Origin of the sequence: Nonomuraea sp. NPDC049646 (genome assembly GCF_044465525.1) — a bacterium.
Taxonomy (GTDB): domain Bacteria; phylum Actinomycetota; class Actinomycetes; order Streptosporangiales; family Streptosporangiaceae; genus Nonomuraea.
In genome coordinates, this window is the sequence record NZ_JBITLU010000027.1 from 31,778 (window position 1) to 89,448 (window position 57,671).

Below are 57,671 nucleotides of genomic sequence, written 5' to 3' on the forward strand. Positions count from 1 at the left end.
CACGGTTCCCAGCGGCAAACTGAGCGATGGATGGAAACTGCGCTGGCGCGCACGCGCCACCGCCGCCGGCGTCAACGGCGCCTGGACAAACTGGAACACGCTCACGGTGGATGTCTCAAAACCGGAGGTGAGCCTGGCCTATGTGAGTCCGACCAGCGACGACGAAGGCCAGGTCACAAGCAAACTGACCCCGGTCTTCTACATCCGGCACACCGACCCCGAAGCCCGACCCGCCACATACACCGTAGAGGTCGAGCACGACCCGACCGCCACCAGCCAAGGCAGCGGCCTGATCTGGTCCGGCACCTCGACCTCAACAGCACAAGGCTCCACCGGCTCCGTCACGGTTCCCAGCGGCAAACTGAGCGATGGATGGAAACTGCGCTGGCGCGCACGCGCCACCGCCGCCGGCGTCAACGGCGCCTGGACAAACTGGAACGCCCTCACTGTCGACACCCAGTCGGGAGCCGCCGTGGCCAGGGCCGCCGCGCCCGATGACGACCCCTACGACAGGATCAAGGACGAGTGGGAGTGCTGGGAGCATCCCGACAGAGCCAATTACCGCTACGAGAACGGGAGGAGAATCAACCCCAGAGGTTACACCAGGAATCGCTTCTCCTGGTGTACCGCCTATGACGGTGTCCTCGTCCGGGAGAGAATCGACGCTAACGGGAAGAGGACGGTCACCGACAAAGCCTCCTTCCCCACCACGATGATCGGACGGACCTTCAACGGGAAACGCTTCATCGAATTCGACGTCCTCGTCCAGACCGTGAACGTAGAGAAGGGAACCCTCTTCGCCGGCCGCCAATTCACCATCGGCATGAAGGGGACCGGATATCCGCAGGCGCATTCCTGCCGGGTCGCCCCTGGAACCCAGAGTTCCTATACGGGTAAGGGCGGCACCGGAGAGTTCTGGTGGGACAAGAAGGTGTCCTTCAAATTCGAGTCCCTGCCGGAGATCAGCCCCGGCGCTGACAACCTGGAAAACGTGGCTGTCTGCAATACACGGCTCACCCTCTCCTCGCCGGGTCTGTACTCCACCGAGGCGCCGCACCCCATCCAGACCATCCGATGCGACTCCGCAAGTTACATCTTCGCAGGTACCACAGGCTGCATCTTTGACCATGTGACGCCGTCGATCGCGCTCAAGGAAAGCCAAAACCCCAATGCCTACAGCCACATCTACAAGGCGTTCGCCAGGCCGAACGACACGGTGCCCAACACCTCTAGCCCGGCAAAGGCGTGGCCCAACTGGCTCAGACGCGACGTCCCGAAAAAGATCAACGGCTTCTACAAGGCCGACCCGCTCCACCGCATCCTCCCGAACAGCGCGCGAAAGGCGAACAACTACTACCGCTCAGCCATGACCTGCGGTTGGCACTACTATCCGTCCACCTTCACCGGGAACCATCCGTACCCGTGGGTGGCAGCTGGTCTGGAGTGCGATGAATACCCCTTCCAGTCCACGTACGAGGGTGCCTGGATCTGGTGGCAGGAGCATCGGCCGAGAGACGTCCGGTCATACCAGGCCGGCGTCAATTTCAGCGTCCTGCCGATCCCCAAGGACGAGAATGGAAGATGGGGTGGAACCGCTCGCGGCGGGCTCGGACACTTCTACGCGAACGACCGGATCATTGCAGATGACGCCTTCTTCATCCGTCTCTACAATAAGAACGGCGAGCGCATGAACCCTGACTTTACGCCCGAGTGACCATCTGACTGGCTCGCAGGTGCCCGGTTCCAACGCCCGCGACGGGGTGCTGGGCCGGGCACCTGCCCTCTTGCAGGAGCACGACGATGCTGCAACCCCTCGACGTCGTTCGCGACACCGTCGACGTCGACCACTCCCAGTTCCTGCTCGCCTCGTGGATGGGCGGCTACGCCACCCCGCCGGGATGGCCGTCGTGGGACGACACGGCCCAGCAGGCCGACATGGACAACTGGTTCGCCGCGACGGCGAACCGGGCAATCGTCATCAGCGGCGCTGGCTTCCACAAGGCGCAGGCTTCGATGGAACTGTGGGATTGTGAGCCTCCTGGCGGCGAGGAGCGGTGGGCTCGCAGCCGCACAGCCCGGTTCTTCTCCAGCTCCGGCTTCGCCTGCCTCGACGAGGTGTGCGGTCGCGTGTGGTGCCCCTTCCTCGATCTACGCCTGGAGAACTGGGAGTGGTGGGTTCGGGCACAGGTGCGCCCTGGTGAGAACCCGAGCTCTCCCGTCGACATGCTGCCGGAAGGTGTGGAGGAGTGGCGGTTCCAGTTCTGGCCCGTGAACACTCCTGAGCCTCCTCTGGATCAGCTTGCCAAGAGGCCGTTGCCCTAAGCACCTCGGGCGAAGCACTCAGCTCGGCGGCGATCATTTGCTCCATGTTGTCCGCAGCAGTTCGGGTGGGAATAGGTTCCGGCAGGAACGACCCCGGTGCCGAGATCCCGCCAGGCACCTCCGAGCCGTTCAGCGCCGCGGGTGTCGCAGGCGTCTTGTTGTCCTCGAACGCCTCCGCCAGGACAGGCAGAACCTGTACCACGTCATAGCTCGTCACATGGGGGTCTGTCTAGCTAACGGCTCTGTCGCACATTCGGTGGTGACCAAAGGTGCCGCAACGTCACGCTAAGTTGTACTCGGTGTGGACGATCTTGTGTGTACGGTGTTTTCGGGATTATCGCCGCTGGTCGTAGAAGACGTGGCGGACGAGGGCGAGCAGATTCGGGTACGTGCCCGAACCCCGGACGGCTCGGTCGCCTGTCCAGGCTGCGGGGCCGAGACGGCGCGGGTTCACGGCCATCACCAGCGCTGTGTGGCCGATGTCCCGATCGACGCCCGCCGGGTGATGGTGGTGGTGCGGATCCGCCGCCTGGTCTGTCCGACCCGCGGTTGCTGCCAGACCTTCCGGGAGCAGGTGCCTAAGGTGCTGGAGCGCTACCAACGCCGCACCCATCGCCTGACCTCCCAAATCGGCGCAGTGGTTCGTGAGCTGGCCGGACGTGCCGGCAAGAGAGCGTTATCCGCGCTGGCCGTGCGCATATCGCGGCATACCGCCCTGCGCCTGCTGTTGCGTCTGCCCCTGCCTCCACCGCGGATCCCCCGCGTGCTGGGCGTGGACGACTTCGCGCTGCGTCGACGTCACCGCTACGCCACCGTGCTGATCGACGCCGAGACCCGCGAGCGCATCGACGTCCTGCCCGGCCGCACCGCCGACGTCCTGGAAGCCTGGCTGCGCGCCCATCCCGGGGTGCAGATCGTGTGCCGGGACGGCTCCGGCGCCTACGCCGAAGCGATCCGCCGCGCACTTCCGGACGCCATCCAGGTCGCCGACCGGTGGCACCTGTGGCACAACTTCGGCGAGGCCGTCACGAAGGAAGTCGCTGGGCACAGCGCCTGCTGGGCCAAGGCCGGACCCCCGATCAAGGACGGCAAACGCGCGCAGACCACCCGCGAGCGCTGGCAGCAGATCCACGACCTGCTCAGCAAAGGCGTCGGCCTGCTGGAATGCGCCCGCCGGCTAAACCTGGGCCTCAACACCGTCAAACGCTACGCCCGCGTGCCCGAACCCGAACGCCTGCAACGCGCTCCGCAGTACCGGCCCACCCTCGTCGATCCCTACCGCGACCACCTGCGGCGCCGCCGCACCGAAAACCCTGCCGTCCCCGTCTTGCACCTGTTCAACGAGATCAAAGCCCTCGGCTACCCGGGCAGCTTCAACATGCTCTACCGCTACATCACCCAAGGCCGCGTCGAAGCCGACCGCCTGCCCATCGCACCCCGCCGCCTCGCCCGCCTCCTGCTCACCCAGCCCGACAACCTCAAAGACGAGCACAGGCGCCTGCTCGACGACCTCACCACCACCTGCCCCGAGATGATCGACCTGGCCGAACTCGTCCGCAGCTTCGCCGACCTGCTCCGGCCACGCGAAGACAACGCCGACCAGCTGCATGCGTGGATCACCACCGCCCGCGCCGCCAACCTCCCTCACCTGCACGCCTTCATCCGCGGCCTCGACCAGGACCGCGACGCCGTCCGCGCGGCCATCACCCTGCCCTTCCACAACGGCGGCGCCGAAGGCGTGAACACCAAGACCAAACGCATCATGCGCCAGATGCACGGCCGAGCCGGCTTCACGCTGCTCCGCCACCGCATTCTCTTGGCCTAGCTCTCCGTCACCACCGAATCTGAGACAGAGCCCAGGAAAACGGTGTGCACCGCCGACGCCTCGGCCCCCGCCCTGGGCTCCGTCACCGTCAAGGGCACTGAAGCAGCGACCACCGCCACGCCGTCGAGTACACCCACCCCGACCCCCACTCCTACGGTCACGGTGACCGCAGAACCCACGGACACCGATCAGGGCGGCGCCGTCGTCACCCCCGTGGGTGGCGCGCCGACCGGAGGTGGCGGCCTGGCCGCGCCGGATCCTCTCCCGTACGTGGCGGGCGGCGGCGTCGTGCTGCTGCTGGCGATCGGCATCGGCTGGGAGTTGAGGCGCAGGCGCGTGCATGGACTCTGACCGGCACTCGGAGTACTCGTGGCTGGTCTTCCTCGCTGCCGCGAAGGCAAGCCGACCGGCGGCCTGTCCTCCGTCGCCCGCCTCGGGGACGCCGGGCAGGAAGCCGAACGCCTTCTCCTGGTGATGATCATTGCCGGAGTGATCGTCCTGGTCGGCACCCCGCTGGCGATGACCTACCGGGTCCTGGCCGACGCCGCATCCGCGTCCGCGTCCCCGCCCCCGCAGTACGTCGTCATACCCGCGCCTCCTCCGCCCGCGGCGCAACCGTCCCCGCCCTCGGCCGCCGAGGCCATGGCCCCGCCCACCCGGCTGGACATCGAGGCGATCGACGTGTCAGCGCCGATCGTCCAGGTCGGCCTGGACGCCGGCGGGGTGATCGAGCCGCCCCCTCTGGACGAGGAGAACCTGGTGGGCTGGTACGGCCTCGGCCCGTCACCGGGCGAGGTGGGCCCAGCCGTCCTGCTCGGCCATGTGGACACCCGAACCGCTCCGGCGGTCTTCGCGCGCCTGAAGGAATTGCGGCCACAGGATCGGATCACAGTGGCCCATACGGACGGCAGGCGTCAGGGCCGAAGCGTTCTCATGTTGTGAAACCAAGTAGTTGAAGGCCGTCGGCGGGGTGGCTGCGGTAGTGGTCGGTGGCGGCGGGATGTTGGTCCAGCCGATCAGGCGGGTCAGGCCGATGGCCAGGTTGCGGAGGCCGGCCATGATTCGGGGTGCGGTGCAGGGCCTCGATGCTCCAGTGGCCGCGGATCAGCGTGGCGAGCTGGGCGTGTGTGATCCGACCGGGTGGGAGGCTGGTGACAGCGTAGATGGTGACGATGGTGGTCTTGCCGGTTCTGCGGTCGGTGCGGCGGCGCTTGACCTGGATCGCCTGAGCGGCGTGCGGGAAGGGTAGTCCCGGGCGGGCGGTGCAGATCTTCATGCGGCGGATCTCGCGGCGGCCGTGCCCGGTCTCGTCGGTGCGGTCGTTGAGGATCGCCTCGCGCCAGGGCAGGGCCTTGAGCCGGCTCAGCAGCGTGGGCTGGTTGCCCTTGACGATGAACAGGTAGTGGCCGCCGGCGGTGACGATCTGCTGGGCGTGGGAGTGCTGAGTGTGCAGGGCATCGGCGGTGATCACCACGCTGGACAGATCCAGCCCGGACAGCAGGGGCGTGAACGCGGGGATCTCGTTGCTCTTGGCCTCGATCTGCCGCTGGGCCACGACGATCTGGGTGTCATGACGAGTGGCGGCCAGCAGATGAGTCACGCCTTCGCTGGTGCGGCTGCCGCGCGGGGTCTTGCCGTCCACGGCCAGGCCGGCGAGCTCGGTTCGGCCTGAGGGCCGGCCGTTCGTGGCGGCGGGCGGGGCACAGTCAGCGAGCGAGGCCAGATAGGTGCAGGTGGCGGCATCGAAGGCGTCGCCGTCCAGGCGGGCGAGGAGCCGTCCCAGGGTGCTGGCGGCCAGCCGTACCGTGCCGGGTAAGCCGGCTCGGGCGCGCAGGTCTGGGTCGTATCCGGCGATGAACCGGGTGATCTTCACCAGGGAGGTCGCTCCGCCGAGTACGGCGAGCAGGGATAACGCCAGGAGCGGGCCGAGCCGGTAGCGGCGTCCCCGGCGGCTGCGCGGGTCGGGGACGACGTCCAGGATCTCGGCCAGGGTGGGCAGATCGAGCAGGTCGGTCGGCGGGTCGGCGACGGTGACGTGCTCCCGGTCGCGGGCGAGCACGTCGATCGGGGATGATGGCACGCGAACGCGGCCCCTGTTCTTGATCGACTGGCTTAGACAACCGACGATCATCGGGGGTCGCGTTTGCCATTTGTGCCCGGGGGGTGCCCCTCAGCCACCCAGCCGCGTCCTGCGTCCACCAGCCGAGAACGCTTTAGCCCTGCGGCAGGCGTGACGTGTTCGTCGTCGACCGAGTCGAAAGGGTCGCCAAAACGGCGTTTCCGAGCGCCCAGGTTTACGGCTCGACGTCGAATCCGGCCCTGCGCATCATCACTTGCGGCGGCGCCTTCGATACCACGTCGCGCAGCTACGCGGACAACGTGATCGTGTTCGCCAGCTTCCTGCAGGCCAGCCCCCAACTGTGACATATCTGTGACAATCACGATCAAGAGCATGCCGACCCACCGAAACGATCGGCGAGACAGGACTTCCCGCCTGTTTCTTGATCGATAACCGCGACGTTTCCCGGCACGAGGACAGCCCTCTGAGCTGCTAATTTTATCGCCGCTTTACGTCCTCTTTGCTCTTGTTTGGAAATTAAGTGATCAATACGCGCGGTGTATCCGCTGCGCTGACGGGGGCGCTGACGCTCGCCCTCCTTCAGCTGCCTCTGGCGGCAGTCGCCCCCTCCGCGGCCTATGCGGAGACCGACCCGACGCAGACCATGGTGGCCACCGAAGCCGCAGCGCTGAAGCTGGCCCAAAAGACCGGTAAGCCCGTCGAGATCGGCGCCTTCCGTGGCGAGTCCCGCGAGGTGTTCGCCAACAGCGACGGCACCTACACCGCCGTGGAACACCTGCGTCCGGTCCGTACGCGCCAGGCCGGCCGCTGGGTCAGGACCGACGCCCGCCTGGAGAAGAAGGCCGACGGCTCCATCGGCCCGGTGGCCTCCACCGTCGAACTGCGCTTCTCCACCGGCGGCGACGCGCCGCTGGCGACGATGGGCCTGGCCGGCCGGGAACTGGCGCTCGGCTGGAACAACACGCTGCCGGCGCCGACCCTGGACGGCGACACCGCCGTCTACGCCGACGTACTGCCCGGCGTGGACCTGCGAGCACGCGCCGACGTGGACGGCTTCTCCCACGTCCTGGTCGTCAAGACCCGCGAGGCAGCCGCGAACCCCGCGCTGTCCCAGCTCAGCTACAGCCTGTCCGGTAAAGGGCTGACCACCAGGAAGGACGACACCGGCGCGGTGTCGGCGGTCGACACGGCCTCGGGAGCCGGCGTGTTCCGGGCGCCCACCCCGCTGATGTGGGACTCGGCGCCCGCCCAGGCCGCGACGGCCCGTACGCTCAAGGCCGCTCCGGCGGCACCCGGCCAGGTCAGCTCCGCCGAGGGCCCGGGCGAGGGCGCCAAGGTGGCCGAGCTCGGCGTCCAGGTCACCCAGGACAACCTGTCACTGGTGCCCGACCAGAGCCTGCTGACCGGCGCGAACACCACCTTCCCCGTCTACATCGACCCGGTGTTCAAGACCGAGCAGGCCAACGAGTGGGCGATGACCACCAGCGCCTTCCCGTCCACGTCCTACTACAAGTTCAAGGGCAAGAACGACGAGGGCATGGGCTACTGCAGCACCAGCCTCGACTCGCGCTGCGGCAGCAACCACGTCAAGCGCCTGCACTACGAGATGCCGATCGGCGCGTACGCCGGCAAGACCGTCATCTCGGCCGAGTTCCAGGCCAAGGAGGTCTGGTCGGCCTCGTGCGAGGGCCGGTCCGTCCAGCTGTGGTGGACCGACAACTTCGCCGACGCCCTGGACTGGGACAAGCAGAAGACGTCCGGCTGGTGGCGACAGCAGCTCGACTCGCGTGACGTGGCCTACGGTCACGACGCCACCTGCCCGGCCAAGAACGTCGAGTTCGACGCCAAGGCGGGTCTGACCAAGGCGCTGGCGGCCGGGCAGTCGCGGATGGCCTTCGGCCTGCGCGCCGCCAACGAGAGCGACATGATCGGCTGGAAGCGGTTCGGCGACGACGCGTACCTGCGGGTCAACTACAACACCCCGCCGCAGCAGCCCAAGCCCGCCGACCTGAGCATGAACCCCGGCGGCGCCTGCGTGTCGCCGAACGGCCCCAAGCTGCAGAAGCTACCGGTCCTGTACGCGACCCTGCGCGACGCCGACACCGAGGACGCCGCCAAGGTCCGCGGCCAGTTCCGGTTGTTCTGGGACGGCGCGCTGAAGTGGACCTCGCCGCTGACCGACGCCAAGGCGTCCGGCTCCCAGTTCCAGATGACGATCCCGGCCACGCTCAACCCGCCGCAGGGCAAGACGCTCTCCTGGGACGCCCGCTCCTACGACGGCACCACCTACAGCGCCTACAGCAGTGAGGGCACCGGCGCCGTCTTCTGCACCTTCCTGTACGACACCGCCGCCACCGCCGCCCCGACCATCACCTCGACGGCCTATCCGGAATCCGACCCGGACAACCCGGACGACCCCTGGCTCGACGGCGTCGGCAGGTACGGCGACTTCACCATCGACACCGACGCCACCGACGTGGTGAAGTACCAGATCGGGCTCAACACCGACCCGTCGTCGGCCTTCGAGCGCACCACCACCGGCGGCGGCCCGGTCACGGTCAGCGTCATGCCGTCCACGGCGGGCGTGAACTTCCTGCGGGTCAAGGCATTGGACGCGGCCGGCAACGCCAGCGCCGTGGCCCAGTACCTGTTCCGCGTCAAGGCCGGCACCCCGGCCAAGGCCGAGTGGAACATGGACGACCCGGGCGGCTCCACCACCCTGTCCGGTCAGATCCCGGCCACGCTCACGGGCAACGCCACCCTCGGCATCCCCGGCGCCGACGGCACCGCCCTCGACCTGGACGGCACCAGCGTCTACGCCAAGACCGCAGGCCCGGCCCTCGACACCGGCAAGAGCTTCTCGATCGCCGCCTGGGTGCGTCTGGCCACGTCCAAGCCCGGCAAGCAGATGAACGTGATGGCCCAGGCCGGCGCGGTCAAGTCCGGCTTCGACCTGTTCTACTCGCCCGGTTATGACCGGTGGAGCTTCATGCGCACCACCACCGACACCAGCACCGCCACCGGCGTCCGCGTCAACAGCACCGCCGCCCCGCAGGGCGGCGAATGGCAGCACCTGGTCGGCGTCTACGACGCCACCGCCGGTCAGCTCCGCCTGTACGTCAACGGCACACTCACCGAGAGCACCGCCTTCACCTCCGGCTGGAACGCCACCGGCCCGGTGTTCATCGGCTCGGGCGCCTACAGCGGCGCCCCCGGCACCCTGTTCGGCGGCTCCATCGACGACGTGCGCCTGTACGACCGCGTGGTCACCGGCACCGAAGCGCGTGACCTGTTCACCACGCACCCCACCGTGGCCGCCCGCTGGAAGCTGAACTCCGCCTCCGGCACCCCCGCCGTCTCCGGCGACGACAGCGGCAAGGCCCGCAACCTCGCCCTGGGCGGCGGCGCCTCGATCAGCACGGCGAACGTCGCCGTCGGCACCGGCGCCCTGACGCTGAACGGGACCAGCGGCTACGCCGCCACCGCCGCCCCGGTCGTCAACACCGGCGAGAGCTTCACCGTCGCCACCTGGGCGAGCACGGCGGGACGACCGCAGAAGCCGGTCGCCGTGCTGAGCGAGGAAGGCAACGTCAACAGCGCCTTCACCCTGCGTTACGTGCCCGACCCGGCCGATCCGGCCAACCAGGGCGCCTGGCAGATCGACGTGCCGGACAAGGACGCCACCGGCGCGGTGTCCCAGACCGCGAGCCACCCCCGCTTCCAGACCAACTCCTCCTGGGACCACCTCGCCGTGGTGTACGACGCGTTCGCCGACCAGCTGCGGCTGTACGTGAACGGCCAGCTCGAGGAGTCGGTGTCGGTCCGCGACAACACGGTGGCCTTCAGCGCCGCCAAGGGCCTGCAGCTCGGCCGGACGAAGACCGGCGGCGCGTACGGCGAGTACTGGCCCGGCCAGCTCGACGACACCTGGGCCTTCACCGGCATCGCGAGCGAGAGCCAGATCCAGACCCTCGCCAACAGCACCGAGATCACCACATACCCGCCCACCGCGCCCGAACTGCTCCTCACCTTCGACGAGTGCGACGGCACCACCGTCTACGACTACTCCGGCAAGGGTCACGACGCCACGCTCAACGGCACCGCGAGCTGGGTGGAGGACGTACGCGGAAGCTGCGCCGCCCAGCTGACCGGCGGCGCCTACGCCAGCTCGACCTCACCGGTGCGGACCGACCGGGCCTTCTCGGTGACGGCCTGGGTCAAGCCGGACAGCGCCACCGCCAACCACGCCGCCGTCTCCCAGGACAGCGCCGGAGGCAGCGCGTTCTACCTGGGCTACGAGCAGGCCACCCAGCGCTGGATCATGCGGATCAGGGCGAACGACACCTCGACCGCCGCCGCCCGCACCGCCGTCTCCACAGCCGCGCCGGCCATCGGCACGTGGACCCATCTGGCCGGCGTCTACGACCCGACCAGCAAGAAGGTCAGCCTGTACGTCAACGGCTCGTTGCAGGGCTCGGCCACCCACGACACCCCGTGGAACGGCAGCGGCGCGCTGCAGATCGGCCGCACCAAGTTCGTCAGCGGCAGCTACGGCAACGCCTTCCCCGGCGCCCTCGACGAGGTCCACGCCTACCAGGGCGCCCTCACCGCCGAGGAAATCACACTCCTCGCCAACTCCTGACGCCGCTGGGCCCTCAGGGGCCCAGCCCGCGTCCCCCCTTTCCCCGCCTGACACAGGCTTTCTGGAGGTAACCCGTGGGCAGCACGCTGCCACGCAGGCGAGACCGCTGGATCCGGGCACTGGCCGTGCTCGCGCTCAGCGGTGTCGGATTGACCACCCTGCACGCCCAACCGGTCAGCGCCGAACCGCAGAAGAACGGCCGGCCGGACGTCACCAGTCATGACCGCGTCGCCAAGGGCGGCCCGGTGGCCGTACGCGACCGCAAGCCGGATCCGGCTACCAAGCACACCCCGATCCCAGCGACCGTCGACTGGCCGCGCGCCGTCACGGTGGAAGCGGACCTGGGCGCTCCTCTCAGCGACTCACCTCTCCAGCTCAGCGTCCCCGCCACGCCGAAGAGCAAGAGCACCGCGCCCGCCGCGGGCGGCAAGGTGAAGCTCCAGGTGCACGACCGGGCCGCCGCACAGCGGGTCGGCCTGGACGGCCCGCTCTTCAGCCTGCCCCAGAGCGAGGGACAGCCCGGCCGAGCCGAGATCAAGCTGGACTACTCGTCGTTCAAGCACGCATACGGCGGCTCGTACGGCAGTCGGCTCCGCCTGGTGAGCCTGCCTTCCTGCGCTCTGACCAGCCCGGACAAGCCGGAATGCCGTCAGGCCACGCCGATCGCGTCCGCCAACGACCCTGCGGCGAGCACGCTCACCGGCGAGATCACGCTCGCCGCGGACGCGCGTGCGCTGACCGCGAGCGGTCCGATGGTGCTGGCCGCCACCACCGGGCCGTCGGGCAGCCAGGGCGACTACCGGGCGACCTCGCTGTCGTCCTCGGCGACCTGGTCCGCAGGCGCCAATACGGGCGACTTCACCTGGTCCTACCCGATGCGCGTGCCGCCCGTGCCCGGCGACCTCACCCCGGACCTGGCCGTCTCCTACTCCTCGGCCAGCGTCGACGGCAAGACCGCCAACACCAACAGCCAGACCTCCTGGGTGGGTGAGGGCTTCCAGCTCTCCCCCGGCTTCATCGAGCGCAGCTACAAGGCCTGCCAGGACGACGGCGAGGGCACGGACCTGGAGAAGCCCGGCGACCTGTGCTGGGCCTACCCCAACGCCACCCTCACCTGGAACGGCAAGGGCGGCGACCTCGTCCAGACCGCCCCCGGCTCGGACGTCTGGAAGCTCAAGGACGACGACGGCACCCGCGTCGAACATCTGACGGGCACCACCAACGGCGACGACAACGGCGAGCACTGGCGGATCACCACCACCGACGGCACCCAGTACTTCTTTGGCCTGAACCGCCTGCCCGGCTGGAACGGCAGCGGCGCCACCAAGTCGGCCCTGACCGTCCCGGTGTTCGGCAACAACTCCGGCGAGCCCTGCAACGGCGGCGGCTTCGCCGACTCCTGGTGCCAGCAGGCCTACCGCTGGAACCTCGACTACGTCGTGGACCCGTCCGGCAACGCCATGGCGTACTACTACGAGGCCGAGGGCAACCACTACGGCCGCAACCTGAAGAAGGCGGACGACACCCCCTACGACCGCGGCTCCTGGCTCGACCACATCGACTATGGCCTGCGCTCCGACGCCGTCTACACCGGCAAGCCTCTGGGCCGGGTCGACTTTGAGGTCGCCGAACGCTGCATCCCCGAGTCCGGGTTCGACTGCGCCCCCGACAAGATCGACAACCAGCCGCAGCAGTGGCCGGACGTGCCTTGGGACCAGCAGTGCAAGAACGCCGACGGCGAGTGCGAGAAGGTCTTCGCGCCCGCCTTCTTCACCCGTAAGCGCCTGACCAAGGTCACCACCAGCGTTCTCAAGGCCGACGGCTCCTACCGTCCGGTCGACTCCTGGGCGCTGGACCACAGCTGGGGTGAGGCGGACGCCGACAAGGCGCTGTTGCTGAAGTCCATCCAGCACACCGGTCTGGCCACCGGCACCCCGGTTAGCCTGCCTCCGGTCACGTTCAACCACGTCCAGCTCATGAACCGGCTGGACAAGCAGGGCGACGACATCCCGCCGTTCGTCAAGTACCGGCTCGGGACGATCTACGACGAGTCCGGCGGCCAGCTGGACGTCAACTACAGCGAGCCCGAGTGCACCCTGGACAGCCTCCCCGCGCCCTCGGACAACGGCAAGCGCTGCTTCCCGGTGTTCTGGGAGCCGGGCGGCACCGCGACCCCCGTCCGGGACTGGTTCCACAAGTACGTGGTCACCAAGGTGATCGCCTCCGACCGGACCGGGCTCGCGCCCGACATGGTCACCAGCTACGCCTATGAGGGCGGCGCGGCCTGGCACTTCGACGACGACGACGGCCTGGTCAAGGAGAAGTACAAGACCTGGGGCCAGTGGCGCGGCTACGGCAAGGTCACCACGCGCACCGGCGGCGGCCCCGAGGTCGGCATGAAGACCGAGCAGACCTCGCTTTACCTGCGCGGCATGAACGGCGACCGGGCCACCAAGGACGGCTCGGACACCAAGACCGTGACCGTCTCCGACGGCGAGGGCGGCACGCACACCGACCATGAGAGCCTGGACGGCTTCCTGCTCAAGACCACCACGTACGACAAGCCCGGCGGCGCGGTGGTGTCCAAGACGGTCAACACGCCGTGGCGGCACCAGTCCGCCAGCCGCACCCGGCCCTGGGGCACCGTCACCGCGGCCCTGACGGGCATCGGCAACACCCGCACGTGGACCGCGCTGCAGGCGGGCGGCTGGCGCGAGACCCGCGTCGACCACGCGTACGACACCATCTATGGCCTGCGCACCCAGTCCGACGACAAGGGCGATGTCGCCACCGCGGCCGACGACCAGTGCGTCCGCATCACCTACGCGACGCCCAACACCCGAGACTGGCTGATCAACTACGTCTCCCGCGAGGAGACCGTTTCTGTGGGCTGTGCCACGGCCCCGGACCGCTCGAAGCAGGTCATCGCCGACGTCCGCACCTACTTCGACAACGGCACCCTCGGCGCGGCGCCGTCGAAGGGGCAGTCCACCAAGGTCGAGAAGCTGGCCACGCACAACGGCACCACGGCCACGTACGCGACGGTCGGCACCACCACGTACGACGCCTACGGCCGCGAGCTGACCTCGACGGACGCGGCGGGACGCACCTCGACCACCGCCTACACGCCCGCGAAGGGCCTGGCCACGTCGATCGCCAGCACCACCCCTCCCGCCAAGGCCGGGAACACGGCGACCGCGCTGACCACCACGACCGAACTCGACGCGGCATGGAGCCTGCCCACCGCCAACATCGACGGGGCCGGGTCGCGCACCGACCTGACCTACGACGGGCTCGGCCGCCTCATCGGCGTCTGGCTGCCGAACAATCCCAAGTCGGCCGGGCTGAACGCCAACACCGAGTACAGCTACACGATCAAGAGCGGCGCCATCGTCGCGGTCGGCACCCGCTCGCTGAACAACTCCGGCGGCTACCGCCCGTGGAGCTACACGCTCATGGACGGCCTGCTGCGCCCGCGCCAGACCCAGTCACCCGGCCCGAACGGCGGCCGCCTGCTGACCGACACCCTCTACAACGAGCGGGGCCTGGTCGACCGCAGCTACGCCGCCTACTACGCCACCGGCGCACCAGAGCCGTCGCTGTTCAAGGTGACCGACGGTGTGGAGTCGCAGGCGGCCTACGAGTACGACGGCCTGGGCCGCGTCACGGTCGAGAAGCTGCTGGCCGGCAACGGCGTCGGCCAGGAGAAGTGGCGCACCACCACCAGCTACGGCGGTGACCGGGTGCACGTGGATCCGCCGACCGGCGGCACTCCCATCACGACGATCACCGACGCGCGTGGCCAGGTGATCGAGAAGCGCCAGTACAAGGGCGACAGCCCCACCGGCGCCTACGACGCGACCACCTACGGCTACGCCCCGGCGGGGCGGGTCGGCAAGGTCACCGACGGATCCGGCAACGTCTGGACGTACACCTACGACCAGCGCGGCCGCCTGATCGAGAGCTCCGACCCGGACAAGGGCGTCACCAAGACCAGCTACGACGACCTCGACCGCGTCACCTCCAGCACGGACGCCCGCGGCAAGACCGTCTGGACCGGCTACGACGACCTCGACCGCGTCACCCAGACGCGCGACGGCTCGGCCACCGGCACCCTGCTGACCGAGTTCGTCTACGACACTCTGCGCAAGGGCGCGATCACCTCCACCAGCCGCTGGTCGGCCGGGCAGGCGTACACCAGCGCGGTAACCGCCTACGACACGATGGGCCGGGCCACACAGACCACGGTCACCGTCCCGTCGGCCGAGGGTACGCTCGCCGGCAGCTACCAATTCGGCACCAGCTACAACCTGGACGGCACCGTCCAGTCCATCGGCTATCCGCAGGCCGGCGGCATGAACGCCGAGAACGCCGTCTACGGCTACGACGAACTGGCCCGGCCCACCACCCTCACCTCCAACCTCAACACCTACGTGACGGCCACCACCTACGGCCTGACCGGCAAGGTGGGCCAGTACGAGGTCGGCACCACGGCGGGCAAGCGCTCCTGGTTCACCTACTCCTACGAGTTCGGCACCCAGCGCCTGGCCAACTCCCGGGTGGAACGCGAGAACCAGACCGGCGTGGACCGCTCGGCCACCTACCGCTACGACCCCGCCGGCAACATCACCTCCATCGCGGACGTGTCCAAGTCGGGCACCGACACGCAGTGTTTCGGCTACGACTACCTGCGCCGCCTGACCGAGGCATGGACCGAGGGCGACACCGACTGCGCAACCGCCCCCACCTCCAGCGTGATCGGCGGCATCCAGCCGTACTGGCAGTCCTACGCCTACGACGCCACTGGCAACCGTACGAAGGAGACCCAGCACGGCGTGGGCGGCGCGGCCGACACCGTCCGCACCTACACCTACCCCGCTGGCGGCCAGGGCCAGCACCGGCTCTCCTCGGTCACCCAGACCGGCGCGGCAGGCGCGCGTACCGACAGCTTCGGCTACGACCAGGTCGGCAACACCACCACCCGCAAGATCGGCGCGACCAACCAGACACTCACCTGGGACACCGAGGGCCGTCTGGAGAAGGTCACCGACGGCACCAAGACCAGCACCTACCTCTACGACGCCGACGGCAACAGGCTGATCCGCCGCGACGGCACCACCGTCACCCTGTACCTGCCCTTCGGCATGGAACTGAAGAAGACGACCGTCGTCTCCGGCACCCGCTACTACAACCTGGACGGCCAGACCGTCGCCGTCCGCGTCGGCGCCAGCGCGGTCAGCTTCCTCGCCCCCGACCACCAGGGCACCGGGCAGGTGGCCGTCCAGGGCGCCACCCAGATCGTGTCGCTGCGCCGTACCCTGCCCTTCGGCGCGCTGCGCGGCTCGACCGGCGTCTGGCCCGGCGACCACGGCTTCCTCGGCACCGGCATCAACGACAGCACCGGCCTCACCCATCTCGGCGCCCGCGAGTACGACCCGCTCCTCGGACGGTTCGCCAGCGTGGACCCGGTCATGGACCTGACCGACCCCCAGCAGATCCACGGCTACGCCTACGCCGGCAACAACCCGCTCACCTGGAGCGACCCCACCGGCCTGCTGACGGCCTGCGCCTCCTCCTGCGAGGCGGGCGACACCACCTACACACCGAAACCCAAGCCCAAGCCCGCGACCAAGCCGTCCACCTCCACGCCCACGTCCACCTCCAGCGGTAGCCGTGCCGCCGGCACCGCGGCCGCCCAGCAGGCGGTGGCCACCGCCCAGACCAAGGTCGAGGCGGAGAAGCAGAAAATCATCCAGACCGTGGTGGCGCTGGCGAAGATCGCTGCCGACGAGGTCGGACTCACTGCCGGCATCGACTGCTTCACCACCGGCGACCTGGCAGCCTGCGGTGAGACCGCGGTCAACGTCCTCACCTCGGTGGCTGGCGGCGTCCTCGGCAGGGCCGCGGTCAAGTACGGTCTGCCCTGGAAGTGGGGCAAGGCCATCGAACTCGGCAAGAAGGTCGGCGGCCTGCTGGTCAAGGCCAAGGACTCCTTCGTCGGCTGGCTGAAGGCCAAGGACGAACTCGCCGTCGCCGAACGAACCTTGGCCAACTGCCTGACCAACAGCTTCGTCCCCGGCACGGCCGTCCTGATGGCCGACGGCAGCACCAAACCCATCGAGAAGGTCGAACTCGGCGACAAGGTCAAGGCGACCGATCCGAAGACGGGCAAGACAACCTCACGGCCCGTCGTGAACGTCATCACCGGCGAAGGCAAGAAGAACCTCGTCCAGATCACCGTCGACACCGATGGCAACAAGGGCCAGGCCACCGGCATGGTGATCGCCACCGACGGCCACCTGTTCTGGGATGAATCCCGCAAGAACTGGATCGAAGCGGATGAACTGACGCCAGGCGCGTGGCTCCGTACCTCTGGAGGTGCGTGGGCCCAGGTCATAGAGATCCAAAATTGGACGACGCAGCTACGCGTCCACAATCTGACTGTCGCCGGTGTACACACGTACTATGTCGGTGCCGGCAATCAAAAGGTGCTGGTTCACAATTGTGGTGCCGGCACTGGAATCGATCTTAACCTGAAGTACAAGCCGGGATGGGATGCGTCGCAGAGGGCAGCGGCTGACACGAAGGTTGCGGCGTTGAATGCCGATGGTAACCTGACAGTCACCACAGTTCAGCGGGCTGGCACGTCGGCCGCTTCCCGGTACAAGAAAGCTGGGAATTCCGTTTCGTCGGGCGACGATGTCGATCACACAAAGGACCTGCAGCTCGGTGGTGCGGACAACGTGAGCAACATGAATCCACTCAACTTCTCTGTCAACAGAAGCCTGGGTGCCCAGATCGGGAATCAGCTACGCGGCGTTCCAGTAGGCACACATGTGTGTAGAGTAACCATCTGTTAGGGGTAACAATGCTTGATCGGTTCCTGCAGGCCTATGAGCTGACGGCAAATGCGGGGACCGACGGTGGCGTCCCTCGGGATGAGGGACGCCACGCAGCAGCCGACCGCCTGTTGTCGGGGTACGGCGGGTCTACTTTCAATGACGGCCTGTACAGGATTCACACATGGAAATCCCATGCAGAGGCTGATGCCTTCGCCGCTCACGCCTTTCCAGAGTTCGGCAATCTGTCCTGCTTCGGGTTCGACTGGTTGGGGCGGCAGTTCTCCCTGGACCTCCGCGTAGAGACGGAAGACCCTCCGATCCTCATGCTTGAGCCCGGGACCGGCCAAGCCTTGGAAATCCCGGTGCCCTTCTCTGATTTTCACAATGGCGAGTTGGTCGACTACGCCGACGAAGCCTTGGCCAAGAGCTTCTATCAGGAGTGGCGGACTGCCGACGCGACGCCCCTGGGCTTCGGAGAGTGCGTGGGTTACAACGTTCCACTTTTCCTGGGCGGCGAGGATCACTTGGTCAATCTGAGTCGATTCGACATCGCGATCTACTGGCACATTATTGGTGAGCTCCGGCAAGGAACATCGAACTTGGCTCCGGGAACAAGGATCGGCGATATTATAATCACGGACGAAGTTCGCCGCAGTTGATGGGCACCTGTATCGCTTCAAAAGTCGTCGCGGGGTGCTTCACCTGCAGGTCGGGCCGATGCAGCGGTGTGGGCAAGATTGGCTCTTATGTCTGTCCGTCTCCTGTATCTGATCATGATCCGGGTGTTCGGCCGGCTGGCACTGCGGGGCCGGAGCGAGGCGGCCAAGGACGTCGAGATCATGGTGCTGCGGCATGAGGTGGCGATACTGCGAAGGCAAGTCACCCGGCCGACGCCGGACTGGGCCGATCGAGCGCTCCTGTCCGCGCTGACACGACTCCTGCCGTCCGGGCTGCGGGCTCATCGGCTGGTGACGCCGGGCATGCTGCTGGCCTGGCATCGGCGTCGGATCCGCCGCCGGTGGACGTATCCGAGCCGCTCCGGCCGCCCAAGGACGAGCAAGGAGATCCGAGAGTTGGTGGTGCGCCTGACGCGGGAGAATCCGGCCTGGGGGTATCGCCGGGTGCATGGTGAACTCACCACGCTCTGCATCAAAGTCGCGCCGTCCACGGTGTGGGAGATCCTCAAGCAGGAAGGTCTCGATCCGGCGCCCGAGCGGGCGGCCACCACGTGGGCCGACTTCCTGCGCTCGCAAGCCGACGCCCTGCTGGCCTGCGATTTCATCGAGACCATCACCCTCAACGGGCAACGCCAGTACATTCTGGCGGTGATCGAGCACGCCACCAGGCGTGTCCGGGTGCTCGGCACCACCGCACACCCGAGCGCCAGCTGGGTCATCGAGACGATCAGGAATCTGGTGATGGATCTGCACGATGCGGGCTGCCGGGCGCGCTTTCTGCTCCGCGATCGGGATGGGAAGTTCCCTGCCCTCATGAACGAGGTCCTCGCCGAGGCCGGCATCACGACGGTGCTCACCGGCATCCGGATGCCGCGGATGAACTCCATCATGGAGCGGTGGGTGCAGTCGTGCCGTCACGAGCTTCTCGACCGCTGCCTGATCTGGAACGAACACCACCTACGGCACGCCCTGCGCGAGTACGAACACTTCTACAACCAGCACCGAGCACATCAGGTCCTGAACCAAGCAGCCCCGCTGCGCACCATCCCCGATCCGATCACGGCCCCAGAGCGAATCCTCGACCTGAAGGTCCGCCGACGAGACCGGCTCGGCGGCGTCCTCCATGAGTACTCACAAGCGGCTTGACCTGCATGGATGGAGTTGTCGGCAGGCACAGCTCAGCCCGATCGACTACGAGAAGACGCCAGATAGCCTGAAGTCTGCCGCCTGAAATCGGTGTCCACGTTCATGGGGGAAGTCCCCCCTCACGTCCACGGACGTGGTGCATGGATCGATCTTCTGTCCACAAGAGCCGGATGATGCCCAGCTCGTGTATCCGGAGCCGGGTGTATGGGCGTCCCCCACTCGTCAGTGACATCGCGCATGCCGATCAAGCTCACTCTGGCAGAAGCATGAGGTATTGATCGACCTCGACACCGGCCCGCGCCTCCGCCAGCCAGCAGATGAAGTCCGCGCCCATCGAGATGCCCTTCTCCCGGGGCTCCTCGGCGTCGCGGAACTCCTGCACCACGATCAACGTCGTCTCCCAGCCCCGGTCACCGGCGAGATCACGCAGCGTGTGAGCGCCCCGGTCGCCCCACGCCGTCAGTCTAGTGAACACCTCCTCCAACTGGTCCGACCCCACCTGCCGGCCGAGTGCGAGGGTCCATGAACTGAACCCGTACGGCCTGCCCGTCTTGGGGGACGGGCGGCCGTGCCGGGTGGACTCGTCGGGTGCGATACCGAGCGCCTGGGTCACCGATTCGGGGTCACCGTCATCGGCGACCAGGCGCAGGTACACGTTGAACATGGGCTACTTCCACTTGTACGCCGATTTGATCTTTGCCTTGCCGTCCTTGCTGATGAGCCAGTAGTAGCCGTCCGACCCCTTGTAGACGTCGAAACTTGAGACCTTGGCGCCACGTCCGAGCTCTTCACGCTTGAACTCGTGCGGATCGAGATCGTACCGCTCTCGCAACTCCTGCTCGAGACGCCGCTCCTTCACCTTGTTGAAGTCGACGCTCTCCTCGGCCGCCTCCTCAGCGGCCCTCTCGGTGGCCGCGCAGTCCTCACCGGGCCGCTCATCCTCGTTGTGGACGAGCACGTCCACACCGCCCACGACGACGTGGTAGCTGTTCAGACCGGCGACCGTGAGGTTGTGCACACGCTGCTCGCCCGCCGTACGCTTGGCGACGCCAGCGACCCTGACGCGGGTCTGGCCGCTGGTGAGCAGCCACATTCCCCGTTCGAGACCGCCTGCTTTCACCCAGGCGCGGCGGTCCTGCGCCCAGAATGGGTGTTCGGCCGTGGCCTCGACGGTGCCCTCGACCGTGCTCAGGTCACCGTCGGTGTCGACCGAGACCTTGACCAGGTTCTTGGCGCCGTCACCCACGATGACTGCCTGGACTCGTCTGGCGCCGCGCTCGCCGGTCCCGGGATCGGCCGCCATCACCTCATCGCCCACCCGGACCTTTTCGATCGGCTTGGCGCTTCCGTCAGCCATGACCACAAAGGTGCCGGGCACGAAGCTATTCGCCCGTTTAGGCCGTGCACACGCGCGGCCGAGTGCGGCGGTGGCCTCCTGCACTTTCTTGGAGGCGAACTTCAGCCGATCCTTGGCATTCAGCCAGTTCTTGAACGCGGCGATGGCGTCACCCGCGTGCTTCCAGACCTTCTTGCCAAGTTCATACGCCTTTTTCCATTTCCACGGCAGGCCGTATTTGGCCGCGAGCTTGCCCGCCAAGCCGCCGGCCAGCGAGCCGAGGACGTTCAGCGCGGTCTCGCCGCAGGCGCCCAGGTCGCCGGTGCTGAAGCACTTGATGCCGGCGGTAATGCCCAGCTCATCGGCAGCGATCTTGGCGATCGCCATGATGGCAGACAGCAGCAGGTTCAGCTGGCGGTCCACGTCGGCCTGCACTGCCCGCAGCTGCGCCTCGGCCTCCTGCTTACGCTTTACCTTGCAGGCTGTGCTCTTCGGTTTGGCGCACGGGTCAGCCGGGCGGGCGTCGTCGATCACCTTGAGTCCGGTCGGGTCGGACAACCCGACGGGATTGTTGCCCGCGTAGGAGTAGGGATTGAGCCATTGAGGTTTCGAGAAGTCGAGCAGGGGGTCGGTGGAGACGAACCGGCCGATCGCGGGGTCGTAGTAGCGGGCCGACAGGTAGTCCAGCTGGGTGGAGGTGTCCTCGGTCTTGCCGAGGAAACCGCGGTCGGTGAAGGGCAGGTCATCCTCACCCCTACGCTGCCCGAAGGGCAGGTAGCGTTCGCGAGACACCTGGCCGGAGGCGTCGTCGACAGCGAGCTGCGTCGAGCCGTGCAGGCCGGACGCCATCCACTTCAGACTGGTTCCGGTACGAGTGGCGACGACCGCCCCGTCGGGACCAGCGTAATAGCGGGTGGCCTTGGCGCCCGCAGCCGTCGCGCGGATCTCCATGGAGCCCAGATAGAGCGTCGCGGTCCCGTCGGGGTCGCGACGGATGAGCCGCTCGCCGTCGGCGTCGTAGACCATCGACGTCTCGTGGCCCTCGACGACTGCCTTGTCCAGCTGGCCCAGAGCGTCCCAGGTGAAGGTGGCCTGCTGATTCCCGACGGTGCGGGCGACGAGTCGACCGGCGTTGTCGTAGCCGTAGGTGTCGGTGCGGCCGGGCCTGGCGATCGAGCTGACGGCGTTGGGACGCACGGCGGAGGCGCCAGGGGCCGGGTAGGTGTAGGTCGCGGTGGCGCCGTTGTCGGTGACGCTGGTCAGATTGCCGGTGGCGTCGTAGGCGAAGGACTGGCTGTAGGGTTCGATGCCCTGCCCGTCGGCGCCGGCCGTGCAGTCGGCTGCCGTCGTGGTGTAGGCGGCGGTGAGTCTGGACAGGCCATCGTAGCTGAAGCATTCGGCCTGGCCGGGCGTGGTGGGGGTGGCCGAGGCGGCGTCGAGAACGCGAGTGATCTCGCCCGTGACGTTGTAGGTGAAGCGGTCGTCCTGGGCGATCTGGCTTCCAGCCGTGGTGGTGAGGCGGTTGAGCCAGCCAGTGCCCTCATCCCAGGAGAAGGTGCGCTTGACCTGAGCGTTGGCGCCGTAGGAGCGCTCGTTGAGCCGGGAGGTGGGCGAGTAGGCCATGTCCTTGACGTACGTGGTCCCGCCGCCATAGTCCGACGTGAGACTCTTGGCGAGGCCCAGGTCAGTGTAGGTCAGCGTAAGAGTTTCGGCGGACAGGTCGCCCTTGCCGGGCATGCCCTGCTCGATGAGGTTGCCGGCGTAGTCGTACTTGGTGGTGAAGGTGTACTCACCCGCAAGGTCGCCCTCGGCGGCAGGGATGATCACCTTGGTGGCAGTAGGCCGGTAGGCGCTGTCGTAGCTGACCACCGCGTCGCTGTACGTCCTGCCTCCGACATAGCGGACCGCCGTGGCAGGGCTGCCCTTAACGACGCTGTCGTAGGTCCATTCGGCCAGCTTGGTGCCGGTCTGCGGGTCGCCGGCCCACTGGCTGCTCCGGCGTCCCAAGTCGTCGTAGGCCAAGGAGATCTTGGTTCCGTTGCCGTCGACGCTCCACACCTGCCTGCCGGCGGCATCGTAGCCGTAGGTCGCCGAGCCGGCGTCCGGATCGGTGGCGGCGGTGCGGCGGCCGAGCCAGTCGTAGGTGAAGGTCCGGACGTTGCCCGCGGCGTCGGTGAGCTTGGTGAGGCCCCCAGTCGCGTTATAGGTGTAAGTGGTGTCGTGGTGGGTGGAGCCGTCCTTCCACTCCTCGGTCCTGACCGTACGGTCGTAGACGTCGGAGACGGTGACGGTCTTGCCGCCGCCGGGCGGAGTGACCTCGATCCGGTCCAGTCCCGGGTAGGCGGTGGTGGTACGACGATATTCCGTAGCCTGCTGGTAGTCGATGACCGCGGCCGGGCGCTCCATGCTGTCGTAGACGCTCTTGGTCCACGACGGCAGGGTGGTCAGGGCCGGGTTGAGCAGGCCGCTGCCGGGGGCGGCGCCATTGTGCACGGGCTGGGAGGTCGCAGCGGTCAGGCCGCGCGCGTCGTAGGCGGTGACGGTGACGATCCGGCCGCCGACCGGAGAGGCGGTCTGCTCTTCCCGGGTGCGGCCGAGCCCGTCGTCGTAGCTGTACGAGGTGAGGTAGGTGGTACCGCGCAGGAGACGGCGCAGGGTGGTCTTGGCCGGGGCGGTGGGCTGGCCGAGGTTGCCGTCGAAGGGGATGTCGTAGGCAACGGTCGCGGTCGGCGTGCCGCTGGCCTTCGGCTGGTCAGGCTCCCACAGGGCGGCGGCGCGACCGAAGGCGTCGTAGTCGATCTCAGTGGTCTTGTTGTTGGCGTCAACGACCTTCGTGGGCAGGCCGTTGCGGTGCGAGGAGTACGTGGTGACCGCGTGCGCCAGTGGGTTGGTGACCTTGGCGCCCTGGTGGGGCCAGCCAACCGCAGGGGTGTAGGTCGTGGTGGTGACCTTGCCCATCGGGTCGGTGGCGGTCAACGGTCGGCCGTAGTCGTCGAAGGTGTTCTTGGTGACCGAGATCGACGTGGCGCCGGCGTAAGAGCGGGTCTCGGTGATGTTGCCGTCGGACGGAGTGTTGGTGGCCGGGTCGGTGCCTCCGTCGTACAACGTGATCGTCTTGCCTAGCACGGTGCCGCTGGTGCAGCTGTCGCCGGAGCGCTTCTCCACCACTGAGGGCAGGCTGGTGATGCCGTTGGCCGGGTTGCGGGCGTAGGTGGTGCTCGTGCAGGTGTTGTCGGTGGTGACGGCGGTGTCGCCGTAGTCGTTGACCGTGGCCGGCTGGCCGTCGCCGTTGTAGGCGGTGCGTTGGTCGCTCCACCGCCAGGTGCCGCCGGTGACCTGCTCGCGGGCGCGTTCGCGGGTGCGGTGGACGAAGGCAGGGTCGAGGATGCCGGGGCCGGTGCCGGTGGTGGCGACCTGGTACTCGTAGCGGGTGGATTCGGCCTCGGTGTAGGCGCGCGGGTCGGTGGCCGTCAGCTTCCAGGTCTGCTCCTGCAGGAGCTGGCCTTGCAGGGCGCGGGAATCGGTGACGGTGTTGCCCTCGAATGTGGTGATGGTGGCGCCGTCGATGCCGCGGTAGAAGGTGTCGGAGGTGACGGTGTAGCCGTTGGGGTCGCTGCCGGAACCGCGGGTGGTGCGGACGGTGCCGTAGCCGCGCCAGTCGCTGCCGGACGGGACCAGGTTGGGCTGGGCGTACTCGACGCGGTTGGTCCAGCGGGGCCCGCCGAGGTAGTCGTAGCTGGTGACCATGTCAGGTGAGCCGCCGACCAGGTCTCGCTCGACCACCTTCATGGCCAGCTGCTTGTAGAAGCGGCCCCAGCTTTCGTAGCCCGTCTCCGGGTTCTCGTCGTACAGGACCTTGTAGCAGTCGCCAGTCGCGTCGGAGAGATAGTCGGTGCCGTCGCGGCCCTTGCCGCCGCCGCACGGGTCGGCCTGGCCGTAGGTGACCTCGATCCGGCCGCCCATCCCGTTGCCGATTCCCGCGACCCTGGGCACCATCCGCCAGGACAGGAAGTCGGTCCAGTCCGACCAGTTGTCGTAGTCCATTCGCCCGGCCACCATGGCGGCGTCGAAGTCCACCGGCGGCAGCTTGGTCGGTGTGCCGTTGAGTCCGGTCTGCTGGACGCTGTCCAGCCACAGCACCGGGTCGTAGGCGGGGCCGAAGTCCGTGCGGGTGTAGATCCACTGGTAGCGGAGGTCGAGTCGGGTGTTCGGCTCCCACACCCCGGAGGTGGGGTTGCGTGACTCGGTGAGCACCGAGTCGAGCTTGCGGGTGGAGTAGAACGCGATCGCGTCGTTGGTGGCGCAGGTGGGGCCGCAGTTCAGGTCGGTCGGCACGTCCAGGCCGCCGCGGTCGGAGGTGGTGAACGTCATCCGCGAGGTCGGTGTGGTGCCGGCGACCTGGGTGTTGTGGCCGTAGGTGATCTGCTTGAGGAAGCCGCCGCGGTCGTACGGCAGGACCTTGTAGGTCTCGTACTGGCAACCCGGCATGCAGAAGTAGTTGGTCTCGCGCTCGTAGGTGTAGTCGATGACGTTCTCGTTGGCGTCGATCGACTGGTCCAGGTTCCACCTCCAGACCCCGGCGCAGGTGGGCGGGATCACGTCGTTGAAGTACCGGTCCGAGCACGGTTCGCCCTGCTGGTTACCGATGTACTGCAGCTGCCACTGGGCGTCCTTGGTGTAGCCGAAGCGGTGCACCTGCCCGTCAGAGGAGGTGACCTTCCAGTACTCCAGGCCGTCTGCGCCGCCGGTCAGCTTTTCGATCTTCCATCCGAAGTCCGGCACCGTCTTCCACAACCCGGACGTGCGGTCCTTGACGATTGAGGCTGAGCGGCCGGCCAGGTTCAGCACCAGCTCGGACTGGGTGTAGTCCTTGGTGACGTCGGTGGCCAGCTCGTCGGGCGACTCCCAGCAGACCGCCGAACCGTAGGGGCCGCTCTCGTCGGCGTGCCAGATCAGGTCGGCGGTGTCGGGGTCGTACTCGTTCCAGGCCGTGCAGCGGCGGTACTTGCGCTCGATGAATCCGGCCGACAGGTTCCAGCCGATGCCGGTCACGCCGGACTGGTTGTTGGTCCAGTGGCCCTCGCCATCCACGGAGGAGGCGTCGTACTGCAACGACAGGTTCGGGCCTGTGCCCACCGGTGACGGCGCCTCCGGCAACGGGTAGTCGTAGGAGAAGCCGCCACCCGAGGTGCCGGCCTGCCAGGTGCCCGACGGCTTGAGGTCGGTGGCGCCGAAGTTCCCGTCCGGGCCGGTCATCCCGGTCGCCAGCACGTACACCGAACCGGAGGTGAACGCCTGCGCCGCCCGTGCGTCCGACTTGCCGCCCTTGCCGTCGGCACTCTTGGGCAGCGGGACAGCGGCTGCCTTGCCATCGGCCGGGTCGGTGTCGACGTCGGCCGTCAGCGTGCCGGTCTTGACGTCGTTGTGCGCCGCCACCCGCTGCGGGCGCACCACACAGTCCCGCGGTCGCGGCGACGTCAACGCGCAGGCCGGCACCCGCAGCACCTGAAGGCGAGTGGCGAAGTTGCCGCCGTAGGCGTCACGGAAGTTCGCGTACGAGAACTCCGCCCTAACCTTGCCGGGAGTGTCGCCGGTGAGCCGGGCCGCGATGCCCACCCCGCCCAGCTTCTGTACGGTCGCGGCCGGCAGCGTCTCCACCTTCACCTTGCCGACGTCCGCGGCGCCCTTGACCGTTGCGACCCGGACAGGCAACTCACCCGCCGCGACCGCCTTCTCGCCAGGATCCACCTGCGCGATTCCTGGCTTCGGCCAGACCGGCTTCTGCCGCTCCCCCTTCGGCTGGGACGCCTCCGCCCCCTTGGCCACATTGGCCTTCGGGACCGGACGGCCATCCACGGACGTCTCGGGGTCCGGCCCGGACACCTCTGCCGCCGCCAGGCTGACGAGATTGTCCGGCACCCCCAATCCAGAGATGACCACCGCCATCACCACTGCGATGACCAGCAGCGTCGTTCGTAACCGCCATCGGAGCCGCATGTCGCCACCTTTTCCGGGCACGCTGACGCAGCCCCTGAAGAAAGGCCGCGTTGCGCCATAAGGAGTCAATAAAGACGATCGCCTGGATCGTGATCGACGCTCCTCCCGCGGTCAATACCTACACACCGCCGACGAGAACTACGGAATGTCGCTTTCACCTTTCACAATGAAGTGCACTCCATGTCAACCCAGTCGCGGAATCCGTATTCATGCACACAGCGACGCGAGTGTGATTTAGGTCACATCAGACGATTTTCGCTGAATGTAGAAAATATGTAGAGGAGCCAGCTATTGGCTGCATCACGGACCACGCCAGAGGAACCTCGCTCTCACCGAGCGCACATACACGCTCACCTCGCCACCCCCCCCGCCACGCCACGCACCAACACGTAGACAAGAAGCCGTCGAAGCTCCCACCACCAGATCTAGGCACCCGCACCAGCACAAACACCCGTCCAGCGATGGACAGTGGAAGGTCCTTACTGAGGAGCCAATACAGGCCGAGCAACCATCACATATAGCCCATTAACAGAGAAGCCGGACGCCATTCGACTCGAGCTCTCCTAAGTGGGTGCCGCAGGTTCGAATCCTGCCGGGGGCACTCCCCTAGTCGACACCATCGGCCCCTGACCCGCGGTTTTTCAGCCACAGGTCTTTGCATTGCGGACCTTGATAGGCAACCGATGGTGCCCACATGCAGCCGTAAGATCATGATCAGGGGATATACGCGGGATGATCTCGATCATGCATCCCAGCTCACAGCCCAATTCCCCGTCTCCGCTACCCACTACACCCGCCCAGACACTTGAACGAACGCCATGGGCAATCGTGCCAAATAGGTGCGTGCCCCCTGGAGGTGTACGGTCGCCCGCCGAATACGCGCCCCGCGCCCGGGGCCACACTGTCGCCACAGAGCCCAGCGGACTGCGACCAGCACATTTAGGAGCCACGGCGTCCTCCCTTCGGGACGCCAACAAGCGCCCCTTCCTCAGGAGAAACTCCGCCGCGACCCCGACGCTGCCCTGTCAGGCCTGGATCTCGGCACGCCAACGAGATCAGCAACATCAAGACCTACCGGACGGAGCACAGCGTCCCCACTGGGAGGAGAACGAGCATCTCGAATGGGTGCGGCTCTAGCCGAGTGAGGGGTTGAGCTGGGCGTTCGCATCCCCATACGCCTGCGGCAACACAGCCACCCGTGCGCCCGGTCGCCATCGGGGCACTGTCACCACCCCGACCACCCCCGACTCGGCCGGACCGATGTCAGTCCAATCGGCCGAGAACTCGGGCTCTTCCACCAGCCAGGTCGCCTCGCCCAGGATCTCCTCCACGGTCTCCCTGGCGATCACCAACCGCGACAACCGGCTCTCCTCGGTCTCAAGCTGCTGGTTCAGCTCGGCGATCTGCTCACGGATCCCCTCGATCCGTCGACGCGCCGCCGTTTCCCGTCACGCCAGTTCCTCCAGTAACGAGCCCATCGCCACCACCGCCTCGCACGTTTGCTCACACGGTAGACAACGACCACCCGGCCAGACAGTCCTGGCAGTAAACGCCCAGCTCAACCCCTCACTCGGCTAGAGCCGCACCCATCAGGCCGGCCGAGACATCACCGCCGAGGCTGACAGGGACGATCGGTGAGTTCTGACCGGTGCTCCCCTGCGGCGACTCAACATGCGCACGCCACCGGGCTGGCCCAGATCTTCCAGTCTGCCGGCGACATGCTCGTCTACGAAGGCGGGGAGCCGTACCGGTGGGCGCGATGGCCCACACCGCCAGCTCCGGCAACGACCTCGGCAGCGGCGGTGGATGCTGTCCTGCTCGAAAATACGGTCTCGTGCTGTGAACTGCGGTTTTGCTGCGCGTCCAGGGCAGCGACTGCGACCATCGCCAAGTGTTGTTGTCGCTGGTCTATCAATTGCTGAGAACCTCTTCGGCCTGCTGACGATCCTGGTTCGCGCTGATCTGTCCAAGGACGTTGAGCTGCTGGTTCTCGTCACGAAAACCAGCTGCTCCGCCGCCAACTCGACGGCCGGCCGCAGTGGGACCACGCCGACCGGCTCTGGCTTGCAGCGCTATCGCGGCTGGTCTGCCGCCACCAGTGGACGAAAATCTTCCCGGTCACTCCAGCGACGATCCTGCGTTGGCATCGTCACCTGGTAGCCCGTAAGTGGACCTTCACCGACAGGCGGTGCCCGGGACGGCCCCGCACCCGTCAACCCGTTAAGAGACTGATCGTTCGGATGGAGCGGGAGAACCCGACCTGGGGGCACCGGAGAATCCAAGGCGAGTTGGCGCGCATGGGCTATCCGATCGCGGCCTCCACGGTGTGGGAGATCCTGCACACAGCGTTATCGATCCGGCACCCCGCCGGGCCGGGCCGACCTGGCGACAGTTCCTAACCGCACAAGCCCACGCGATCGTTGCCTGCGACTTCCTCGTGGTCGAGACGATGATGCTCAAACGCCTGTACGTGCTGGTCTTCATCGAGCACGGCACCCGAAGACTGCACCTGGCCGGAGTAGCCGCGAGCCCAAACCGGGGCATGGACAGTGCAGCAGGCCCGCAATCTCATGATGGATCTTGGTGATCGCATCTCAGGGCTGCGGTTCGTGATCCACGATCGAGACCCCCTCTTCACCTCCGCCTTCCGGGAGGTCTTCACATCTGAAGGGCTGCGGGACATCACCACGCTGCCGCGGACGCCGAGAATGAACGCCATCTGCGAGCGCGTCATCGGCACCCTACGCCGCGAACTCCTCGACCGGATCCTGATCCTCAACGAACGCCACCTGACCCTTGTGCTTCAGGAGTACCTGATTCACTACAACGGGCACCGGCCGCACCAGTCCAGGCACCAACGTCCCCCGGACACTGCAACCCAACCCGCCCGCGACGGAACCGACCTCAACGACCAGGGGATCGTCCGCCGAAAACCCGTCGTCACAGGCACGATCAACGAATACCACCACGCCGCTTAACCGCAGCTCAGACCACGTAACTCAGGGTTCGAGCGGCACACACACGGAGCACGCAACCGCTAGACGAAAATTCTAGAACGCATCCGATCCCACATAGCAGCAGGTCAGGCCATGATCAAAGCGCGCCCTGCAGGATTCGAACCTGCGACCGTCGGATTAGAAGTGGAGCGCTGCTCGTGCACCAGACGACAGGCTGACCTGCGACTAATCATCTGGCGGCTCCTGGAGAGACGCCACCGTTCCGCATATATTCCGGATCTTGTCTGGTGTGCCGCCACTGCCGGCTGACTGAGTCCCAGGCGCTCCGGTGATCTTCAATGTTTCCGATCCAGGTCTAAACGGCGGGCTGCTCAGATGGAACCTGGTTGATCGTTACGGCTCCCAAATGGACGGGCTGCGGCGCCGGACGAAAGACTGCGCGGCGCCGGTGTGCGTGGTCGTCGAGTTAGAGCGTGGCCAGCGGCCGCGTCGCGCTCCAACGGTCAATGTACGGCACCTGCGCTCCGATGGTCGGCTGCACCCGAGCCTCTGTGCTGTTCTCGTACGGTGATCAGCCCGCGGTAGCACGGCCCCTGAAGGTGTGGAGAAAGCACTCCCACCTGACATACGGTTTTTGATCTCATTGGAACGCGGAACCTCGTGCCGCGGGTTCTCGTTAGATAGGCATGGCCGAGCTCGAACGTCTATGGACAACCGCGTGGACATGGCTGGTTGCGAACGCGACTGTTGAACGGTCATCTGTGGTCATATCGCTTATCGCGATTCTAATCGCCTATAGGAGCGCAAGGCACGCAAAGAGGGGCGTACGTGCCGCCGAAGCGCAGGCAGCCGCTGCCGCAGAGCAGGTAGAAGTTGCGAAGGACCAGCTATTCGCTGCACAGGTTGATTCTGCCGAACGCATCGCAGAAGTCTCCGCCTTAACTAGTTATCGCGACTATTTCGAAACGCATTCAGCGAAAATTGCCGTAGCCTTGGAACCGACCCTATTTCCTCCAAAATGGGAAAGAGAAAGGCATGGCTTGCCACGCAAGACTGAAGATGGCCCTGGATATCCAGTATTCAACAAAGGGGAAAACGTGGTCATTTTTGACGAGGAGGTGAACGAATATGATGATATACTTTACAGTAAGAGGCCTTATATGCAATGTGGGCCAAGTTTCGGCACATGTTTTCGGGGATGAGTTCCAGTTCGTAGCAGGCGAATCGCCATTGACTGACGGTCATATCTCGGAGCCGCGACAATTGAGCGAGCGAGGAGAGTATCTCTTCCTGCCTGGACAGCAAGCGATTTTCGAATGGAAAGCGGAGCGGTATCTCGAGCAGTGGATTGAGATTTATAAGAATTCTCATCGTGGCGAGTTCGATGAATTGGATCAAAACTGGAAACCAACTACAGAACGACCCGTTTGCCGCTTTGCGGTATGGCCTGCAGGGTCAGGCATGGACCTGCGTACACTTGTAAAGATAAAGATAGACGAGAATGTTGTTCGCCCGTATTGGTCAGGCGGCATTTCCTATGACGGCAAGTGGGTCACAAGAATGAGCACTAGACCCGCAGCTCATGTTTACGTTACTTACGAACCGCAGGCGCTTCCGCGCAACCTGGAAGACCTGCGACGAGCACTAAAAGGTGTGGATATTTGGACAGATCAAGTCAAAGATTAATCGCGAGATTGCACGAAAACGCCTACGCAATAGCCCAGCAATCAGCCCACGGCCTGGAATCTCTCGCGCGATGTGCGCAACCCACCCAGGCGAGCATCCCGTCTGCCGTCGACCCGCCCGCAGGGAAGCGGGCCAGGGCCACGGGTGCCAGATGGAGCGCCCCACTGACGAACGATCTGGTACCCGTGGCCCTGGTCTGCTCGGCTTGTCCCGGGTCGATGGCGGGCGGGATGAGCGGGCTTCCACCTCAGCTACCTACGGACCTCAAGCCCCGCACAGCGATCATCCCGGAGTCGGAGCGCCCCCGCCGGAGGCGCTCGCACCCACCCGCTTTTGTCGACCAACCTATGTGCTCGGCTTGTCCTTGTGCTGAGTCTCCTCTGGCACATGGCCTGGTAGACGAAGTTGCTTAAACCATGGCACTGCTAGTAGCGCTAGAACGGCTGTAACGATGGCGCTATCTAGTCCAATTTTTCCGAGTAGTAGCACAAACAGGCCAACACTGACAGAAACGACCGCCAGCAGTATGTACTGACGCCAGGGTTTCGTTGGTTGGAGATTCCAATTCGGTTCTTCAACCGAGGCGGGCGCTAGTTCATCGTATCTCTCGTCGAGAAGTGTCCTAAGAAGCGTGAGAATCTTCTCTGCGATCTCTTTTCGACTTTCTTCGCGCCCATCCAATAACACTGAGTCTCTGAGGTTCCGTACGTACGCCGCTGCTCGGGCCATCTCCTTCTGTAGCGCAAGTGATGGTCGTCGCCCGTCGGGGCGAATACGTCTCCCCCCTACCACTTCAAGGTGGCGAGCAAGGGCTTCCAGCCACGAAATGGCCTGCCTTGTGGGGATCTCATAGGTAAGCTGTTTGGGGGATGTCAGGCTGGACCACGCCATCGCCGCAGCATTAACTGTATAACAGATCGTAGGGCGCCTGTCGCTGATGGACAGAGACCCGAAGAGGGTAAGAACAGTAATGGTGAGCGGTAGCAGGAAGGTGCCAATTTGAGCGGCAGTCGAGGCAGGAAAATTGCCAAGCCATGCCTCGACATACATTGCTCCGCTAAGTGATGTGGCGCCGGCTGGGATGCCAACGAGGAGAAACCGAATAACGCCGGTCCAGGTCGCCGCTTCAGCAGCTGTTACTTCGCGTCGGACTGCTTTGGATTGCTCTGCATTCAGCTCATGACATAGCTTTCGCGTCTTCCTGCTGGCGACGCCTTCGGACCACTTCCACGTCATGAGCTCTAGCAGGCGGCGTCGTGGGCTCTGTTCCCCTCCCATCACGAAGAGGGTTGCGGTAAGCGTCAGGGTCCAGACCGTTAGGGAGAGAGCTGTGATCATCGCGAGCATGCACGTCCTCCTGAACTGCTGGCAGCAGGGTGATCACAGCATGTCCCGATGCGCTGACAGTTCGGCTCGGCGTCCGTCCACTGCGCGGCCCGAGTGGTGGGCGCGCGCGAGAACGGCCCCTAGGCCGCACGCGCAGCGTGCGGCCCGCAAGCTCGGGCCGCGTGGCGGCGCTTGCGCCGCCCTTGAATACGCCGTGGAGCTGGAAGAGCTTTCGGCAAATCCGCTGTACAAGGTCAAGTTCCGCAAGGCCAAGGTGAGCGGCGAGATTGACCGGAGGTCCGTGGTCAACCCGAAGCAGGCGCGAGAGCTGCTGACCGCAGTGACCTACGTAGGTCGGTCGCGGGGGCCGATGCTGGCCGCGATGTTCGCGTGCATGTACTTCGGCGGCCTCCGTCCGGCCGAAGCGGCGGGCCTGCGGCAGAAGGACTGCCATCTCCCCGAGACGGGATGGGGCCTGCTCACCCTGGAGAGGACCAGGCCCCAGAGCAACAAGCGGTTCACCGACTCCGGGCAGGCCCATGACGAGCGCGGGCTGAAGCACCGGGACGTCAAGCAGACACGCACCGTCCCCATCCCGCCCCGAACTGGTGGCCATCCTCCGCGACCACATCGCGACGTTCGGGGTCGGCGACGACGGCCGACTCTTCCGCACTCGCACAGGCGGTGTCATCTTGGGATCGGCGTACGCGAAGGTCTGGCAGGAGGCTCGCACGTATGCCCTCACGCCCGATCAGGTCGCCTCTCCCCTGGCGGGCAGACCATACGACCTTCGGCACGCGGCCGTCTCGCTCTGGCTCAACGCGGGCGTGCACGCTCCCGAAGCGGCCGAACGGGCAGGCCACGGCGTGGACGTCATGCTCCGCGTCTACGCCAAATGCATCGATGGCCAACGAGACGTCGCCAACCGGCGCATCTTGGAAGCACTCGCGGCGTGACCCACCACGCCCAGCAGGACCCCGGGACACCTCGGGGTCCTTTCGCCGTTCCGGGGCCCGAAACCGCCACGCCGACCTGGGGAAACACGCTCGCGAGCATTCCGCGTATGTTCCGCGACCACTGGCACAGGGCTGCTCACGGCGGCCTCCCGCTGCCTGCCGCCCAACAACGCCGATCATGCAAAAGACCAGCTCAGACAGAGTTTGAGCTGGTCTTGGTTGCGCGCCCTGCAGGATTCGAACCTGCGACCGTCGGATTAGAAGGCAGGTGATCGATGTAGCACGATCACGCCCCTGACCTGCAAAGATGGTCCAAGCGATACGGATTGCGGAGTCAGGCGGGGAGACATTGGGGAACGATCAAAGCTGAGGGCCATTCTCTCCGTCTATGGCGAGCTACCTAACCAAGCCTCTCAGTACGTCGCACTCGGCCGTCAGTGGGCGCCTGAGGCTCGACACGCCCACGCTAGATCTCCACGTCTCCCCGCTGGTGGAGTTGACGGGAAGCGTCCCGACCATAACCGATGGCACTCGGCAAGCATCTGGTTCAGAATCATCGATGTAATGACGCCGATGGCCATAGCGAGGAACCTTGGACGAAAGGCTAAATGATCTCGTCGAGGCTGCCGAAGATCTTGGGCAGGAGGTGGAGAGGTTCACCTCTGGATATATGGCGATGGCCTTCGGCGAAGGCATACGCCATCCTCACAGCCTGGTCACTGCACGCTGCCTAAGGCGTCAAGTGGAGGCGGTGAAGGCAACGTGTCTCTTGGCTCGCAACAGCATGGGACATCTCGCAGTTTGCCTTCTTAGGCCAGCGTGCGAAGAATACCTATGGCTCGCATATTTAAGCACCCTCGACAAGAACGTGGCGAATTCACTCATCGCGCACATGTCTACGCATGACGGATATCGAGCAATTAGGGCGCAGCAACAGTACTTCGGCAAGCGTGAAATGAAGCTTATAGGTTTCCCTGCGAAGTACGTTAATGCCATTCCGGCACGTCACGCTAACGTCGAACGCAAGCTTCGAGACTTAGGCGCACGACTCCAGTGGCCGACTGGCGAAAACTCCTTGCTCCCTCCAACGGCATGGATTGCTGCCCAAGCAGGGCAGTCCAAGCTCTACGACTATCTCTACTCCGCAACCTCGCGCGCTGTCCACTTCTCTCCCATGGAGGTTATTAGAGGAAATATGGCGAGCCCGAACGCCGATGGAGTCCTTACGCTGCCGGCCAACCATGATCCCAATCACGTCAGATACCGCGGCACGTTCGCGCTCTACTGGATGTGCCATCTCTTGATCTTAACGGTACCCGTGGTTTACAAGGTGCTCGGAAAGAATCCCGAGTCGCCGCAAATAGAGATTGACACGCGATATTTGGAAATCGCGAACAGAATAGCGGGACACGGTAAGGCGCCCATCGTAATATCTGCGGAAATGCAGCTTGAGATCCAACATGTATTGCATCTCAAGAAATGATCTTATATGGAGATTTCCGTAGCGAGCCGCACTCTCAGAGACCTTACCGGTGGCCGGAGGATGCATGTCGGCCCCTCCTGTACAACACAAAGGTTATATCGAGTGTCATCACATGTGCCCCTACATGTGTCGGGCGCCGTGATCACCGGGCTTGATGATTTGTCACTACTGTGTTCGAATTGTCACCGAATGATTCATAGAGCTTCGCCACGGCTTAGTCCGGCCGACCTTCGGACGCAGATGGCCATGGCGGAGCGTTCTAATAAATAAGTGATGCTGTCAGTTCTGCCATGTCGGTCACTATGAGACCAGCCCCCGCGATGGCGAGTCGCTCAACTTTTTCAGAGCGATTGGCATAGCCAATGGCAAAAATTCCTGCAAGCTTAGATGCCTCGATATCTGTAACTGAGTCTCCGACTAGCACGGCGCTAGCCGGCTGGGCGTTTAGGTGAATAAGCGCTTGGTTGAGCAAGTAAGGATCAGGTTTCATCAAGGATGGGTCATCCTCGGAGCGTGCCGAGACATAGCTGATCTGCCCCGCGAGACCTTGGTGATCCAAGAAGGCAGCGACGGCCATTGCCGAATTGTTGCTAGCAATTCCGACGGAAATACCCCTGTTTTGTGCATGTTTGATCAGATCTGCCGTCCCCGGCGTTGGGCGAGCCGTGCCAACCGCCTTTATCTCTAGGTCGGTGAGAACTCTGTGTGCGAGCCGATTAAGCTCTTCGCCTAGCGACGCACTGAAGCGGAAAATTTCCAAAGGATCGCTCGTGTCGCGCACTTCTTTAGGAAGGGCTGCGCCAGCTCCTTCCAGCGTAACGCGAAGTCTGCTTGCTATCACCGAGGCTGGCATTCCCGCAAAGATGTCGCATATTGGCCCGTCGAAGTCGAGTAGTAGGCACTTCGTCTTCGACATGATGGCCTGTATAGCGTCAGTTCCAAATAGCGCCATCACGTCACCTCCTGGGCGACGCTATCCCATACAACATCGAACCACGCAGACGACTGCTGTACAAATTGGGCTGATGTAGAGTCTGGCCCATCGCTCATCGCAAAGTGGAAAAGCTCGGTGTCCTTACCCATCAAGTCGAACATCACGACCGGCTCCCCGCCCAGTGCAACGGTGTGCTCTGCCACGGCAAAATAGCCAAAGAACACCTCTTCGCCGTTGATGACGCATGTCGTGAACCGTTGCGGTTCTCCGCTGATTCGAATTTCGGCTGAGGCGTGTGCCACCAGACCGAGGTCTCTTAGTTCATGTACGGAATCGACGATGGCTTGTGCGTGTCGGGCTATCAACATTGCAGCGCGCCGTCTAAACAATGGCTCATCTTCCCCATTGTCCGCGCGACATGGAAGCGACCAGGGGCGGCCGGTGTCTGGCAGAAGGAGGCGGACCGCGATGCGCTCTGGAGCTAGACGACCAATTCGAATGCTGTCGAGTGCTTCCTGAAGTGCGCCGTGCAATGTCTCGCCAGAAAGGCCAGCGAAGTCGATGGTAACTTCCGGACGCTTGAACGCCTCCTCAATGTGAGGGCGTAGGCCAACCGGGCGGGCGGTCTTCTCTCGTACGAATACGCCACTCCCTTGTCGGGAGACGATCAGCCCATCCTCTCGAAGCTCTCTGATGGCCTGCTGGATCGTCTGGCGTGCTACGCCGAACGTCTTGGCGAGTTCCGGGCCGGAAGGGAGCTTTTCCCCGGGCGCGAACTTCCTGGTCAGGATGGCCGCTCTGAGCTGCATGGCCACCTGGAGGTAAGGCGGTCTTGGGTCGTCTGGGTCGAGTCGCATGAGCTCGATCGTACTGCCTACCTGAACAACATTACCAACCAAGTTGGCCATGAGTCTTGACATGACTAGCCAGGCCAGTCAGCATGATGCTTGAACAACCTGCCTAGCCAGGCTGGGCAGGTTGGAGCGCATCGCACAGTCGGAAGACCTGGGAAGGCGGCGCAAGCCGCGCGCCGACGGGCTGGAGCACACGTCACTCAGATAACTGCATACAGGGCAACCGCCTCCCTCCGAAAAAGGCGGCCCATGCAGTGAAAGCGCCCTGCCATCGATCTCTGGTCTAGGAGACGACATGAGCTTCGTCGCTCACACCCTCGCCAATGCAGCTCACCTGACACAGACGGACCTGGACGACTTCGCGTCGTTCATGGAGCCCGATCAGGCGGCCGCGTTTCTGAGCGAGGTCAACATCATCCGCACGGCCAAGTAGATCGTCCGCCCCGATGGTCGTAGGCAGGGTTCGACTCCCTGCCGGGGCGCTGACCAACGCGCCACAGGCGCACTCCCGATCACGAAAGGAAGCACGTTCGTCCGCAACCCTGCCGGTGATGGCGCGCCCTACCCCGCCAAGAGAAGAACGCGCCGCCGGCTCCACAACAAGGAGACATCCAGCATGTCACAGACTCCGCGCGACAAGGCTTACGACCAGGCGCAGGGCCGGCTTACCCGCGATGCCGAGCACCGCTACCAGCAGCCCGGCTGGGGCACCGAGGACCCGCGCGCCCGTGAGGCGTACGACCGCGAACTGTCGCAGACCATGCCGGTCATCGGGCGTAGAGGCCGCCGGCGATGAAGCCCCGAAAGGCCGTCGAGTTCTACAACCCCGACGGCAGCGAGAGGTGGGTGGGCGACTGCCCCCACTGGATCGCTCTCACCCGGCGCATCCGCCGAGACCTGCACGAGCGCACGGTCATCGTCTACGGCCCCGGCCCGTGGCCGTGCCACTCCTGCTGACCCCCGTCCCCATCAATCAGCCCCGATGGTCGCAGACGGGGTTCGACTCCCCGCCGGGGTGCTTCGGCGCGGGCGCGCCGAGTTCATTACCACCCAACCGAAGGAACCCACCATGACCATGCTCGTGACGTTCACGCACCCCGACGTGTTCAAGAAGGGCGTCCAGGAAGGATGGGCTGACCCGCGCACCGACCCGGAACAGATCGACTGGGCAAGCCGCCAGGCCGCCGCCGCGATCCCCTTCGAGGTGATCAACGGCCGCCCCGTCAACCCGTGCGAGAAGACCGGCATCGCGCGTGGCCGGAACGAGCTGGGTCACTGGGGCGAACAGATGGCGGCAGACGCCATCGTCACCGCCGACACCGAGGCCGGTCGCTGGCTGGTGATGGTCGAGCGCTCAGACGGCCACGGGTGGGCCGTCCCCGGCGGCTACGTCGAGCCCGGAGAAGATCCAGAGTTGGCGGCGATCCGTGAGCTGGAAGAAGAGACGCGCCTGAACCTGTCGAGCGAGTCTCGCGAGGTGCTTCCTGCGCGGTACGTGCCCGACCCGCGCGCCAGCGATGAGGCATGGACGGTCACCGTGCCTGTCAGGTTCAACCTGGAAGCAGTCGGCTACAACGACCTGCCCGCCGTGTTCGGTGACGACGACGCCAAGCGCGCCGTCTGGGTGCACGCCGACAGCTACGACGCCCTGGTCCATGACCTCGACACGACCTACGGCGGCCAGGTGTTCCGCGCCCACAAGGCCATGCTGCGCGACCTACTCGGCTGACCTCCTGCTCTACCGCCCTGATGGTCGCAGGCGGGGTTCGACTCCTCGCCGGGGCACGCCACATCCACCCATCGAAGGAGATCGTCATGGGCCTGTTCTCCAGTAAGAAGCAGGACGCCACTCCGCCGCCGCCTGTGAGGCGAGACAAGGTCATCGCCATGATCAAGGCCGACCTTGATCGGGAGGCCGCGATAGACCGCGAAGACGATCGAGCGTGGCAGAGAGCGCAAGCCGCGGGTGACAAGGCGGCTCGCGGTGCCACGGCAGCCGAGATCAAGGCCGCGACCGAAGGCTTCGAACGAGCGACGTCGGCCCGCTGGTTCACGTAGCTCACGAACATGCTCGGGACCTGACCTGGGCTGACCCGCGCTCTACCGCCCCGATGGTCGCAGGCAGGGTTCGACTCCCCGCCGGGGCACTCCGGCCAACCGGCCGGTACCGCGCTCCTGAGATGCCGAAAGGACCCACCACATGGACCGCGACGGACTGTTCCGCCTGGACAACACCACGGACATCAAGGACTGGCTCACCCGTGCCGCCAAGACCACGGGCGTCCCGGAGGACCTGCGCCACGAGGGCATCAACCTCGCCCTGGACGAGCTGGAACGGCGCGGAGACCTGCGCTAACCCCCGCAAACCGCCCCGATGGTCGCAGGCAGGGTTCGACTCCCTGCCGGGGCACTCCGGCTGCTCTGCCGGGTTCACCACAACCAACGGGAGCTTCCCATGCAGCCTGCCAAGAGCGTCAGCCGGTTCCTGCCGACGCTGTTCCTGATCGGCTTCGGCATCTACCTCTTCACCGACCCGCAGGGCGCTGCCGTGGCGGTCAAGTGGGCCTTCGAGGCCATCGTGACCGGCGCGCAGCAGTTCGCCGAGTTCATCAAGACCGTCAGCAAGTGACCGCCCATCCACCCGACCAACGAGGTGATCCCCATGATGCCCTACCCGATCCAGACGACCAGGTCCGCGGACATCCACGTCCGCGCCGTGGCTTACGTGCTGGCACGCATGCACCCCGACCTCATCGCGCCGGTCCTGCTTGGCGAGAGCTGGGAGGACATGAGGGCTCGCCGCGCCGCCGCCGCCGACATCCTCGATGACCTCCTGAGCGAGGCCGCCGTCGAGCTGGCCGAGACCGAGGTGCCGGTGCGATGACTATCCTCGCCCCCGCGCTGGTTGTCGTCTGCGCGTTCCTTGCCGTGATGTTCCTCGCCGCCCTGTGGGGTGGGCGATGACCGCCATTGCGACGTTCGCCGGAGCGTTCGCAGCTCTGTATGCCGCTCACTGCGTGGGAGACCACTGGGTGCAAACCCACCGTCAGGCATGCGGCAAAGGCGCACGCACCATCGCCGGTTTCCGCGCCTGCCTGGCCCATGTTGCCACGCTCACCCTCACCAAGGCGTTCGCCATCGCTGCGGTAATGGCGGTGACCGGCTTGCGGCTCGCCGCGGCGCCGCTCGTACTCGGCCTGCTGGTGGACGCTGCCTCCCACTACTGGGCGGACCGGCGCCACACCTTGGCCCGGCTCGCCGAACTGCTCGGCAAGAGCGACTTCTACCGGCTCGGCGAGCCCCGCGAAGGCCACGACGACGCCCCGCATCTGGGCACCGGCGCCTACGCCCTCGACCAGTCCTGGCATGTGGCGTGGCTGTTCATCGCCGCCCTGATCATCACTGGGGGGCAGGCATGAGCCGCATCCGCGCCGCCTTCTGGGACCCGGCCGGCGACCGGTACAGCATCCCCACCTACCCGTGGAGGATGGCTCCGCCGCACCTGCTCACCCGGCGGCAGCTCACCTCCAAGGGGCTGCGGCCCGGCGGTCAGGGCGTACAGGCCCAAGTGCTGTGGCGCTCCCGGCGCTATAGCACTCCCGGCGGCATCCGCGCCGCCTTCCTCTACGACGTGCGCTTCGCCCTGCCCAAGCGCACCGCCACCACACGCCAGCGCATCGCCCTCGGCAAGGCCAACGCCGCCCGCCGTACCTGCCCTGAATGTCTGCGTGATGTCGGCTATGTGCTGCCGCGCCACCTTGGCACCTGCCTCGACTGCGCTCGGGAGCTTGCCGCATGACCCCGGCTGAGATCCGCGCCGAGCCGCTACGCGTGCACGGGCACATCGACGCGGAGCTGGACGACGAGCACCGCGACAGCCAGTACGTGCTTGAGCAGGTCGCCGACGACCTGAACCGCCTGATCGCCGCGATCAACATCACTGGAAAGGAGAAATGACCCATGAGCCTCGCTACACCAACACCCGAGCCGAGCCCAGAGGATGTCACCCGCGCGCTGGCCGAGATCGAACGCCACCTGCTGGAGCCGACCCCGCCGCCCCCGCCGCCCGCCGACCCGGACGCCCCGGACGCCCCGGAAAAGGCCGGCGACACCAAGCGCGTGCGCCAGTTGCGCGCCGAGGTCGCCGAGGCTCGCGCGCTGGCCACACTCCAGGACGACGACACGCCGCTCCTGCTGGACACCCCCCGCGTGCGCAAGCGACGCAAGAAGGCCCACGAGGCCGCCCGGCTGCACCTGCTGGGACAAGACCCTGCCATGAGAGCCTGGCAGGCCGCCCGAATGCAGCGCCTGCTGGTCACCGCGGCCATGGTGGCGCTGACACTGGCACTGGCCTGGTCCACCGCCGGCGTACAGCACTTCGCCGCCGACGGTGCCAAGGCATGGTCGCCCGGCTGGATCTTCGCATGGCTGGTCGAGCCGTTCATGTCCCTGGCCCTGCTGGTCGTCGTCGGCGCCCGCGCCTACCTCGGCACCCGCGGACAGCCGCTCAACGATCCCAAGCTGATCCGCATCGAGTACATGTTCCTCGGGCTCACGCTGGGCATGAACGCCTGGCCGTACCTGCCCTGGACCGACGATGACTTCACCTTCTCCCGACTGGTGTTGCACACCCTGGGACCGGTCGTGGCCGTGGCCATCGTCGCCGCCCTACCGATCATCCTGGCCGCGTTCTCCCGGCTGGACCACACCCACGCCGGCGGCGGGCTTACCGGCCTTACGTACAGCGCAAACACCGATGATCGGGTAAGGCGAACTGTCGCCGAGGTAGCCCCGCTGATCGAACGCGCACAGATCCTCATCACGGCCGGCACCCTGCCCGCCAACCCCAGCGCCTACAAGCTCCAGCGGGCGCTTCGCTGCGGCATGGACGACGCCCGCACAGTCCGTGACGCCCTCGCCGAGGAAGCCGCGTGATGACCACGCCGGCCAACCTTCACCGCGCACCCGCGCAGGGTGCGGCCTCATCCGCCAAGACGCCGGCCGCACCCTGCCACCCCGCCCGCTGCAACGCACACGACGAGGTGATCCCATCATGACGCATGACCCGTTCAACCCCGCCGACCAGCCCGAACCGCTTCCCGCCGACCTCACCGATCAGGCCACCGAGACGGGCGACGGCAAGGGGGCCGAGGTCGTCAACCTGGACGCCGCTCGCGCCGGCCGTCACCCCTACCGCCCCGCCCCCGACGACCCCGAGCCGACCAGCCCGGCCCCCGCCGGCGTCCGCCCGACGATGGAAGGCCAGGTCATCCGGGTTGACCAGCCCGGCACAGAGGATCGCGACTGGCGCGCCGAGCTGGAGGCCAAGGTGCGAACCAGCCGCCCCGTGGTACCGCTGTGGCTGCGCTCGCGCGCCGAGGCGACGCAGACCCTGACCTGGCTGGGCAAGCACTACACGCACGTTGCCGGCTACCAGCTCGCCCGCACCCCGATGTATGCCAGCCGGCTGGCCCTGCGCTCCCCGCGTGGCCTGGCCCGACTGGTCGGCGGCATGGTGCGCTGGACGTTCGACCTGGAAGGCGAGCCGGTACGGGTGGCCGCCGTGACCAAGTCCGACCCCGAGGCGTACCTGAAGCTGTCCCGGCAGCGTGACTCGCGGGTCCGTCTGCGCGTCCCGGTCATGCTGGTCGTGCTGGTCACGCTGCTGATCGTGTCACTTATCGTCGTCAACCAGCCGGCCGCCATGCAGTGGGGCGCGCTGGCCGTGGCGCTGGCCGCGCTCGGCATCCTCGGCAAGCCCGCCGACCGGCCGCTGATCGAACGCGCGGTGCTGGCCTCCACCGTGGAGAAACTGACCAGCGACATCGTCATCCGCGCCCTGACCACGCTGGGCATCTCCGGCATCACGCAAGCCATGTCCAAGAATCCCAAGGAGGCCATCCGGTTCGTCGCCCCGATCACTCGTGACGGCCCCGGCTGGCGCGCTGATCTGGACCTGCCTTACGGCGTGACCGTGGGCGACGTGCTCGACAAGCGCGACCGTATGTCCGGGGCGTTGCGCCGCCCGCTGGGCTGCATCTGGCCAGAGGGCGACTCCTCCATCCACGAGGGCCGGCTGATCCTGTGGGTCGGTGACAAGGATCTGTCCAAGACCATCGTCAAGTCGCCCCTGCTCAAGGCCGCCGGCCACGACGTGTTCAAGGGTGTCCCGCTCGGCAACGACCCGCGAGGCCGTGGCGTAACGGTGCCGCTTATCCAGCACAACGTGCTGATCGGCTCGCTGCCCGGCCAGGGCAAGACCGCCACCGTGCGCGAGCTGGCCGCCGGCGTGGTGCTCGACCCCACCGCCGAGGGCTGGTTCCACGAGCTGAAGGGAACCGGCGACCTGGACCCGTACGAGAAGGTCTGCCACCGCTACGTGTCCGGCATCGAAGACGAGGCCATCGCCTATGCCGCCGACTCCCTGACCCTGCTGCGCAAAGAGGTCATGCGGCGCGCCGCCGCGCTGAAGTCGCTGCCGAGCGACCTGTGCCCGGACAAGCGCGTCACCCGGCAGATCGCCGATAAGCGCTCCCTGGGGTTGCACCCGCTGGTGGCCATCCTCGACGAGTGTCAGAACCTGTTCGCGCACCCCGAGTACGGGGCGAAGGCGGGTGAGGATGCCGAGTTCATCATCAAGCTGGGGCGCGCCCTCGGCGTGGTGCTGATCCTGGCCACCCAGCGCCCGGACAAGGACAGCCTGCCCACCGGCATCTCGGCGAACGTGTCCATCCGGTTCTGCCTGAAGGTGGCCGGCCAGACCGAGAACGACATGATCCTCGGCACCTCGGCGTACAAGAACGGCATCCGTGCCACGGTGTTCGTGTCCGAGACCGACGCCGGCACCGGCTATCTGATCGGCGCGACCCCGATGCCCAAGGTGGTCAAGTCGGCCTACCTCGACACCCCGCAAACGCAGCTCATCGCCGATCGCGCCTACGCCCTGCGCCAGGCCGCCGGCACCCTGTCCGGTCACGCCCTCGGCGAGAGACCCGAACAGACCGCACCGAGCTATGACCTGCTGGCCGACATCCTGGCCGTGGTCGGCGCGTCCGAGGCCAAGGTGTGGAACGAAACCGTCGTCGCCCGACTGGCCGACCTGCGCCCCGAGGTCTACGGCGGGTGGGAGGTCGAACAGCTCACCGCGATGCTCAAGCCGTACGGCATCAAGACCGTCCAAGTGTGGGGCACGACGACGGACGGCAAGGGTGCGAACCGGCGCGGCATCATCCGCGAAGACATTGCGGAGCGTAGTCGCGGAGCCGCTTCGTAACCCGGTGATCTCCCGCTAGGTCTAGCGGCCACACCTGCTAGACCTAGCACCCCTCCTAGCGCCCAATCCCGCGATCTACCAGGGAACTAGTGCCTAGCGCACGACCTGCGACAACCCCGGTAACCGGTCTGGAGGCCACCTTGGCTACCGTCATCGCCCTGCTAGTCAGCTGCCCGCCATTCGTTACTCTCTGTTACGTGTGCTGGTGCTACGCCTCCCCCTGGGGCACCTGCCGGCGCTGCGCCCCCGGCGGCAAGAACCGCACCTGCCGCGCCTGCGAGGGCACCGGCATGCGGCCCCGCCTCGGCTGGCAGCTCTACGTCTACCTCCGGCGCCTGCACCACGACGGCACCCGCTGACCCCGGACTCTCCCACCCGCGAAGGGACACCCGCCATGACCAAGAAGATCTATGCCCTCGACGCCGTCACCCCTGGAAGCCTCTGGGCCGATATGCGCGCCCCCGGTCGAACCATCCTGGTCGAATCCCTCGACGGCCGACACGCCATCTGCACCACCCTGACCAACTCCCACGAGGTTCAACGCGTCATCGACCTGCCCAAAGAGGTGACGTGCAGCAACTCCCGCGACATGCGCGGCACGACCCACCGCATCAGCCTTCACCGCTTCCGCCCTACCTGCAAGGGCTTCGTGTTCGTCACCGCGACCGGTGCTCACCTGTCATCTCGGCTCACCACCTACTGACCTCCGGAAGATCCGCCATGACTACCTTTCCGCCTCCTGTTCAGAACGCTCTCGACTACGGTCGCAGCCTGGCTGCCGTGCGCGTGCTTGTCGATGACCTGCGCGGAGTACCCGGCGGCGACACGATCCACCTCACCTTCCTCATCGACGCGCCCGACGACTTCTTCGAGCTTTACGCCACCTGGGTCCCGGGCGCCGGCCTCTGGACGTTCTGCGACGCCTTCGCCCGGCCCTTCTCCCACCAGGACCACCTCATTCCGCTGGACACATGGGCCGCCGTGCGTGTCTTCCTCCACCGTCACACCGCCGTCTCGACCGCACTCCAGACCCCTGCCCCCCTCACCACCTGAGAGAGAAGACCCGCCATGTCCGGAGAGACCACGATCACCGTCATCGGCAACCTGACCGGCGACCCGGAGATGCACTACACCCAGACCGGCACTGCCGTGGCGAGCTTCACCATCGCCTCCAGCGCCCGCACCTATAACAAGCAGGTCGAACAGTGGCAGGACGGCGAGGTCCTGTTCATGCGCTGTAGCGCGTGGCGCGACCTCGGCGAGCACGTCGCCGAATCACTCAGCCGCGGCACCCGCGTCGTCGCCTTCGGCCGGCTGCGCATGCGCACCTACGAAAGCAGCGACGGCGAAAAGCGCACCGTCACCGAGATGACCGTGGACGAGATCGGCCCGTCCCTGCGCTTCGCCACCGCCAAACCGCAGAAGGCCGCGCGCACCGGCAGCAACGGCCACGCCAGCGGGGCGCCGGCCGACCCGTGGGCCACCGTCGCCGCGGCCGGCGACGAACCGCCCTTCTGAGGGCTTCCGCATCCATGAGCACGAGGGCGGAACGCGGCCTCGGCGACAAGCCGCCAAGCACAACCGCCGAGGCCGCCCGCCCGCTCCGATCAACCAGAGGAAGGCACCTGCCAGCATGACAGCCACCGCCACCACCGGCCACCGGATCTACCGGGGGCGCGTGTCCCTGGACTGGCACAAGCAGCGCCAGCACTGGGGCGGCGGACGCCGCCGCCCCTGCCGCTACTGCCACCGCCTGAGCTTCCTGCTTGACGACGACCGGCGCCCGGTCCACAAGGTCTGTCTGGAACAGGCGATGACCACCGCCCTCCAGCTCGCCCCTGACAGGCGTGCGGCATGACCGGCCTACTCACCGCAGCGTCGATGTGCTCAGGCTACGGAGGGCTGGACCTGGCCGTCGCCGCCGTGCTCGACACGCGCCTGCTGTGGGTCGCCGACAACGACGACGCCGCCGCACGGGTGCTCGCGCACCGCTTCCCCGAAGTGCCCAACCTCGGCGACCTGACCGGCATCGACTGGGGCACCGTCCCGGCGCCCGACGTGCTGACCGCCGGTTTCCCCTGCCAAGACCTCTCCTACGCCGGCCGCGGCGCGGGCATCAGGGAAGGAACACGAAGTGGCCTCTGGCACACCATCGCCGACGCCATCGCTACGCTACGACCCCGCTTGCTCGTGCTGGAGAACGTGCGGGCCATCGTTACTCGGCGACCTGGTCTTGACGTCGTCCTCGCTGACCTTGCCCGCCTCGGGTTCGATGCGGACTGGACATGTCTGCGAGCGTCCGACGTCGGCGCCGCCCACGAGCGGGAACGCTGGTTCTGCCTCGCCTGGCCTACTGCCGACACCGGTCGCTCGGGACGGCAAGGGGGCCGGCTACCGGGGACAACTGCCGAACGTGTTCACGCTGCCGCCGACGCCCCGCACCTCCGACACCAACGGGTCGGGCCTGCACGAGGACGGTGGGATGGACCTACGCACTGCGATCTCCCTCCTACCTTCTGGGGGCCCTACACCGGCGCTGTCACGCGCTGGGAAGCGACGTTCGGCCACCCGGCACCCCGGCCAGTTGAGCCTGGACGAGGCGGCAAGCCCCGGCTGAGCCCTCGCTTCTCCGAATGGCTCATGGGCCTGCCCCCCGGCTGGGTCACCGACGTACCCGGCATCTCCCGCAACGGCTACCTGCGCCTGATCGGCAACGGCGTCGTACCGCTTCAGGCCGCCGCCGCCGTGGCCGCACTACTGCCCGAACATCTGCGCCCCGACACCGTCACGTCCACCGAGGTGATCGCCGCATGACCGCACCACACCAGCACAACCCGATCGCCGCCGCGCTGGGAGCCGCCGCCCGAGGCTGGCCGGTCTTCCCGATCGCGGTGGGGGACAAGGCGCCCCCGCGCGGCTTCACCGACTGGGAGAAGCGCGCCACCTGCGCCCCCGACCGCATCCGCGCATGGTGGCGACACGCGCCCTACAACGTCGGCATCGCCACCGGCCCTGCCGGACTGATCGTGATCGACCTCGACCGGCCCAAGCCCGGCCAGCACCCGCCCGCCGAATGGGATCTGCCGGGCATCGGCGACGGCTCGGACGTGTTCGCGCTGATCTGCCAGCGCGCCGACATCCCGTTGGACCTCGAAACCCTCCAGGTCCGGACCCGGCGCGGCGGCCTGCACCTGTACTACACCGCCCCGCCCGGCGTCCGGCTCCCGAGCACCAACGGCAGCCTCGGATGGCTGATCGACACCCGCGCTTGGGGCGGGTACGTCGTCGCCCCCGGCAGCGCCGTCACCCTCCCGGATGGGGTCGGCAGCTACACCGTGCAGCACGCCACGACGCCCGCCCCGCTGCCCTCCTCCCTGTTCAAGCTGCTCAAGCCCGCCCTGCTACCGGCCAAGAGGCCCGTACACGTCCCCATCGCCGACGGCCGTCATTCCTCCTACCTGCGCGCGGCCCTGGATCGCGAGCTTGCGCACCTGGCCGCCGCTCAACCAGGCCAGCGCAACCGCTCTCTGTTCGGCGCCGCCGCCGCGCTCGGCGAACTCATCGCCGGCGGCGCGCTCCCCGAAGAGCCCGTCAAAGAGCTGCTTGAACAGGGAGGGGGCGACCTCGGACTGACCCGCAGCGAAGTCATCCGAACCATCGAATCCGGGTTGCGGCACGGCGCTCGCCGGCCCCGCCGCCTGGCCAACGTCTGACCACAGCCGTGGGAGGCACCATGACCCATCACCCGACCGGCGCACCGCTACTGGACCGGCTTCGCGCCGCCCTGACCCGCTACGTCATCCTGCCGACCCCGGAGGTCGCCGACGCCGTCACCCTGTGGATCGCGGCCACGCACGCCCAACCTGCGTGGGCGCACGCGCCCCGCCTGGTCATCCGTGGCCCGGAGAAGCGGTGCGGCAAGTCCCGGCTACTCGACATCGTGGAGGCCACCTGCCACAACCCGTTCATCACGGTCAACTCCTCCAGCGCCGCCGTCTACCGCTCCATCACCGACGACCCGCCCACCATGCTCGTGGACGAAGCCGACACCATCTTCGGCCCCAAGGCGGACGGCAACGAGGACCTTCGCGGCCTGCTGAATGCCGGTCATCAGCGCAACCGGCCGGCCAAACGCTACGACGCGGCCACCAACCGCGTGGAGAGCATTCCGACCTTCGCCATGGCCGCGCTCGCAGGCATCGGCGCCATGCCCGACACCATCGAAGACCGCGCCGTCGTCGTCCGCATGCGCCGCCGCGCGCCTGGTGAAACCGCCGCCCCGTACCGGCACCGCCGCGACCGCACGCCACTGCGTGACCTGGCCGCCGACCTCAACCAGTGGCTACGCGCCGACCTGGCCACCCTGGAGGAGGCCGAACCCGCCATGCCCGTGGAAGACCGCGCCGCCGACACCTGGGAACCGCTGGTCATCGTCGCCGACCACGCCGCCGGCACCTGGCCCGAGCGCGCCCGCGCCGCCGCCCTAGCACTCACCGCCGAGGCCGACGACAACGACCAGGCATCGGCGCGCGTGCGGCTGTTGGCCGACTGCCGCACCGCATTCGGCATCAACACGGTCCTGCCCACCGCCGTGCTTCTGGAACGGCTCAAGGCCGACCCTGAGGGGGAATGGAACGAGCACGGCCCGGTCGGCCTGACCGCGATGAAGCTCGGCACGATGCTGCGCGAATACGACATTCGCTCCGCCATGATGCGCTTCCCGCCCACCGGGCATCAGGCCAGGGGCTACCAACGCGCCGACTTCCTCGACGCCTGGGCGCGCTACTGCCCCACCCCCGAACCCACTCCGCCAGCTGGCGATGAAACCCCGCCGGAGGCCGACGTGCTGCCGTTCGAGCGAGGGAGCCGTACCAGCCGTACCAGCCTCATCAATGCAGGCCAGCGTGGTACGGCTTCCGCGCCTGGTACGGCTTAGCCGTACCACCGATTCAAGTCGTACCAGCCCTGACCAAGGAAGGTGCTGGTACGACTACCTCCTCAATCGTTAACCGAAGTAGGGTGCGACGAGCTTGGAGACTATTTCGCCTCGCCGAATTCGTCGCGCCCTCTCATTGCTTCCAGATATCACATCTACGTGGTATCGCCGAGCATCTGCCTCGTATTCCGCTTTGGGTGACTCATCGGCAGCTACCGCATCTACCGATGCATAGAAGGCATTCAGTTCTCTCGCGAGTCCTTCGGGGTCCACGCAGGTTTTATCGGTACGAGCCAGTTCGACAACGAGCGTGAAAAGGTCGTTCTTCTGCCAGGCTCGACTTTTCTCGTCAAGTCCGAGACTGTCTATGAGGTCTGCCGCTTTACGTATTCTTGCTTCCACGTCATCGCGAAGCGGGAAGTCGTCGTTGTATTTTCTGAGATACGCTTCGTGTTCCAGATCACGAGTAAAGTATCCAGATATCAGTGTGATGATAACGGTAAGGCACCAGCTCACGTCTAGCATCCGCCTGATGTCCGCAGCGGTAAATACTCGATGCTGATCCCACTGGTTCCAGCGGCTTATTTCTTCCGCGGCCTTCTTCAGCGCCCCATCGAAGCGCGCATGGTTAACTTCCATGGTATTGAGGCTATAGTTGGTCGAGTTCATGCGGTGGAAGACTTTCCGGATCTCGTCGATTTCCAATGTTCCGAGATCGCGGACCACGACATCATAGTTCAGGAAAGCGTGCTTTTTCTCGTCATCGAGGTCGACGTAAGGCGTAAGATCGCCAAGGCGGAGTAGCTCGGATTCCGTGAAGTACTGATAGATGGCAGTGATTCTTTGTTGACCATCAACGATCAGCTGACTTCCTGCACCGGTATCCAGATCGACGATTCCGTCGCAGAGAAATATCTCCGGAAAGGGAAGTCCTTCGAGCACGGTTTCTATAAAGAGCTGCTTGTGGCGATTGGTCCAGACAAGACGACGCTGAAATTCGGGTTGGGGAATCAGCGTGCCATTATTTATTGCGGTTAGGAGTTCTCGAATTTTCTTGTTCGTTGCTGTTGTCTTCACAACCGCTCACTTCCTTGGCATGCAGATACTGCAACGCTTTGATACGACTCTAGAGCATCCATGTCGTTCCAAACGACGAAAGTAACCTTGTATGGCCCTGCCGCCTGTTGGCGCTGCAACTCTCTCCCAAGTTCCCACAGTGAATTAGCGGTGGGCAGAGCTTCTGAAATGGGTATCGATCCAGGGTGAATGCTACCGCGGAGGTGCCCATTTTTGAAGCTTTTCAATTGATCTCGTGGCCAAAGGCCTTTGGCTGCCTGAAACTTCCTTGCCTCACGCCAAAGCTGATTATAAAGATCCGGAGAAACAACAGCAACGTCCACGTCCGAAGTGTCGCCGAAGACACGGTAGCGATGGTCAGGCTTGATGCTAAATCCCAGCTTTGCCGATCCGACCGTGTAGACATCACGGTTCGGATGAACTTGTAACTCCGCCGCCACAGCCTCCCTCAACTCTGCGTGCTTATCCCGAGTTATGGCCACGCATGGCCCATGCGTGATGAATTCACGCACTACCCGTAGGGGATCAGGGTGCTGCTTGAGCGCTTGACGGAACTGCCCTAGCGAGGCCTGGATCGCTGTCTCCAACTCCTCCTCAGTCACAGACCTAAGATATCGCAAACCGAGGGTATTGCTGAGCCAAAAGTTAGCTTGTCTGTCGATCCGTCCCCGAGTCCGGACATGAACAACCTTCGCTTCTTTCCTTCGGGTGGCCAGAGGCTGCCAACGGGGCCACCTTTGCTGGCGCATGGGCACGGTTCTGTCGCACCCCTTGCACCCAGCTGGCAACCTCGCACACCGCCAGCCGCCCGACATGCGTCCGTTCGAGCGGGGGAGCCGTACCAGCCGTACCAGCCTCATTAATGCAGGTCAGCGTGGTACAGCTTCCGCCTCTGGTACGGCTTAGCCGTACCACCGATTCAAGCCGTACCAGCCCTGACCAGGGAAAAGGAGGCTGGTACGGCTGGTACGGCTTCCCCTCAAACTGGCCCCCACATCCTCCTGACACGGCCTCGGCGACAAGTCGCCAATCACACCACTGAGGCCGGCCCTCCCCCGCTCCAATCTCCTCCGGAAGGAACGCGCCAGATGGCCACCGCCGCTCACCTGCACGCGATGCTAACCCTCGCCGAGGTCTGCACCGAACTCCAGATCTCCCGATCCACCTTCTACGACTGGCGGCAAAAGCGCCGCGCCCCCCGCTGCATCACCCTGCCCAACGGTTCGCTACGTGTCCGGCGCGCTGACCTCGACGCCTGGCTGAACGCCCGAGGGGACGCCGCCTGATGGAGAACACCACCTACAGCGTCCGCATTTACAAGACCGAAGCCCGCAAGAATGCCGCCGGTAAGGTCACCTCCTACCGCGTCGAGTGGGCCACCGGCGGCAAGCGCTGGAGAAGCACGTTCCAGAAGAGCGCTCAAGCGGACGCCTACCGCAGCAAGCTTCTGATTGCTGCCCGTGAAGGGGAGTCTTTCAGCATGCTCACCGGCGAGCCGGTTTCGTGGAACCGAGCCAAACGCCCCGAAATGAGCTGGTACGACTTCGCCTGCAAGTTCGCCGACTTCAAGTGGAAGGCCGCCTCGGCGAAGTACCGGCAAGACATTGCCCGCGCCCTCACCGCAGCCACCCCCGCCATGCTTGCAGGCAGCAAGGGCAAACCTGCCGATCTTGACCTGCGCACGGCCATGCGCCGGTGGGGATTCAACACTAAGCAGCGCGCCGAGGCCTCCAAGGAAACGGCCGAGGTACTGGCGTGGCTCTCCAAGAACACTTGCCCTGTTTCCGCACTCGCCGAGGCCGCCGCCGTGCGCGTGTTGCTCGACGCGGCCACTTCGCGTCTGAACGGCAAGCCAGCCGCCACGAGCACGATCCGCCGACACAAGACCATCCTTCAAAACGCCCTCGACTACGCCGTAGAGCTGAAGCTTCTGGACGCCAACCCGATCAAGGCCCTCAAATGGAAGCCGCCGAGGGTCACCTACGAGGTGGACAAGCGCAGCGTCGTCAATCACACGCAAGCCCGCCGTCTTCTCGCCGAGGTGGCGGCGCAGAAACCCAGCGGAAAGCGTCTGGTCGCGTTCTTCGCCATCATCTACTACGCCGGCCTTCGCCCCGAGGAAGTGGTCAAACTCGCGAAAGACAACGTCACCCTTCCCGACCTGGTGAGGAATCCGGAATCAGGAGAGTTGGAGGAACCCGCCGACGATTGGGGAGAGCTCCACTTTGCGACGGCGGCGCCCTTCGCCGGCCGTGAGTGGACTGATGACGGCAGCCTGCGCGAGGAACGCGCCCTCAAGCACCGTGCCGAGGGCGAGACGCGAACCGTGCCCTGCCCGCCCGCACTCACCCGGATACTCCGCGCCCACCTCGCGGAGTTCGGCATCAAGCCCGGAGAACGGCTGTTCATCGGCGTTCACGGGGGCGAGGTGCCCGGCATCACCTGCCGTCGCGTGTGGGCCAAGGCCAGAGAGAAGGCCCTGACCGGGCAGGAAGCACAGTCACCACTGGCCAGGAGGATCTACGACTTGCGTCACGCCTGCGTCTCGACCTGGCTCAACGCCGGCGTACCGGCCACACAGGTGGCCGAATGGGCAGGTCACAGCGTGGAAGTCCTGCTCAGGATCTACGCCAAGTGCGTCATCGGCCAGGACGCGGTCGCGAGACAGCGCATCGACCAGGCACTGAGCGACGACCAGCGCGACCCGTGATCGTGGGGAGGCATTGGGGAGAGCCACCCGCAAATGCTCGGCATCAGCCGTTGACAGCCGGACACGAAATGCCCTCGCCTTGCCGCAACAGCGCAGGTCAGGCGAGGGTTTCCCCTGGTTGTGATCTGCGCGCCCTGCAGGATTCGAACCTGCGACCGTCGGATTAGAAGTCCGGTGCTCTATCCAGCTGAGCTAAGGGCGCTCCTGCCTTATTGTGCATGATCCGGCGACTTGTCACGCACACGTTCTGGTCGTGTCAGGCCGACAGGGCGATCACCAGCCACATGAACAGGGTTCCCGTGACCGTGGCGGCCAGGGTCCAGCCGGTGGCGCGTCTGGTTGTGTGGGCCTCCGGGAGGATGTCGGAGATGGCCAGGTAGAGGAGGAATCCGGCGAAAAGGCCCAGGTAGGCGGTCAGGACGTGGGACGGGATGGCGATGAGGAAGGTCAGGGTGGCGCCGATCACGGGGGCGAGGGCGTCCAGGGCCAGGAGGGTGAGGGCGCGGCGGCGGGCGTTTCCGTACAGAGACGTGATCGTGTACGTGTTGAAGCCGTCGGTGAAGTCGTGGGCGATGACGCCGATGGCCACGGCGACGGCGAGCGAGGCGTCCGTCTGGTAGGAGGCTCCGATGGCGGCGCCGTCCAGGAGGCTGTGGATGACCAGGGCGGATCCGGCCGTGACACCTACGCCGGCTCGGGCGTGGCGGTGGGCGGCGTAGTCGCCTTCGTGGGCGTCGTGCATGCCCATAGAGCGTTCGACGATGTGGATGCCGAGGAACGCCAGGGCGAACATGAGCATCGGGAGGGGGACGCCGAGCACGTCGAGGGCGTCCCGGGTGAGGGCTTCAGGGAGGAGGTCGAAGGCCACCACGCCGAGCATCACGCCCGCGGCGGCGCCGAGCACGAGGTGGCGGTTGTTCTTGACGCGGTCGGCGACCAGCCCGCCCAGCAGCGTCATGAGGAAGGCCGCCAAGGAGAGCAGGATGGGCACGGTTCCTCAGGCTAGGGGGTGGCCGGGAGGCAGGGGCGGTACGACACTCGGCCGCGGAATTCGAGGGCACAGGGGGATTCGAGGCATGAGCGGAATCGAGGGCACGGGTTCGAGAACAGGCACGTGAGCGGCACGGGTTTCGAGGACAAGCTCGCAGGAGCACGGGTTCGAGGACCGGCTCGCGGTGGGCGCGGGTTCGCGGACCACCTCGCGGGAGGACACGGCTCCGGAGACAGGCGCGCAAAAAGGCGCAGGTTCCAGGACAGGCTCAGCAACAGCACAGGATTCAGGGCCAGGCTCGCGGAAGAGCACGGGTTCAGGGAAGGCGCTCGCGGAAGAGCACGGGTTCAGGGAAGGCGCTCGCGCAAGGGCACGGGTGCAGGGAGAGGCTCACAGAAGGACACGGGTTCGGGGAAAGGGGCGGGATCCGCAGGGCACGGCGTCCGTCGGTCGCGGAGGCGTCGGTGGTGGGTGCGGGTTGGTGTGGGTGCAGGACGGTGCGGCGCAGTGCGGGGGGAGCGGGCAGCGCAGAGCGGGCAGCGCAGAGCGGGCAGCGCAGAGCGGGCAGCGCGGAGCGGGCAGCGCGGAGCGGGGGCGGAACGGGCGGCACGGAGCGGGGGGCGGGGCAGGCGGGGCGGTGCGGGGCGCGCAATGGGGGGTGATCCCGGTACGGGGGACAGGGTGGCCCGGAGTTGGGTGAAGGACGTGCCGGAAAGCGGGGAGACGGGGGCAGGTGGGGAGGGAGGGGGTGGGGGAAAGGGCAGGCGGCCCTGGGGCAAATGGGGCTAAGCTGTTGTGGCATGGTCGCGACGCTCCTGCATGAGATTCCCCTGCAGGGCGGGGACGTGACAGACGGGGTGGTGCGCGTCGGTGACACGGTGCGCAGGCCGGTCGGTCCGGCCACGCCCGCCGTGCACGCCCTGCTCAGACACCTTGAGGCAGCCGGGTTCGGGGGTGCGCCGCGGGTCCTGGGAACGGACGGCTTAGGGCGCGAGATCCTCACGTACGTCCCGGGGCGAAGCGGGTTGTGCCTGGCCGGTTCGAGCGACGCGTTCCTGGTGGACCTGGCGATGCTGGTCAGAGAGTTCCACGACGCGACCGCCGGGTTCCCGCTCGACGCCGGCGGGTGGGAAGGCGGGTCGAACGACGACCGCGCGCCGGAGGTCATCGGGCATTGCGACCTGACGCCGGACAACGTGATCTCCCGTCAGGACGCCGGCGTCCCCACGGCCGCCCCCGTCGCGCTGATCGACTTCGACCTCGCCCGGCCCACCACCCGGCTGTTCGACATCGTCACCACCCTCCGCCACTGGGCCCCGATCGCCGACCCCGTCGACCGCCACCCCCTCCAGCGCGACGCCGACGTGGGAGCCAGGATCCGCCTGTTCTGCGACGCCTACGGCCTCGCGCCGCGCGAGCGCCGGCGGCTGCTCGAACTGTCCAGGCTCCGCTTCCACCGCTCCTACGACGTCATGCGCACCCGCGCCCGGGCCGGCGGGAACTGGGGCAAGATGTGGGCGGGCGGCGCCGGGGAACGCATCCGCCGGGCGGCAGCCTGGCTGGATGTGCACGAAGATGAGCTTCATGCCCATTTGGTATGACCCGCTAGGTCTCGCGCTTGGTGTCGCACTCGACCAGGTTCTCGGCGATCCGCGCAGCTCGGCCCACCCCGTCGCCCTGTTCGGACGGGCGGCGGCGAAGCTGGAGGAGTCGTCGTACGGCGACACGAGGTGGCGCGGGGTGGTCCATGTCGGGATCTGCGTCGGGAGCGCGGCCGCCCTGGGCGTGCTGGCCCAGCGGAGCGGCGACCGGGCCGTCCGTACGGCGGTGACGGCGTTCGCCACGTGGGCCGTGCTCGGCGGCACGACGCTCGCCCGCGAAGGCGTGCACATGGCCGAGGCCCTGGAGCAGGCCGATCTCCGGCGGGCCAGGGCCAGGCTCCCCCACCTGTGCGGCCGCGACCCCGCGGCGCTGGAGGCGCCCGAGCTGGCCAGGGCGACGGTGGAGTCGCTGGCGGAGAACACCTCCGACGCCGTGGTCGCCCCGCTGTTCTGGGGCGCGGTGGCGGGCGTGCCGGGGCTGCTGGCCTACCGGGCGGTCAACACGCTGGACGCCATGATCGGCCACCACTCCCCCCGCTACGAACGGTTCGGCTGGGCCGCGGCCCGGCTCGACGACGCGGCGAACTACGTACCGGCACGCGTGACGGGACTGCTGACGGCGGCGCTGGCCGACGACCCCGTCCGGGCGCTGCGGATGTTGCGACGGGACGGCCACCGCCACCCCAGCCCGAACGCGGGCAGGTGCGAGGCCGCCTTCGCCGGGGCGCTCGGCGTCACCCTCGGCGGCACGAACGTGTACGGCGGCCGGACGGAACACCGCCCCACGATGGGTGACGGCCCCAAGCCGGACGTCAAGGACATCCGGCGCGCCGCCCGGCTCACCCGCGCGGTCGGACTGGCGGCGGCGGGGCTGGCCGTGCTGACCGCATGGGGCCTGCGCCGCCGCCGTTCCGGATAATCGCAGTAATCAGCTGAATGGCGGTCAGCTCATTATCCGATTGAGATTGATCGCCAGCCAGATGACGAATGCGGCGACGGCGGTGACGGCGACCAGACCCTTCACCGCGTGGTGCGCGGTCTCCCGCCGCACCGTCACCTGCCGCTGCGTCTGCTTCCAGACCTGGCGAAGCATGATCATGTTCTGGAAGCGGCGTCCGAGCGCGAACAGGGCCAGCCCGATGAGGACGAACAGAATGACACGACCATCGGCAGGTTCCACGACACGGCCCCCTTTTTCGATCTTGAAGAAGAAGCGTGCCCCCGCACATTTGGTTACTCACGATACTCGTCTTGCAGCTGTTTGTTGATTAATTTATCGGGTCGAGATCCACCACAATGGGAGCGTGATCCGAGGGGCCCTTCCCCTTGCGCGCCTCGCGGTCGACGTACGCCGCCCGCACCCGTTCCGCGACGTCGGCGCTGGCGTAGACCAGGTCGATCCGCATGCCCTTGTTCTGGTGGAACATCCCGGCCCGGTAGTCCCAGTACGTGTACGGGTGCGGCCCCTTCATCGGCGTCGGCACCACGTCGCGCAGGCCGAGGTCGAGCAGCTCGGCGAGCGCGCGGCGTTCGGCGGGGGTGACGTGCGTGGAGCCGGCGAACAGCGCGGGATCCCAGACGTCGGCGTCGGTCGGCGCCACGTTGTAGTCGCCGCAGGCCACCAGCGGCGAGCCGGCCTCCTCGGCCAGCGCGTCCCGCAGCGCGGCGAACCACGCCAGCTTGTAGGCGTAGTGCGGCGAGTCGACCGCGCGGCCGTTCGGCGCGTACAGGGACCAGACCCGCAGGCCGCCGCAGGTCGCGCCGAGCGCGCGGGCCTCGGGACGGGCGGCGCCCACCCCGTCGAGCTCGGCGAAGCCCGGCTCGCCGGGGAAGCTCGGCGTCACCTCCTCCAGCCCGACCCTCGACAGCACGGCGACGCCGTTCCACCGGCCGTCGCCGTGGGCGGCGGCGGCGTAGCCGAGCTCGCCCACCTCCGCCACGGGGAACGACTCCGCGGGACACTTCGTCTCCTGCAGGCAGACGATGTCGGGCTCGGTCGCGGCCAGCCAGTCGAGCAGGC

Annotated in this window: 52 protein-coding genes and 1 tRNA gene (1 of these 53 cut by a window edge); 40 read left to right on the forward strand and 13 right to left on the reverse strand. The window is 66.4% G+C overall.

The features are described from left to right. The 5 genes from ACIBQ8_RS47205 to ACIBQ8_RS47225 form a co-directional block, all read left to right on the forward strand. Positions 1–1,714: hypothetical protein (locus ACIBQ8_RS47205; protein WP_397195429.1), on the forward strand; the 1,714-nt coding region annotated here is incomplete at its 5' end. Positions 1,715–1,800: 86 nt separating this feature from the next. Beyond that, positions 1,801–2,322: a hypothetical protein gene (locus ACIBQ8_RS47210; protein WP_397195430.1), complete on the forward strand. Its 522-nt coding sequence runs from the start codon at positions 1,801–1,803 to the stop codon at positions 2,320–2,322. Positions 2,323–2,644: 322 nt separating this feature from the next. After that, the gene (locus ACIBQ8_RS47215; RefSeq protein WP_397195487.1) at positions 2,645–4,147 is read left to right on the forward strand and encodes an ISL3 family transposase; all 1,503 of its coding nucleotides are present in this window, start codon (positions 2,645–2,647) and stop codon (positions 4,145–4,147) included. Between the two features lie 42 nt (positions 4,148–4,189). Then, a complete protein-coding gene (locus ACIBQ8_RS47220) occupies positions 4,190–4,498 on the forward strand; it encodes a hypothetical protein (RefSeq protein WP_397195431.1) in 309 nt (102 codons plus the stop codon). An 18-nt stretch (positions 4,499–4,516) separates the two neighbouring features. Continuing rightward, entirely contained in the window at positions 4,517–5,089 is a 573-nt protein-coding gene (locus tag ACIBQ8_RS47225; RefSeq protein ID WP_397195432.1) for a sortase domain-bontaining protein, read from the forward strand. Here the strand turns inward: ACIBQ8_RS47225 and ACIBQ8_RS47230 are convergent. Continuing rightward, positions 5,079–6,227, reverse strand: coding sequence for an ISAs1 family transposase (locus tag ACIBQ8_RS47230; RefSeq protein ID WP_397195433.1), 1,149 nt, complete (start codon positions 6,225–6,227; stop codon positions 5,079–5,081). The genes ACIBQ8_RS47225 and ACIBQ8_RS47230 overlap by 11 nt on opposite strands. Before the next feature lie 155 nt (positions 6,228–6,382). Between ACIBQ8_RS47230 and ACIBQ8_RS47235 the strand changes: the two genes are divergently transcribed. The 5 genes from ACIBQ8_RS47235 (at position 6,383) to ACIBQ8_RS47255 (ending at position 19,534) form a co-directional block, all read left to right on the forward strand. Beyond that, positions 6,383–6,571 (forward strand): hypothetical protein, encoded by a 189-nt coding sequence (locus ACIBQ8_RS47235; RefSeq protein ID WP_397195434.1) that lies wholly within the window; start codon positions 6,383–6,385, stop codon positions 6,569–6,571. A 299-nt stretch (positions 6,572–6,870) separates the two neighbouring features. Continuing rightward, positions 6,871–10,869: a LamG domain-containing protein gene (locus tag ACIBQ8_RS47240; RefSeq protein ID WP_397195435.1), complete on the forward strand. Its 3,999-nt coding sequence runs from the start codon at positions 6,871–6,873 to the stop codon at positions 10,867–10,869. Positions 10,870–10,943: 74 nt separating this feature from the next. Beyond that, positions 10,944–17,729 (forward strand): polymorphic toxin-type HINT domain-containing protein, encoded by a 6,786-nt coding sequence (locus tag ACIBQ8_RS47245; protein ID WP_397195436.1) that lies wholly within the window; start codon positions 10,944–10,946, stop codon positions 17,727–17,729. A gap of 8 nt (positions 17,730–17,737) precedes the next feature. Next, a complete protein-coding gene (locus tag ACIBQ8_RS47250; protein ID WP_397195437.1) occupies positions 17,738–18,370 on the forward strand; it encodes a hypothetical protein in 633 nt (210 codons plus the stop codon). Between the two features lie 87 nt (positions 18,371–18,457). Next, positions 18,458–19,534, forward strand: a complete 1,077-nt coding sequence (locus ACIBQ8_RS47255) for an integrase core domain-containing protein (RefSeq protein ID WP_397195438.1) — start codon at positions 18,458–18,460, stop codon at positions 19,532–19,534. A 250-nt stretch (positions 19,535–19,784) separates the two neighbouring features. On the opposite strand, the gene ACIBQ8_RS47260 is transcribed toward ACIBQ8_RS47255, so the two are convergent. From ACIBQ8_RS47260 to ACIBQ8_RS47270, 3 genes are all read right to left on the reverse strand, one after another. Beyond that, positions 19,785–20,198 carry a DUF4279 domain-containing protein gene (locus ACIBQ8_RS47260; protein WP_397172026.1) on the reverse strand — a complete coding sequence of 138 codons (414 nt, stop codon included), beginning with the start codon at positions 20,196–20,198 and terminating at the stop codon, positions 19,785–19,787. A 3-nt stretch (positions 20,199–20,201) separates the two neighbouring features. Continuing rightward, positions 20,202–26,867 (reverse strand): RHS repeat-associated core domain-containing protein, encoded by a 6,666-nt coding sequence (locus tag ACIBQ8_RS47265; protein ID WP_397195439.1) that lies wholly within the window; start codon positions 26,865–26,867, stop codon positions 20,202–20,204. A gap of 1,133 nt (positions 26,868–28,000) precedes the next feature. Then, complete coding sequence (locus ACIBQ8_RS47270; RefSeq protein WP_397195440.1) at positions 28,001–28,228, reverse strand: hypothetical protein; 228 nt, start codon at positions 28,226–28,228, stop codon at positions 28,001–28,003. 1,188 nt (positions 28,229–29,416) lie between these two features. Between ACIBQ8_RS47270 and ACIBQ8_RS47275 the strand changes: the two genes are divergently transcribed. From ACIBQ8_RS47275 to ACIBQ8_RS47285, 3 genes are all read left to right on the forward strand, one after another. Continuing rightward, entirely contained in the window at positions 29,417–29,845 is a 429-nt protein-coding gene (locus tag ACIBQ8_RS47275; RefSeq protein WP_397195441.1) for an integrase core domain-containing protein, read from the forward strand. A gap of 665 nt (positions 29,846–30,510) precedes the next feature. Further along, positions 30,511–31,026, forward strand: a complete 516-nt coding sequence (locus tag ACIBQ8_RS47280) for a hypothetical protein (RefSeq protein WP_397195442.1) — start codon at positions 30,511–30,513, stop codon at positions 31,024–31,026. Between the two features lie 61 nt (positions 31,027–31,087). Continuing rightward, positions 31,088–31,510 (forward strand): hypothetical protein, encoded by a 423-nt coding sequence (locus ACIBQ8_RS47285; RefSeq protein ID WP_397195443.1) that lies wholly within the window; start codon positions 31,088–31,090, stop codon positions 31,508–31,510. A 345-nt stretch (positions 31,511–31,855) separates the two neighbouring features. On the opposite strand, the gene ACIBQ8_RS47290 is transcribed toward ACIBQ8_RS47285, so the two are convergent. Continuing rightward, complete coding sequence (locus ACIBQ8_RS47290; RefSeq protein WP_397195444.1) at positions 31,856–32,857, reverse strand: hypothetical protein; 1,002 nt, start codon at positions 32,855–32,857, stop codon at positions 31,856–31,858. Positions 32,858–33,444: 587 nt separating this feature from the next. Between ACIBQ8_RS47290 and ACIBQ8_RS47295 the strand changes: the two genes are divergently transcribed. Beyond that, positions 33,445–33,792: a hypothetical protein gene (locus tag ACIBQ8_RS47295; protein ID WP_397195445.1), complete on the forward strand. Its 348-nt coding sequence runs from the start codon at positions 33,445–33,447 to the stop codon at positions 33,790–33,792. Between the two features lie 592 nt (positions 33,793–34,384). After that, entirely contained in the window at positions 34,385–35,275 is an 891-nt protein-coding gene (locus ACIBQ8_RS47300) for a DUF5677 domain-containing protein (RefSeq protein WP_397195446.1), read from the forward strand. A gap of 259 nt (positions 35,276–35,534) precedes the next feature. Here the strand turns inward: ACIBQ8_RS47300 and ACIBQ8_RS47305 are convergent, their stop codons facing one another. Then, the gene (locus tag ACIBQ8_RS47305) at positions 35,535–36,191 is read right to left on the reverse strand and encodes an HAD family hydrolase (protein WP_397195447.1); all 657 of its coding nucleotides are present in this window, start codon (positions 36,189–36,191) and stop codon (positions 35,535–35,537) included. 35 nt (positions 36,192–36,226) lie between these two features. Further along, positions 36,227–37,066 carry a GntR family transcriptional regulator gene (locus tag ACIBQ8_RS47310; RefSeq protein WP_397195448.1) on the reverse strand — a complete coding sequence of 280 codons (840 nt, stop codon included), beginning with the start codon at positions 37,064–37,066 and terminating at the stop codon, positions 36,227–36,229. Between the two features lie 292 nt (positions 37,067–37,358). Here ACIBQ8_RS47310 and ACIBQ8_RS47315 point away from each other — a divergent pair, with 292 nt between their 5' ends. The 21 genes from ACIBQ8_RS47315 to ACIBQ8_RS47415 all read left to right on the forward strand — a co-directional run bounded on the left by ACIBQ8_RS47315 (position 37,359) and on the right by ACIBQ8_RS47415 (position 49,272). Further along, the gene (locus ACIBQ8_RS47315) at positions 37,359–37,496 is read left to right on the forward strand and encodes a hypothetical protein (protein WP_397195449.1); all 138 of its coding nucleotides are present in this window, start codon (positions 37,359–37,361) and stop codon (positions 37,494–37,496) included. 183 nt (positions 37,497–37,679) lie between these two features. Further along, positions 37,680–37,859, forward strand: coding sequence for a hypothetical protein (locus tag ACIBQ8_RS47320; protein ID WP_397195450.1), 180 nt, complete (start codon positions 37,680–37,682; stop codon positions 37,857–37,859). Then, positions 37,856–38,020, forward strand: a complete 165-nt coding sequence (locus ACIBQ8_RS47325) for a hypothetical protein (protein WP_397195451.1) — start codon at positions 37,856–37,858, stop codon at positions 38,018–38,020. The genes ACIBQ8_RS47320 and ACIBQ8_RS47325 overlap by 4 nt, the downstream gene beginning before the upstream one ends. Positions 38,021–38,132: 112 nt before the next feature. Beyond that, positions 38,133–38,792, forward strand: a complete 660-nt coding sequence (locus ACIBQ8_RS47330; protein WP_397195452.1) for an NUDIX domain-containing protein — start codon at positions 38,133–38,135, stop codon at positions 38,790–38,792. Positions 38,793–38,878: 86 nt separating this feature from the next. Further along, positions 38,879–39,121 (forward strand): hypothetical protein, encoded by a 243-nt coding sequence (locus ACIBQ8_RS47335; RefSeq protein ID WP_397195453.1) that lies wholly within the window; start codon positions 38,879–38,881, stop codon positions 39,119–39,121. Positions 39,122–39,263: 142 nt separating this feature from the next. After that, complete coding sequence (locus tag ACIBQ8_RS47340) at positions 39,264–39,419, forward strand: hypothetical protein (protein WP_397195454.1); 156 nt, start codon at positions 39,264–39,266, stop codon at positions 39,417–39,419. A 99-nt stretch (positions 39,420–39,518) separates the two neighbouring features. Next, positions 39,519–39,692 carry a hypothetical protein gene (locus ACIBQ8_RS47345; protein WP_397195455.1) on the forward strand — a complete coding sequence of 58 codons (174 nt, stop codon included), beginning with the start codon at positions 39,519–39,521 and terminating at the stop codon, positions 39,690–39,692. A gap of 33 nt (positions 39,693–39,725) precedes the next feature. Next, positions 39,726–39,947, forward strand: a complete 222-nt coding sequence (locus tag ACIBQ8_RS47350; RefSeq protein ID WP_397195456.1) for a hypothetical protein — start codon at positions 39,726–39,728, stop codon at positions 39,945–39,947. A gap of 76 nt (positions 39,948–40,023) precedes the next feature. Continuing rightward, positions 40,024–40,482 (forward strand): DUF3307 domain-containing protein, encoded by a 459-nt coding sequence (locus tag ACIBQ8_RS47355; RefSeq protein ID WP_397195457.1) that lies wholly within the window; start codon positions 40,024–40,026, stop codon positions 40,480–40,482. After that, a complete protein-coding gene (locus ACIBQ8_RS47360; RefSeq protein WP_397195458.1) occupies positions 40,479–40,862 on the forward strand; it encodes an RRQRL motif-containing zinc-binding protein in 384 nt (127 codons plus the stop codon). Before ACIBQ8_RS47355 ends, ACIBQ8_RS47360 begins: the two co-directional genes overlap by 4 nt. Further along, on the forward strand, positions 40,859–41,020 hold the full coding sequence (locus tag ACIBQ8_RS47365; protein ID WP_397195459.1) for a hypothetical protein: 162 nt from the start codon (positions 40,859–40,861) through the stop codon (positions 41,018–41,020). The genes ACIBQ8_RS47360 and ACIBQ8_RS47365 overlap by 4 nt, the downstream gene beginning before the upstream one ends. 3 nt (positions 41,021–41,023) lie before the next feature. Further along, the gene (locus tag ACIBQ8_RS47370) at positions 41,024–41,998 is read left to right on the forward strand and encodes a hypothetical protein (RefSeq protein ID WP_397195460.1); all 975 of its coding nucleotides are present in this window, start codon (positions 41,024–41,026) and stop codon (positions 41,996–41,998) included. A gap of 118 nt (positions 41,999–42,116) precedes the next feature. Further along, complete coding sequence (locus tag ACIBQ8_RS47375; RefSeq protein WP_397195461.1) at positions 42,117–44,336, forward strand: cell division protein FtsK; 2,220 nt, start codon at positions 42,117–42,119, stop codon at positions 44,334–44,336. A gap of 197 nt (positions 44,337–44,533) precedes the next feature. Next, positions 44,534–44,695: a hypothetical protein gene (locus ACIBQ8_RS47380; RefSeq protein ID WP_397195462.1), complete on the forward strand. Its 162-nt coding sequence runs from the start codon at positions 44,534–44,536 to the stop codon at positions 44,693–44,695. A gap of 35 nt (positions 44,696–44,730) precedes the next feature. Continuing rightward, positions 44,731–45,039 (forward strand): hypothetical protein, encoded by a 309-nt coding sequence (locus tag ACIBQ8_RS47385; protein WP_397195463.1) that lies wholly within the window; start codon positions 44,731–44,733, stop codon positions 45,037–45,039. 77 nt (positions 45,040–45,116) lie between these two features. Then, positions 45,117–45,389 carry a hypothetical protein gene (locus tag ACIBQ8_RS47390; RefSeq protein ID WP_397195464.1) on the forward strand — a complete coding sequence of 91 codons (273 nt, stop codon included), beginning with the start codon at positions 45,117–45,119 and terminating at the stop codon, positions 45,387–45,389. Between the two features lie 15 nt (positions 45,390–45,404). Then, on the forward strand, positions 45,405–45,854 hold the full coding sequence (locus ACIBQ8_RS47395; protein WP_397195465.1) for a single-stranded DNA-binding protein: 450 nt from the start codon (positions 45,405–45,407) through the stop codon (positions 45,852–45,854). Between the two features lie 115 nt (positions 45,855–45,969). Further along, the gene (locus ACIBQ8_RS47400; RefSeq protein ID WP_397195466.1) at positions 45,970–46,194 is read left to right on the forward strand and encodes a hypothetical protein; all 225 of its coding nucleotides are present in this window, start codon (positions 45,970–45,972) and stop codon (positions 46,192–46,194) included. Further along, positions 46,191–47,150: a DNA cytosine methyltransferase gene (locus tag ACIBQ8_RS47405; RefSeq protein WP_397195467.1), complete on the forward strand. Its 960-nt coding sequence runs from the start codon at positions 46,191–46,193 to the stop codon at positions 47,148–47,150. The genes ACIBQ8_RS47400 and ACIBQ8_RS47405 overlap by 4 nt, the downstream gene beginning before the upstream one ends. After that, positions 47,147–48,049, forward strand: a complete 903-nt coding sequence (locus tag ACIBQ8_RS47410; protein ID WP_397195468.1) for a bifunctional DNA primase/polymerase — start codon at positions 47,147–47,149, stop codon at positions 48,047–48,049. The genes ACIBQ8_RS47405 and ACIBQ8_RS47410 overlap by 4 nt, the downstream gene beginning before the upstream one ends. A gap of 20 nt (positions 48,050–48,069) precedes the next feature. After that, on the forward strand, positions 48,070–49,272 hold the full coding sequence (locus ACIBQ8_RS47415) for a DUF3631 domain-containing protein (RefSeq protein WP_397195469.1): 1,203 nt from the start codon (positions 48,070–48,072) through the stop codon (positions 49,270–49,272). A gap of 69 nt (positions 49,273–49,341) precedes the next feature. Here the strand turns inward: ACIBQ8_RS47415 and ACIBQ8_RS47420 are convergent, their stop codons facing one another. Together ACIBQ8_RS47420 and ACIBQ8_RS47425 are read right to left on the reverse strand one after the other, a co-directional pair. Then, entirely contained in the window at positions 49,342–50,349 is a 1,008-nt protein-coding gene (locus tag ACIBQ8_RS47420) for a DUF262 domain-containing protein (RefSeq protein WP_397195470.1), read from the reverse strand. After that, positions 50,346–50,951 carry a hypothetical protein gene (locus ACIBQ8_RS47425; protein WP_397195471.1) on the reverse strand — a complete coding sequence of 202 codons (606 nt, stop codon included), beginning with the start codon at positions 50,949–50,951 and terminating at the stop codon, positions 50,346–50,348. Before ACIBQ8_RS47425 ends, ACIBQ8_RS47420 begins: the two co-directional genes overlap by 4 nt. A 486-nt stretch (positions 50,952–51,437) precedes the next feature. Here ACIBQ8_RS47425 and ACIBQ8_RS47430 point away from each other — a divergent pair, with 486 nt between their 5' ends. Next, a complete protein-coding gene (locus tag ACIBQ8_RS47430; protein ID WP_397195472.1) occupies positions 51,438–51,635 on the forward strand; it encodes a helix-turn-helix transcriptional regulator in 198 nt (65 codons plus the stop codon). Then, positions 51,635–53,059, forward strand: coding sequence for a tyrosine-type recombinase/integrase (locus ACIBQ8_RS47435; protein ID WP_397195473.1), 1,425 nt, complete (start codon positions 51,635–51,637; stop codon positions 53,057–53,059). Before ACIBQ8_RS47430 ends, ACIBQ8_RS47435 begins: the two co-directional genes overlap by 1 nt. Before the next feature lie 128 nt (positions 53,060–53,187). Here the strand turns inward: ACIBQ8_RS47435 and ACIBQ8_RS47440 are convergent. Together ACIBQ8_RS47440 and ACIBQ8_RS47445 are read right to left on the reverse strand one after the other, a co-directional pair. Next, positions 53,188–53,261 (reverse strand) — tRNA-Arg (locus tag ACIBQ8_RS47440). 54 nt (positions 53,262–53,315) lie between these two features. After that, positions 53,316–54,050, reverse strand: a complete 735-nt coding sequence (locus ACIBQ8_RS47445; protein WP_397195474.1) for a ZIP family metal transporter — start codon at positions 54,048–54,050, stop codon at positions 53,316–53,318. Between the two features lie 800 nt (positions 54,051–54,850). Here ACIBQ8_RS47445 and ACIBQ8_RS47450 point away from each other — a divergent pair. Next, on the forward strand, positions 54,851–55,651 hold the full coding sequence (locus ACIBQ8_RS47450; protein ID WP_397195475.1) for a phosphotransferase: 801 nt from the start codon (positions 54,851–54,853) through the stop codon (positions 55,649–55,651). Then, positions 55,635–56,570: a cobalamin biosynthesis protein gene (locus tag ACIBQ8_RS47455; RefSeq protein ID WP_397195476.1), complete on the forward strand. Its 936-nt coding sequence runs from the start codon at positions 55,635–55,637 to the stop codon at positions 56,568–56,570. Before ACIBQ8_RS47450 ends, ACIBQ8_RS47455 begins: the two co-directional genes overlap by 17 nt. Before the next feature lie 24 nt (positions 56,571–56,594). Here the strand turns inward: ACIBQ8_RS47455 and ACIBQ8_RS47460 are convergent, their stop codons facing one another. Both ACIBQ8_RS47460 and ACIBQ8_RS47465 read right to left on the reverse strand, forming a co-directional pair. Further along, positions 56,595–56,831 carry a hypothetical protein gene (locus tag ACIBQ8_RS47460; RefSeq protein ID WP_357978197.1) on the reverse strand — a complete coding sequence of 79 codons (237 nt, stop codon included), beginning with the start codon at positions 56,829–56,831 and terminating at the stop codon, positions 56,595–56,597. A gap of 88 nt (positions 56,832–56,919) precedes the next feature. Next, on the reverse strand, positions 56,920–57,671 hold the 3' portion of the coding sequence (locus ACIBQ8_RS47465) for an exodeoxyribonuclease III (RefSeq protein ID WP_397195477.1). 49 nt of this gene lie beyond the right edge of the window; the window shows 752 of its 801 coding nt (coding positions 50–801); its start codon lies off the right edge, out of view; it ends in the stop codon at positions 56,920–56,922.

Bases quoted from the DNA above. Each gene is read 5' to 3' on its own strand.
- ACIBQ8_RS47400 (WP_397195466.1), top strand. From the start codon at position 45,970: ATGACAGCCACCGCCACCACCGGCCACCGGATCTACCGGGGGCGCGTG.
- ACIBQ8_RS47375 (WP_397195461.1), top strand. From the start codon at position 42,117: ATGACGCATGACCCGTTCAACCCCGCCGACCAGCCCGAACCGCTTCCC.
- ACIBQ8_RS47260 (WP_397172026.1), bottom strand. From the start codon at position 20,198: ATGTTCAACGTGTACCTGCGCCTGGTCGCCGATGACGGTGACCCCGAA.
- ACIBQ8_RS47405 (WP_397195467.1), top strand. From the start codon at position 46,191: ATGACCGGCCTACTCACCGCAGCGTCGATGTGCTCAGGCTACGGAGGG.
- ACIBQ8_RS47455 (WP_397195476.1), top strand. From the start codon at position 55,635: ATGCCCATTTGGTATGACCCGCTAGGTCTCGCGCTTGGTGTCGCACTC.
- ACIBQ8_RS47415 (WP_397195469.1), top strand. From the start codon at position 48,070: ATGACCCATCACCCGACCGGCGCACCGCTACTGGACCGGCTTCGCGCC.
- ACIBQ8_RS47395 (WP_397195465.1), top strand. From the start codon at position 45,405: ATGTCCGGAGAGACCACGATCACCGTCATCGGCAACCTGACCGGCGAC.
- ACIBQ8_RS47385 (WP_397195463.1), top strand. From the start codon at position 44,731: ATGACCAAGAAGATCTATGCCCTCGACGCCGTCACCCCTGGAAGCCTC.
- ACIBQ8_RS47450 (WP_397195475.1), top strand. From the start codon at position 54,851: ATGGTCGCGACGCTCCTGCATGAGATTCCCCTGCAGGGCGGGGACGTG.
- ACIBQ8_RS47345 (WP_397195455.1), top strand. From the start codon at position 39,519: ATGCAGCCTGCCAAGAGCGTCAGCCGGTTCCTGCCGACGCTGTTCCTG.
- ACIBQ8_RS47280 (WP_397195442.1), top strand. From the start codon at position 30,511: ATGGCCGAGCTCGAACGTCTATGGACAACCGCGTGGACATGGCTGGTT.
- ACIBQ8_RS47325 (WP_397195451.1), top strand. From the start codon at position 37,856: ATGAAGCCCCGAAAGGCCGTCGAGTTCTACAACCCCGACGGCAGCGAG.
- ACIBQ8_RS47435 (WP_397195473.1), top strand. From the start codon at position 51,635: ATGGAGAACACCACCTACAGCGTCCGCATTTACAAGACCGAAGCCCGC.
- ACIBQ8_RS47310 (WP_397195448.1), bottom strand. From the start codon at position 37,066: ATGCGACTCGACCCAGACGACCCAAGACCGCCTTACCTCCAGGTGGCC.
- ACIBQ8_RS47330 (WP_397195452.1), top strand. From the start codon at position 38,133: ATGACCATGCTCGTGACGTTCACGCACCCCGACGTGTTCAAGAAGGGC.
- ACIBQ8_RS47370 (WP_397195460.1), top strand. From the start codon at position 41,024: ATGAGCCTCGCTACACCAACACCCGAGCCGAGCCCAGAGGATGTCACC.
- ACIBQ8_RS47340 (WP_397195454.1), top strand. From the start codon at position 39,264: ATGGACCGCGACGGACTGTTCCGCCTGGACAACACCACGGACATCAAG.
- ACIBQ8_RS47315 (WP_397195449.1), top strand. From the start codon at position 37,359: ATGAGCTTCGTCGCTCACACCCTCGCCAATGCAGCTCACCTGACACAG.
- ACIBQ8_RS47240 (WP_397195435.1), top strand. From the start codon at position 6,871: ATGGTGGCCACCGAAGCCGCAGCGCTGAAGCTGGCCCAAAAGACCGGT.
- ACIBQ8_RS47305 (WP_397195447.1), bottom strand. From the start codon at position 36,191: ATGTCGAAGACGAAGTGCCTACTACTCGACTTCGACGGGCCAATATGC.
- ACIBQ8_RS47365 (WP_397195459.1), top strand. From the start codon at position 40,859: ATGACCCCGGCTGAGATCCGCGCCGAGCCGCTACGCGTGCACGGGCAC.
- ACIBQ8_RS47430 (WP_397195472.1), top strand. From the start codon at position 51,438: ATGGCCACCGCCGCTCACCTGCACGCGATGCTAACCCTCGCCGAGGTC.
- ACIBQ8_RS47250 (WP_397195437.1), top strand. From the start codon at position 17,738: ATGCTTGATCGGTTCCTGCAGGCCTATGAGCTGACGGCAAATGCGGGG.
- ACIBQ8_RS47350 (WP_397195456.1), top strand. From the start codon at position 39,726: ATGATGCCCTACCCGATCCAGACGACCAGGTCCGCGGACATCCACGTC.
- ACIBQ8_RS47210 (WP_397195430.1), top strand. From the start codon at position 1,801: ATGCTGCAACCCCTCGACGTCGTTCGCGACACCGTCGACGTCGACCAC.
- ACIBQ8_RS47335 (WP_397195453.1), top strand. From the start codon at position 38,879: ATGGGCCTGTTCTCCAGTAAGAAGCAGGACGCCACTCCGCCGCCGCCT.
- ACIBQ8_RS47265 (WP_397195439.1), bottom strand. From the start codon at position 26,867: ATGCGGCTCCGATGGCGGTTACGAACGACGCTGCTGGTCATCGCAGTG.
- ACIBQ8_RS47290 (WP_397195444.1), bottom strand. From the start codon at position 32,857: ATGCTCGCGATGATCACAGCTCTCTCCCTAACGGTCTGGACCCTGACG.
- ACIBQ8_RS47355 (WP_397195457.1), top strand. From the start codon at position 40,024: ATGACCGCCATTGCGACGTTCGCCGGAGCGTTCGCAGCTCTGTATGCC.
- ACIBQ8_RS47360 (WP_397195458.1), top strand. From the start codon at position 40,479: ATGAGCCGCATCCGCGCCGCCTTCTGGGACCCGGCCGGCGACCGGTAC.
- ACIBQ8_RS47255 (WP_397195438.1), top strand. From the start codon at position 18,458: ATGTCTGTCCGTCTCCTGTATCTGATCATGATCCGGGTGTTCGGCCGG.
- ACIBQ8_RS47320 (WP_397195450.1), top strand. From the start codon at position 37,680: ATGTCACAGACTCCGCGCGACAAGGCTTACGACCAGGCGCAGGGCCGG.
- ACIBQ8_RS47410 (WP_397195468.1), top strand. From the start codon at position 47,147: ATGACCGCACCACACCAGCACAACCCGATCGCCGCCGCGCTGGGAGCC.